This is a genomic window from Bacteroides nordii (assembly GCF_019930665.1).
In the GTDB taxonomy this organism is placed as follows: Bacteria; Bacteroidota; Bacteroidia; order Bacteroidales; family Bacteroidaceae; genus Bacteroides; species Bacteroides nordii.
This window is the reverse complement of the sequence record NZ_CP082886.1, coordinates 4325359-4383029: the sequence shown is the minus strand read 5'-3', so window position 1 is coordinate 4383029 and position 57671 is coordinate 4325359. Positions and strand designations below refer to the sequence as shown.

Genomic DNA, 57671 nt, shown 5'->3' with positions numbered 1-57671 from the left:
TTCTTTACGAATATTACGCATGAGATACGTACTCCGTTGACGCTGATTAACGGCCCGTTGGATCTGGTAATACAGGAGTCTGTACTTTTCCCGAAGAATGTACAACGTTACCTGGGATTGATAAAGCAGAATGTGGAACAACTGTTGAATCTGGTCAATCAGTTACTGGACTTTAAGGCTGCCGAAAATATGAATAAGCCGTTGATTTTCTCAGAAATTAAAGCTTTGCATCTGATTGAATCTTTGAAAGAGCGGTTCTCTGTGTTGCTTTCGGAACGGAATAAAACGTTTGAGGTGATAGCGGACCGCGTGGCCCCGGATATATGTGTCATTGCAGATAAGGATGCGGTTGATAAGATAATGAATAACTTAATCTTTAATGCGATCAAGTATAGTGATACGCGTATTACTGTGCGGGTGAGCCGTGATGATGAGTTTTTGATACTTGAGATCATAAACGATGGCTTGCTGGTATCAAAAGATATGCATGAGGCAATCTTTGAACCTTTTGTCAGGGCAGAAAACAGTAAGGAGAATATAGGCGTAGGTATCGGACTTTCGCTTTGCCGGAGCCTGGTGGAACAACATCGGGGTACTTTAACCTATCAGGAGATGGAAGGTTTGAACTGTTTTGTGCTGAAACTTCCCGTTCGTCAGAAAATAACGGAGAACGTACAGGCTGTTGAAATGAGCAACGGGCAGATTCAGCTGAACCGAAACAGTATAAGAGTGACTTTACTGATCGTGGATGATCATCCGGATGTGGTGGATTTCTTATCAGAACAGCTATATGAGGAGTATACCATCCTGACAGCTTCGGACGGAGTACAGGCTCTGAATGTGATAGAGCATAATAAGGTGGATATTGTATTGAGTGATATTATCATGCCTAATATGGATGGATTGTCTTTGTGCCGTAATTTGAAATCGGAAGTAAACACCAGCCATATACTGGTAGTGTTGTTAACGTCAAAAAATGATGTCAGTACAAAGATTCAAGGGTTGGAAGCCGGGGCAGATGCATACATTGAAAAGCCATTTAATCTGAACTATTTATCGGCTTTACTAAAGAGCCTAATAATAAATAAAAACCGGGATATCAGCTTGCAGAGCTCTAAACCATTGGTACCTATCGGTCAGGTAGAGATTAATAAGGCTGATGAGAATTTTGTGAATCAGGTAGTAGATATCGTGAATGCGAATATATCCGATCCTGCTTTTAATGTAGAAGTACTGACTACTAAAATGTGCATGAGCCATTCAAACTTCAGCAAGAAACTGAAAGGAATTGTGAATATGAGTCCTGTAGAGTTTATCCGCTTTGTTCGTTTAAATCGTGCGGCAACTATTCTTTCACAGGAAGATTGCCAGGTGAATGAGGTGAGTATACTGGTAGGCATAAACTCTACAAGCAATTTTATTCAGCAGTTTCAGAAGCAGTTTGGTAAAACACCCAATGAATTCCGAAAAGAATGTAAGCGGAAAGGGGATTGAACCGGAAAAGTAAAATTGTCCATACTTTAAGTAATTCTCTCTATTTCTTTATAGGCTAAATCCCGGTTACTTTGCGGTCATCAAATTAATGATTAATATTTGTATGATCCTAATGAAAACACAATCAAATCTTTATCTGTTCCTGATAGCTTTAATATCGGCTATGGGAGGTTTCCTTTTCGGTTATGACTGGGTAGTGATAGGGGGAGCCAAACCTTTCTACGAACAATATTTTCAAATTGCGGATAGTCCGGTCTTACAGGGCTGGGCAATGAGTAGTGCACTGATAGGTTGCCTGGTGGGTGCACTGAGTGCCGGAAAGATGAGTGACCGTTTTGGAAGGAAGCCTATTCTTACATTGGCAGCAGGACTTTTTATCTGTACGGCTATTGGTACAGGTGCTGCCCACTCCTTTACTTTTTTCAATATTTTCAGATTGATAGGTGGGTTTGCTATTGGTATAGCTTCCAGCTTGTCACCTATGTATATTGCTGAGATTGCTCCGGCTCATTTGCGCGGACGTTTTGTTTCCATTAATCAGTTGACGGTTGTATTAGGCATTCTTGCTTCTCAGATAGTAAATTGGCAGATTGCAGAACCGGTGGCTATAGGAGCGACTTATGAGATGATACGTGAGTCATGGAATGGGCAAATGGGTTGGCGTTGGATGTTCTGGGCTATGACAGTTCCTGCGGCATTGTTTTTTATTTTTAGTTTTATACTTCCTGAGAGCCCTCGTTGGCTCGCATCTTCCGGCCACAAAGAGGCTGCTTTTAAAGTCTTCAGCCGTATGGGTGGGCGTGATTACGCTCGTCAGGAACTGGAAGCGATTGCTATGGCTTCTTCGGATAGCGAACAACAAGGAGGTTTTAAGCAATTGTTGCGTCCGGCAATGCGCAAAGTGCTGATTATTGGTGTCGTGATGGCTGTTTTGCAGCAGTGGTGCGGTATTAATGTGATATTCAACTATGCACAGGAGATATTCATGGCCGCCGGATATGGCGTTTCGGACGTGTTGATGAATATTGTGGTGACCGGAATCACTAATGTGATATTTACAATTCTGGCTATGTTTGTGGTGGATCGTTGGGGGCGTAAGGCACTTACCCTGATAGGCTCATTCGGTTTGACTGTGATTTATGCTTTTATGGGTGCAGCCTATTATTTTCATATTACCGGTATTGTACTGCTCGTTATTGTAGTGATGGCTATTGCATGTTATGCGATGACACTGGCAACAACGATGTGGGTGATTATTTCTGAAATTTTCCCCAACCGGGTTCGGGGGGTAGCTATGTCAGTCTGCACTTTTGCTCTGTGGGGGGCTTGTTTTATTCTTACATATACTTTCCCGGTACTGAATAGCGGATTGGGAGCTGCCGGAACCTTCTGGCTTTATGGCATCATCTGTCTTGCCGGGGGTATTTTTGTTGTGTTCTGCCTGCCTGAGACCAAAGGTAAGAGTCTGGAAGAATTAGAAAAAGAATTAATAAAATAGTTGTTATATAAAATGGAAAAAATAACCCAATATTTAATTCAAAGTACGGTACATACCAGTGAGGTACGTGCCTGGGAAGAAGACATTTTGCTTCCTACCTATGAAATAGGGAAGGAAGAGAAGAATCCCATTTTCTTGGAGAAGCGAGTGTATCAAGGTAGTAGTGGTTCTGTATACCCTTATCCTGTAGTAGAAAAAATATCCGATAATAAAGTTGATAAGAAGTATCATGCTCTTTTTATAGAGAATGAGTATATCAAGGTTATGATATTGCCGGAACTGGGTGGACGCATACACATGGCTTATGATAAAGTGAAACAACGCCATTTTGTGTATTACAATCAGGTGGTGAAACCTGCTTTGGTAGGGCTTACCGGTCCATGGATTTCGGGTGGAATTGAATTTAACTGGCCTCAGCACCATCGCCCCTCCACTTTCCTTCCTACTGATTTTTCTATAGAAGAGAATGCGGACGGTAGTAAGACAATCTGGTGTAATGAAGTGGAACGCATGTTCCGTACCAAAGGGATGCAGGGCTTTACCCTCTATCCGGGTAAAGCGTATATTGAAATCAATGTGAAGATTTACAATCGTACAGCTTTCCCCCAGACATTCTTGTGGTGGGCTAACCCGGCTGTGGTGGTGAATGACCACTATCATTCGGTATTTCCACCCGATGTAAATGCGGTGTTTGATCATGGTAAGCGCGATGTGTCGTCCTTTCCTATAGCTACCGGAGTTTATTATAAGCAAGACTATTCAGCGGGAGTGGACATTTCAAAATACAAGAATATTCCCGTTCCTACTTCTTATATGGCCATTCAGTCGAAATATGATTTTGTGGGTGGTTATGAGGCCGATGTTCAGGGTGGTTTATTGCATGTAGCCGATCATCATGTATCTCCGGGTAAGAAACAATGGACCTGGGGTAATGGAGATTTTGGGAAGGCTTGGGACAGGAACCTGACTGATGAGGACGGACCTTATATTGAACTGATGACAGGTATGTATACGGATAATCAGCCGGACTTCTCATGGTTGCAACCTTATGAAGAAAAATCGTGGGTACAGTATTTCATGCCTTACAGTGAAGTGGGCTATGTGAAGAATGCTACCAAAGATGTTCTGTTGAATGTAGAGCTAAAAGAGGATAACGCTCATCTCATACTTTATACCACAGGAGTGAATAAAGATGTACATCTGTTGGCAAAGGATATTCAAGGTAAGATATTGCTGGATAAGATAATTCAGATTTCTCCGGCAGATCCGTTTACTGTTACTTTCCCGGCAACTGGGTTAAAGGAAGAAGATATCCGGATAGAAATCAGAGATTGCGAGGGGAAAGTAATGCTTACTTATCAGGCTGATAAACCGGAAATAAAACCGATGCCCGACCCTGCCAAAGCAGCGAAAGATCCTAAAGATATTGCTTCTATCGAACAGTTGTTCCTGACCGGACTTCATTTGGAACAATATCGCCATGCTACTTATAATCCAATGGACTACTATCAGGAAGCTTTACGTCGTGAACCGGGTAATGTGCGTTGCAATAACGCTATTGGTTTGCTGTTAATGCGTAAAGGGCAGTTTGCCGCAGCTGAAGGATATTTCCGTACGGCTGTAGCTACTTTGACAGAACGTAATCCGAATCCGTATGATGGAGAACCATCCTATAACTTAGGGTGGAGTTGTAAGATGCAGGGTAAAGCGGATGAAGCTTATGATGCATTCTTCAAATCGGCATGGAATGCCGCCTGGCAGGATGCTGCCTATTATGGACTTGCACAAATAGATACGGCAAAGGGTAAATATGAGAGTGCTTTGGATAAAGTAGACCGTTCTCTTATCCGTAACTGGCATAATCATAAAGCACGTCAGCTGAAAGCTTCGATTCTGCGTAAGCTGAACTGTAAAGAGGAGGCTTTAAGCCTGATAGAGGAGTCTTTGAAGATAGACCGTTTCAATATGGGATGCCGTTTTGAGTATTATCTGTTGACTAAAGACGAGAACTCACTGATGGAAATGAAGGAACTGATGCGACAGTGGGAACATGCTTATATTGAATATGCGCTTGACTTTGCGGGGGCAGGCTTGTATGAAGAAGCCATCTTGTTTTTACAAAGTTATGTTGCTGGAGCCGGCAAGGTATATCCTATGATTCACTATGCTCTTGGCTATTTCTATGCTTGCCAGGGAGATAACAATAAAGCATTGGATTGCTATCGGAAAGCAGAACAAGACGATCATTCTTATTGCTTCCCGAACCGTATCGAGGAAGTAGTGATTTTGCAAAATGCATTGGCTTTGAATAGTCAGGGAGCTAAGGCAGCTTATAGTTTAGGAAACTTCTGGTATGCTGCCCGGCAGTATGAGAACGCCATTAGTTGCTGGGAGACTTCTGTTGCTATTGCTCCGGACTTTCCTACAGTGTGGCGTAATCTGTCATTGGCCTATTATAATAAGCAGAATGATAAAGCAAAAGCACTGGATGCTTTGGAAAAGGCATTTCAGTTGGATGAACACGATTCGCGCATTCTGATGGAACTGGACCAGTTATATAAACGTTTGGGATACTCGCACGAACAGCGTCTTGCATTTTTGGAGGCTCATTTGCCTGAAACAGAAGAAAGGGATGATTTATCTATTGAGCGTATCACTCTTTACAATCAACTGGGACGTTATGCTGAGGCTAAAGCATTGATAGAAAGTCGTAAATTCCATCCTTGGGAAGGAGGAGAAGGAAAAATTACGGGACAATATGTACTTTGCCGGGTAGAACTTGCCAGAATAGCTTTGCGTGAACAACGTTATGCAGATGCATTGGCCCTGCTGAAAGAGACTGAAAACTATCCTTATAATCTGGGAGAAGGTAAGCTAGCAAATGCAGAGGAAAATGATATCTGGTATTATAAAGGTGAAGCCTACCGCGGGCTGGGTGATGAGGAGAACTCCAAAGCTTGTTTTGAGAAAGCAACGATTGGCTCCCCGGAACCACAACAGGCTTTTTATTATAATGATCAGCAGCCGGATAAAATATTCTATCAGGGATTGGCATGGAGAGCATTAGGTGATGAAGATAAAGCGCGTAGTTGTTTTAATAAGTTGATTAAGCATGGTGAAAAACACCTCTTTGATACGTGTCGCATAGATTACTTTGCTGTTTCGTTGCCGGATCTGGCTATCTGGGAAGATGATTTGAACAAGCGTAATCGTATTCATTGTAATTATGTGATGGGATTGGGTTATTTAGGATTGAATGAAACATCCAAAGCAATTAAATTTCTGGACAAAGTCATAGAACTGGACATTAACCACCAGGGAGGGCAGAGTCATAGAGGCCTTATTTAGAAGGGAGAATGGAGAATGGAGAGGGGAGAAGGATCTGCGCTGTGTTAATATACTTCTCCTTTCAGAAAGATACTTCCTCAGAGAGGGATGAGACTGTACAGTAACAGCGCAGATCCTTCTCCCCTCTCTTTCCTTCTCTCTTCTTTTTTTAATATTTTGTTTATGAAAGTAACGCATGAAATAGCAGCTTATACGGCGACGGGTGAACCTGTTTTTTTATTTAAAGTGGTCAATGGGGCCGGAGCTTATGTTGAGTTTACGAATTGGGGGGCCAGATGGATAACAGCAGCAGTACCTGATACTAACGGACATCTGACCAATGTGATAGTAGGTTATGATACGCTGGAAGAGTATTTGTCTGATACTTATTATATGGGGGCTACGATAGGACGTTTTGCCAACCGGATAGCAAATGCTTCATTTGTTATAGATGATATTACTTATCAGCTGGAAACAAATGATGGGTGTAATACCAATCACGGAGGGACCACCGGATTCGATCAGAAACTGTGGCAGTGGGAGGAATTACCCAATGGAGTTCGTTTTATACTCACTTCACCTGATGGTGAAGGCGGTTATCCCGGAAACCTTGATGTGGTGGTGGATTATTGCTGGGATGAGTACAATGAGCTGACGGTTAGCTATTTCGGAAAGGCGGATAAGACTACTTATCTGAATATGACAAATCATGCTTATTTTAATCTTAGTGGTACAAGGGAGAAGGTTACTTCGCATCTTTTGACTATTCCTGCCGGGAGAATACTGGATACAACACCTGCGTTTATTCCTACAGGTAAAATAATACCAGTGACAAATACTCCTTTTGATTTTACACATTGTAAACAGATTGGGCAGGAACTCTATGCTGATAACCGGCAATTACACAATAATAGAGGATATAATCATTGTTATGTATTAAAGGAACATCCTTCCTGCGATATGCTGCAAGCTGCCTGTCTCTGCGAACCCATATCTAAACGGCGTTTGACTGTAACAACTGATTTACCCGGAGTACTGCTCTACACGGCAGGTTATTATAAACTTCCCGATACAGCGGTATGCCTGGAAACTCAGTTTTTTCCCGATACACCTTCACACTCTCATTTTCCCTCTTGTTTGTTGCCCTCGGGACGAGCGTATAATCAGCGAACTATATATAAATTTGATATAGATGACCGGGAAGTGTATTCATAACTATCCCTTTTTCTTAGCTTTGTACTCTGAAGGTGGAATCCCCATTGTTTTGGTAAATAACCTGGAAAAATAAAGAGAATCTTCGTAACCTACTAACGGACTTATCTGACTGATTTTCATATCAGTGAAGTCCAGATAATGGCATGCCTCCTGTATTCTAAGGTAATTCAGGTATCGCAGAGGTGAAGATCCGGTTTTTTCTTCAAACAGGTTCGAAAAGTAAGAGGCAGACAGCTTCACTTCGCGGGCAATATCCGTAAGACGGATTTTCTTATTCAGGTTTTCTTTCATATAATGAATGGCAAGCTGTACTACGTCTTTACGTGAGTTGTTCATAGAACCACAGTCGCGGTACTCTCCGATAAATTTCATGGAACCCAGAAAATGAAACAGGCTGGTGGTGGCGTACAACATATAATTCTTGTTGTATCCGGAACTGATGGAAGAATAAATTTCTTCAAAAAGTGTCAGTCGTTCTTTGATACGGGAGTGTGCTTCGGGAGTAATATTACGTGGACGGTCAAAACCTGCACTAAAGAATGCTGCTTTATCCCCATCAAAATGTATCCAATAAATTGTCCATGGATTGGTGGCATTACTACCATAAGCGTGAGCCTGGTGTTTGGGAAGAATAAAGAATTGATTAGAGGTGATTTTGTATCGTTGATGATCCAACTCAAACCAGCCTTCTCCTTCTACGCAGTAGATGAGAACAAACTCGTTCACTTCTTCGGCATTTCGCTCGCGATAATGAAAACTGGCATGCGGGTAATAACCAATATCAGTGATATGGAGTTCCCGGCCCAAGGGGTCTCGTTTTAGCTCTTCGATCAGGAAATCCGGCAATACAATAGCACGTTCTCCTTTGAATCCTTCTTTAATTCGTGGCATGTCTTGTCAGGTATTGGATTTTATAAATCTGAATGAAGCGGCTTATGCTCTCAGCACCCAAAGTTACAAAAAAATCTCTGGAATAAACGAATAAAAAGGGGAAAATGGCATTGAATGGCTTATTAATAAAGCGTTTGCAGTGCCCGGACGAGGTCAATGAACAAAAAGGTAAAACGCAAAGAAAAGTGGATTTAGGAAGTAGTAAGGTTTTCAGATCGTTATCCATCCAAGTATGAGGCTTAACATAGCCCGTGCCGTTTGCGCTGTTCTACTTGGATTTGCTTATTAAGGTTTAATTCGTTGATAATTTTAATGAACTAAATTTATTTCCATTGTGCTCAATCAACCGAACGGTTATTGTACTTTTAATTTCTTAGTAATTAGTGCATTTATCAAAAAAGATACTATAAGATTTATGCTCTGTTATTTATATTACTAAGGTATTAAGAAGTGGTTGTCTATAAGGAACAACCAATGTCCCTGTTATTTTCCCGATTCAACTTCATTAATCTTTATAATTGCTTGTGTAATAGCTATTTATGCCTTGCCTGTTCCCATTCCGATATAATCTGTTTATCAATTAGATAGTGTAAGAGATAGAAATCAATTCATAATTGATGATTTCTATCTCTTGATATTTACCAAGTAATAACTTTATCTACGATTTCTTGTTGTTCCAATGCAGTACGACGTAAATATATTCTTGTAGTTTCTATGCTCTCATGCCCCATAAGGTCTGCCAACAATGAGATATCGTTGAATTTTTCCAAGAAGTTTTTGGCAAAGCGATGCCGAAAAGAATGGGGATAAATGACTTTAGAATTCATTCTATATTTTTGGGCAAAGTTTTTAAGTTGCTGGGAGATTCCTCTGGTAGTGATTCGTTCTCCGAAGCGATTCAAAAACAGATAACCGCTTTCTCTATTGGTAGATACAAGCCACGTATTTGTCTCTTCTCTCAGTTTCTTCGGAATGAAAAGCCGGCGTATCTTTCCACCTTTGGTATAAATATCAAAGTAACCTATGTCTATATGTTCTATTTTTATCTGAACTAATTCGCTGACTCTTGCACCTGTTGCAGCAAGGAAACGAACTACGAAATACCATTCTTGGTTGTTTTCTTTTCGTAGTTTGTTTTTGAGAAAAATGTAGTCAGCATTACTGATTACATTTTCTAAATAAGAGCGTTGTTGAACTTTAATAGATTTCAACCGTAAACGTGGTTTATTCACAAATTCCAAATACTTGTTTAGAGCCTGAATACGTAGATTTACGGTTTTAGGTTTAAATGTTTCAATCAAATAAGTTTTGTAAACTAATAGATTTTTTTTGTTCAAGTCCTTATGGTGAGAATAGAAATCGTTTACTGCATATCGATATGCCGATATGGTATTCTCTGCCATGTTTCCTTGTTTAAGATAGGTTTCAAACTTTTCTATCATAGCTATTTATATTAGTGAAACAATATGTTGTCACTAATAATATAGTTCATTTAAGTAGTATTAGTTCCTATTATGAGAAGTTTCTTGCCACGGGGGAGGTAAAGTGTATTGATGAGGAGATTCCGTTTGAGATTCCGAAGGGGTGGGAATGGTGTAGATTGCGTGATGTTATAATGGGTACTAATGCTGGCAAAAGTCCTAACTGTGAAAAACGCCCAAAAAGAGGAGAAGAATGGGGTGTTCTAACCACCACTGCAATACAAGAGAATGATTTTTTGCCCAACGAAAACAAGGTGTTACCTCCAAACTACAGTGTTAATTCAGAACATAGTGTAAAATATGGAGATATACTTATTACAAGAGCAGGACCTGTAAATCGAACAGGAATTGTATGTTTGGTTGACAAAGAATGCGATAATCTTATTTTATCAGATAAAACTGTACGAATAGATTATTTTCGCAATTATTGTAATCCTACATTCATTGTTCTTGTGCTCAATAGTCCTGCTATTCATGAGCTTCTTATGAGCGTGACAGTTGGGATGGCTGCTTCGCAGGTGAATGTATCGCAAGGTAATATTCAAAACACACTCATCCCTTTTCCTGGTATAAAGGAGCAAAATCGTATAGCGGTAAAAATAACAAATCTTTTGCCAATTATCGAAAGATACAATTCTGAACAAGAACAGTTAGAAGAACTAAACGCTCAATTACCCAGCTCTCTAAAAAAATCCCTTCTCCAAGAAGCCATACAAGGTAAGCTTGTGCCACAGATAGAGTCGGAAGGAACTGCTGGTGAGTTGCTTTCTACGATACGCAAAGAGAAAGAAAATCTTGTAAAGCAGGGTAAACTGAAAAAGTCCTCTTTGTCTGATTCCTTCATCTTCAAAGGTGACGATAACAAGTACTTCGAGAAGAATGAAAATACAAAAATGGATATTACTGGCGAGATTCCATTTGAAATTCCTGATAGTTGGAGTTGGGTAAGACTTAATGATATATGCTCTTACATCCAAAGAGGTAAGTCTCCTAAGTACTCTCTGATAAAGAAATACCCTGTTGTAGCACAAAAGTGTAATCAATGGAGTGGTTTTTCAATAGATAAAGCTCAATTCATAGATCCAGATACTTTATCATCGTATGGTGAAGAACGAATTTTGCAGAACGGAGATTTAATGTGGAACTCTACCGGATTGGGAACATTAGGGCGAATAGCTATTTATTGGCAAACATTGAATCCTTATGAATTGGCTGTTGCTGATAGCCACGTTACTGTTATACGAGTAATGAAAAAGTTTGTTCTGCCTCAATACCTTTATTACTATTTTACAAGTAATACGGTACAATCTGTAATTGAAGAGAAATCGGATGGTAGTACAAAACAAAAAGAGCTTGCAACTGCTACAGTAAAAAATTATCTAGTCCCTATTCCGCCTCTGATGGAGCAAAGCCGAATTATCTCAAAGATTAAGCAATTAGCAAGTATTATGAGCAGATAGGAAATACTACCAGTGAATTAGATACAGATTACACATTCCCAGAATCATGGGCAATCCTTAAACTTAGGGATATTTGCCAGTTAACCGATGGAGAAAAACGAGAAGATAAGTATATTTGCTTAGATGTTAAATTTCTAAGAGGAAAATCTTCTGGAGAGTATCTTAACAAAGGAAAATTGGTTCATAAAGGAGACAATATTATTCTTGTAGACGGAGAGAATTCCGGTGAAGTATTTGCTGTTCCTTGTGATGGATATATGGGAAGTACATTCAAGCAACTTTGGATAAACTCAGCTATGTATTTACCGTATGTTTTGAATTTTATACTGTTTTACAAGGATTTACTACGCAAATCAAAGCGTGGCGCAGCTATCCCTCATCTTAATAAAGAGATATTTAACTCACTGCTTATAGGCATTCCTCCTTATAAGGAACAAATAAGAATAGCAAATAAAATTAGTGAGATTAACAGTAGGATTAAGACGTAATTACGCCTTAATCCTACTAAAAACGTCTGTAATTTGGCGGTCTATTCGCCCTTGTTCAGCCAACGGTGGAACTGGCACTAACGCATTCATTAATCGTTCTTTTCCAATATTGTAAAAGGCCTGTCCCGACTTATTGGTTATAGACTTCATATACTCAATAGCAGTTGGAGAACTCATAAAAGTAAGAAGATATTTTGAAAAGTAAACAGATGCTCCGAATGGGCGAATGATGAAAACAAAACCACCGACAGTCGTGTTGCACATATCCATTTCAATCCGAGCCATTTTACCTATATTTTCCAAACTTGTAACTGCTGGTGTGACAATATCATTCTGTTTCAGTAATATACTTTTTTTGACCTTTTCTTCAGGTATAAACAAATCGTCAGGCTTAATACACAGTTGAAATCGCTGAATATTACCACCACGAAGCACACGTATTCCTTTGTTGTCGGAACTTATTTCTTCCTTTTTGAAAGTTACTCCAGTATTAATCGTACAAAGGTCTTTTAATCTAACCCAAGTCCAATTAATAGGTATTTCAAAAGGAATATCATCTGTTATATCAGCAACTTCAGAACCTATCTGCTCATAATACTTGTTATCGTCACCTTTGAAGATGAAGGAATCAGACAAAGAGGACTTTTTCAGTTTACCCTGCTTTACAAGATTTTCTTTCTCTTTGCGTATCGTAGAAAGCAACTCACCAGCAGTTCCTTCCGACTCTATCTGTGGCACAAGCTTACCTTGTATGGCTTCTTGGAGAAGGGATTTTTTTAGAGAGCTGGGTAATTGAGCGTTTAGTTCTTCTAACTGTTCTTGTTCAGAATTGTATCTTTCGATAATTGGCAAAAGATTTGTTATTTTTACCGCTATACGATTTTGCTCCTTTATACCAGGAAAAGGGATGAGTGTGTTTTGAATATTACCTTGCGATACATTCACCTGCGAAGCAGCCATCCCAACTGTCACGCTCATAAGAAGCTCATGAATAGCAGGACTATTGAGCACAAGAACAATGAATGTAGGATTACAATAATTGCGAAAATAATCTATTCGTACAGTTTTATCTGATAAAATAAGATTATCGCATTCTTTGTCAACCAAACATACAATTCCTGTTCGATTTACAGGTCCTGCTCTTGTAATAAGTATATCTCCATATTTTACACTATGTTCTGAATTAACACTGTAGTTTGGAGGTAACACCTTGTTTTCGTTGGGCAAAAAATCATTCTCTTGTATTGCAGTGGTGGTTAGAACACCCCATTCTTCTCCTCTTTTTGGGCGTTTTTCACAGTTAGGACTTTTGCCAGCATTAGTACCCATTATAACATCACGCAATCTACACCATTCCCACCCCTTCGGAATCTCAAACGGAATCTCCTCATCAATACACTTTACCTCCCCCGTGGCAAGAAACTTCTCATAATAGGAATTGTCGTCACCACGAAAGATAATAGATTCGTTTTTATCTTTTTTGATTTTTTTCTCTTTCACAAGACGTTCTTTTTCTGCTCGAATCTTTTCAAGCAGAAAGAAAGCTGGCTCGTCATTTGGGTCTTGAGGTACAAGTTTGCCTTGTATTGCCCATTGGAGTATGCTGTTTTTTAATTGTTTCCCATTCATAATTCGTAATCCTCTTCTTTTATTCCAAGTTCTCCTTTACTCATGGCATTAGCAATATCTATCTTCAATTCTTCATCATAATCTTGCCCGTTCATGAAGCAATTCACGATACGTAACAATAATTCCTGATCTATATTGGAAGCAGCAACGTGATAAACAATAGACTCTAATTGTCGCATGAAAACACACGCCTGCCAGTAATAGGCATTTTTATGTAAGAAATAAGCTCCAAGAGTAAGAGCAATGCGCTTGTTCCCATCGTTGAAATAATGACCGGAGCAGAACTTGAAAACAAGGTACGACAATTTATCCGCAAAAGATGGATAATACAAATCATTTTGCATGAAATCAAAGGTGGCAAGGATGCCACCTTCATCACGCACACCCTCAAAACCACCATCACTGGCATCTATCATGCGATGATAAATATTCAACGTTTCATCATAATTGATGTATTTTATTTCATCACTCATCCTCTGCTTGTTTTAACCGTTTAAGCACATCTTTATTTTCTTCCAAAATGTGGTCAAAATCAATAGATTGGTCGCCTATAAAACGTTCGAACTCTTCGGGTGTTACAGCTTTCAGATAATTAGCAATATTCCCATGATAAGCATCACGGAAACTATAATCTCTTGAAGCCATCTTTGTTCGTGCATCATTTAAATATGGCTTTTGCATAGGATGCTCAGCAAGTTCATTGACAATATCTTCGACTTCTTCCATGGTTAATTTAACGTTATGTTTTGCCTTATACTGTTCCTGAATGACAGCTCCCACACCATTTTCAAAAGAGGATATTACAAGTAATACTTCTGCATAAAGCGTATGGCGCACATTGTCCTTGGCATTTAAATTGAGTACTTCACGATATTCTTTTGCGTTCTCTTTGAACACTGCTTTGTAAATAAGGTCTGTAACTTGTGCATACTTATAGGTTTGATGCCCGTTTACGCATTGATTGATTGCAGAAGTAAGATTTTTGCGATAGTTTTCTTCAGTGATTGCAGCAGGTATGTAATGTACATCCCTACGATTGATGAATTTTGTTCCCCCACCTGTCTTTTCATTGATGGTAGCTATTACCAAATCTAAAATCATACTACGTACAGCTTTTGCTTTTTCACTTTCCGTTAACAACATGCCGATGTTTAAAAATGCCCGGAAACTGAACAAACCGAGTTGAGTGGTTTTGCTCGCCTCTTTTATAAGGTGAGCAAAGTGCAATTTAAACTCTTTCAGTGACTTACCCTTACATAAAACATATCCATTATGTTTTAGCTCATCACTATTCAACGAAAGATAACGGTCTATGGTAGACGTATCTACTTCATAGAAATCGGCAACCATTTTTTTTGTAAATCGATACTCTCCATCAAATAGCATTCCCGTTATATCAAGGTGTTTTTGTATCCTATCAACTGCAAAACGATTGTTCAGCACATTCTGGCGCTCGATATCGGAGACTGTCAAATCTTTCATAATTTATCCATTAAATTGATACTCAACATGTACTAAATCAGTCTAACTTAATTTCTATACCCAAAATCTTCTGTATTTCGGACAATGTCTTGTCTATCTCATGGTCAAGAGCTGCACGCTTTTTGAAATAGTCAGCAAGCAATTCTGCTGGAGGAAGAATTTCTTCCTCTTCTTTCGGAAACTTACATTGATCGAAATTACAATCCAATGCCATTAACTCCTCCACTGTAAAACAGCGTGATTTTTCGTTTCCGTCTTCAGTGATTATCTCTTTCCTATCGTTCCACCATTTCATGATAGGTTGACAATGCTCTAATCTCATTGGCTTAGTTTTAGAGAAGTGTTTATATCCTTCCGGCATATCCATTCGATAGAACCATGTTTCTTTAGTCTTGTAGTTGTCAGTACTGTCCTCTGCTTTTTCATTATTGAAGAACAACACATTGGTTGCGATGGAAGTATAAGGTGAAAAAATGCTTCCCGGTAAACGGATGATGGTATGCAGATTAAAATCCCGTAGCATTTTGGCCTTAATGGCAAGCTTAGCACCATCTACTCCAAAAAGGAAACCATCAGGTACAATGACAGCCGCACGGCCATCCGCTTTTAGGCGATACATAATCAAAACCATAAAAAGGTCGGAGGTTTCGCTACTTCGGAACTCCATTGGAAAATTACTCTTAGCTGCAATATCTGTACTACCTCCGTAAGGAGGATTCATGGCTATGACATTTACTTTGTCACACTCTTTAAAGTCTGACATTTTTATACCCAAAGAATCACAATGCCGTATGTTAGGAGCTTCAATGTTGTGGAGTAGCAGGTTGGTAATAGAAAGCAGATAAGGTAATGGTTTCCATTCTTGTCCCAAAATGGATTGCTGAAACAAACGCCCATCATTTGTAGTCTGTATCTGCGGAGCTAAATAATTGAGTGCAGAAGTAAGGAAGCCACCTGTACCAGATGTGAAGTCTCCAACAATTTCTCCCAATTGTGGATTAAGTTGTTGAATGATGAAATCGGTCAGTGCCCGTGGAGTATAAAACTCTCCGGCATTTCCGGCAGATTGCAAATCTTTCAAAATCCCTTCATAGATATCACCAAACATGTGGCGGTCTTCAGCATCATCAAATTCTATTTCATTGATGATGTTTATAACTTGGCGAAGCAGTACGCCATTTTTCATGTATTGATTCAGGTCTTCAAAAACTTCTTTTACAATAGCTTTTGAGCGTGGCGTTTCGTGTGTAATATCCAATCCTTTTAATGTTGGGAATAATTCGTTGTTAATGAAAAACAGTAAAGATTCTCCTGTCAAGGCGTTTCCGTCTTTCTCATCAACCGCCCAGTTCCTCCATCTTAATTTATCGGGTATTATGGACTCAAATGTTTGCTTCTCTTTCTTTGCCTTGTACTCCCATGTTTCTTCTTGAGTGTCATATACTTTTAAGAAAAACATCCATACCATTTGTTCTATCCGTTGAGCATCACCATTGATACCCGCATCTTGGCGCATGATATTCTGTAGACGTTTTACTATATTATTTACAGCCATATTTATTTTTATTTTATGCTACGTTATAAATTTCTGTTTCCAGTTCTTTTAGAGCCTTTTCAAAATTAGACAAGCCACCAAATAGTTTGACTATCTTTGGCGGTGTACCAATTTTGTTGAAAGGAGCATTATCCAAGATATCTTCATCTTCAATATCAAGAATACCATTGTTTGCATATTTTTCGAGCAAAGCTTCCAGTACCTTACGGGCTTTACCTTCGTATTTGGCAAAATAATTGCGCTTCTTCACGTTATTAGCACGTTCTCGTCTTGTTAATGGAGTTTGATCATAAGCTATATGACAAATTATATCGAAGATATCAGCTTCGGCTAATGCCGGATTCTTCGCACGGACGGCATCTACCAATACATGGTAATCTTGTAGTTCTTCTACTATAGCCTTTTTACGTTCCGTTTCTGTCCAATTCTTTATAAAATCATGAAGAGTTGCATATCGTTTGCGTATTTGTTTCTTCGTGAAATCAGTAATGCTTTCAGTCCGCATGGTTTTACCGTCTTCTCCTAAAAAGGAGACGATTTCTGTTGATATACAGATTTCCTCACCATTGACTAAATATTTCTCAACCTTTTTGTATTCTACAGGTGGTTCATGTACAACTTTGGGAGGAGTGCTCACTGGTGAATAAGGCTTTGGGTGAGTAACGGGCGGTTCAGGGTCACCATCAAAAGCCGGATCCTTGAATTTAGCTGTGGCATTGCGAAAATCAAGTATTTCTAAGTGCCATTTACCTTTATCTGTACGTAATCTGGTTCCACGGCCAATAATCTGTTTGAACTCTGTCATACTACCAATTTCTTTATCAAGAACTATCAGACCACAGGTTTTACAGTCTACACCTGTTGCCAACAATTCGGAAGTGGTAACTATTGTAGGGTAAGGCTGGTCAACGTCAATAAAGTTATCCAACTGTTTTTTACCCACATTATCATCCCCTGTTATACGCATCACATAACGGGAATCCTTGTGACAAAGATCGGCATTCATTGTCACTAACAAAGAACGCATGACTTCTGCTTCATCTATATCCGAACAGAAAACAATAGTTTTTGTCATGCGCCCGATTTGTTTTAACATTTTGGTAATACGATACGCTACGACTTCCCGGCGTTTTACAAATGCGATATTTCTACCAATATCTTTGCGTTGATAGAATTTTTGTTCTATTAATCGATTATGCAAGTCCATTTCGTCCTTTTCAGGCATATATCCTTGCATATCTATATTGATATAGCTGTTGGTAACTCGATAAGGGGCAAGGAATCCATCTTGAATGCCTTGTAATAATGAGTAGATGTATATAGGTTCGCCAAAATAGTCCAGATTATTCGCTCCATCTTCGGCCTTTGGAGTTGCTGTAAGTCCAATTTGGGTTGCGGAAGAGAAGTATTCCAGTACTTTTCGCCACGCAGAATCGTCTTTTGCACTGCCTCGGTGACACTCGTCCACAATGATAAGATCGAAGAATGAAGATTGTACTTGCTTAAATGGATCTTCTTTATTCTCGTCATTTGATATCAATTGATGGTACAAAGCCATGTAAACTTCAAAAGCCGAATCTATTTTAGCATTTTGCATCTTAGTCATCACTTTTTTAAATGGCTTAAAGTCTTGTACCATAGTTTGGTCTATAAGAATATTTCTGTCTGCCAAATATAGTATTTTTTTCTTCAGACCAGAAGTACGTAACCGATGAATGATTTGGAAGGCAGTGATGGTTTTACCTGTACCGGTTGCCATGACAATCAGTACTCGATTTTGTCCTTTTGCTATAGCTTCAACTGTACGATTGATGGCGATACGCTGATAATATCGTGGCTCATAAGTATATGGACTTGAATAGAAAGGCTGCGAGATAGTAATTAATTCTTTGGGGGTGAAACCTTTGAATTCAACAAGACGTTTGTAAAGGCTTTCAGGTGATGGAAAATCTTCTAGTGTCAGTTCTCGCTCTTTGCCAGTAAGAAAGTCATGTTCTAAGAAACCGTCGCCATTAGAACTATAGGCGAATGGAATATCAAGGATTTGTGCATATTCCATAGCTTGCTGCATACCTCCACCTAACGGCTTAGTGTTGTCTTTTGCCTCAACAATGGCTATGGGGTGATTGGGCGAACTATGTAATAAATAGTCGGCTTTTTTCCCTTTTTGGCGGGCATGAACATTCCCTTGAAATATTACTCTACCATCGGTAAAATAATATTCCATACGTATCAACTTGTTTGTCCATCCGGCATTTGTAATAGACGGAGTAATGAAACGCAACTTTATATCTTCTTCAGTTAATGTTTTCTTATCCATAATCACCGTTTTTAACTTCTGATAATTGTATATTATCAGAAGTTACAAAGATAATGAAGGAGGCTGGTATTCAAAAATTTTTAGTCTAAATATACTTTCTCCCAATTAATTTAGATGTTTTGTGCAGAATTATGCTGTATATATAAATAAAGGAAATGCATTTCTTTATTTTCGAGTTACTTTGAAAGCAAGCCAAGGTAAAATGTAGTAATAAGAGCGGTTGTCAACTCATTATCTCAAAATCGGTCACTTCTCCCAAAACTTTTGTAATAAGGCGATAAGATATTTATTCCAAACTTACCAAAAAATAGTTGTAATAGTGACTGACTCCTCCTAAGATTTTAGTTGACCGACATGGATTTGATTCATCACGGATGTGCCAATGAACCGACGTAATATAAATGTGGTGTATGTATCAAAATGTCAGACTGTCAAAGTGATATTCCTGAGCTTCGAGAATTTGCTTGTTTGTGGAGAACGGTGGCAAAGGTGTCCGGAATTGTCTTTATTTGGGAGTTGGATTTTTCGGATTGTTAGGGTTTGATGCTGATTGGATTTATTTTGTACCCTTGTTTTGTATTTACTATGCAGTTTGCTTCCAAATATTATCTATTTCGCTCATTATTCTATTTTTGGATAGCTCTGTTTCGGGGGGCAACCAGCGGAAAAACAGGTCGTCCGGTAGAGATTCAGATGTTTCTCTACGACACTCTTATCGTTTCTCTACGACATTCGCATCGTTCCTCGTAGAGTCTCGGAGTGTTTGAAGTAATGAAATTGTAATTAATGTGCCGGAATAAATGCATTTATATCCGGATAAAGTGATAATATGCAGTTTTTGCTGCATGTTATTGCGACTCTTTATGCAGTTTTTCTTCTGGTTGTAGCAGAACTCTAAAAGTTCTTGTTATTAAAACAAGTGATATTCGTGCAAAATATTTGTTTATTCCTTGTTTTAATGACTTTTGTACAAAATCTCCGAAGGATAAATTCATGCTGCAAGGGGGAGAGTCTGACTGACTTTTCCTTTGGGTAAGATTCTCCATATCCATGATGTTTTTGTCTATTGATTACTGTCCTTTTTTAAGCTTCCTTTGCATATGATAAACATTATTCTTATGAGTGTATAATCTTGTAATGAAATTAAGTGATGATTTAAAATAATTATGTATGGAAAAACACATGTTTGAGAAACTTTCTTTCCGGAAAGTATTTAAGTTCATTTTGGCCTTGTTGCTGTTTTCCTGTAGTGTATCGGGTTATGCGGAAGTACTCGATAACAGAGTGGTAAAGGGGGTAGTTAAAGATGAATTGGGTGAACCGCTACCTGCTGTAACCGTAGTAGTAAAGGGTACGACCAACGGAGTAACTACTGACCTGGATGGTGAATATACACTGTCTAATGTGCCAGCCGGATCTACATTGGTATTTTCTTTCTTAGGAATGCAGACTCAGGAAATTGTAGTGAGAAATCAGAAACGTATTGATGTGGAAATGAAAGAAGATGCTGTCAGTATTGATGAAGTAGTGGTGGTAGCATTTGGTACGCAGAAAAAAGAGAGTATGGTTAGTTCTATCCAGACGGTAAAACCTGCGGCTTTAAAGGTACCTTCCAGTAACCTTACTACTGCATTGGCGGGGCGTATGTCCGGTTTGATAGCTTATCAGCGCAGTGGTGAACCGGGGCAGGACAATGCTGACTTTTTTATCCGTGGTGTGACAACTTTCGGCTATAAGAAAGATCCGTTGATTTTGATTGATGGTATTGAAACTACTTCTACTGAACTGGCACGTTTGCAACCGGATGATATAGCTGCCTTCTCTATCCTGAAAGATGCTACGGCTACGGCGTTATATGGTGCACGTGGTGCCAATGGCGTCATTCAGGTACAGACAAAAGAAGGTAAGGAGGGGCCGGCTAAGGTCAGTCTGCGTGTAGAGAATTCCTTCTCTTCCAATACATCGAATATAGAGCTGGCAGATCCGATCACTTATATGCAAATGGCGAATGAGGCGGTAACAACACGCAATCCGTTGGCTCCTTTGGCATATTCACGTGAGAAAATAGCCAATACAATAGCCGGTAAGAATCCGTATCTGTATCCGGCTAATGACTGGCGCAAACTGATGACCAATCCGTTGGTAGCAAACCAGCGTGCTAACCTGAGTGTGAGCGGTGGTGGTAAAGTGGCTCGTTATTATATTGCTGCCACTTTTTCGAAAGATAATGGTAATCTGAAGAATGATAAGTATGCCGGTTATAAAAATAACATTGATCTGAGCACTTACCAGCTGAGATCGAATGTAAATATTAATCTGACGAAAACGACCGAAGCAATTGTCCGGTTGGCAGGTACATTTGATGATTATACCGGACCGCTTGATGGAGGAGATACGATGTATAAGAAGATTATGGTTTCCAATCCGGTATTGTTCCCGGCCTATTATCCTACTTCCGATCTTCCTTCTGCAAAACATGTGCTGTATGGTAACGCACTGTATAATAATAATGTGGAATATACGAATCCTTATGCGGAATTGACCAAAGGATATAAGGATTATTCTAAGTCGACAATGGATGCACAATTTGAATTGAAGCAGGATTTGTCATTTATCACCAAGGGACTGAATGTACGTGGCTTATTCAATACGTCCCGTTATGCTTATTTTGAAGTAGGTCGTGCATCGAGTCCTTATTTCTATAATGTAAGTTCTTATGACAAAGGTGGCTCATATTCTATTATGCAATTGAATGAGGATTCAAATCCGACGGAATACCTGGAGTCTACCGGTTCTTGGACAGATGTACAGTCTACTGTATATATGGAGGCTGCGATGTCTTATAACCGTTCTTTTGGGAACCATGATGTAAGCGGTTTGCTGGTATATCAGCGTCGTGAAAAAAGAGTATCGAACATTAAAGACGACTCACAAAAAGATAATCTGCAAAAGTCTTTGCCCTATCGTAATCAGGGATTGTCCGGTCGTTTTACCTATGCTTTTAATAATCGGTATATGGCTGAATTTAACTTCGGTTATAATGGTTCCGAACGTTTTTATCGTTCCGAGCGCTATGGCTTTTTTCCTGCTATCGGTATAGGTTATGATATTTCCAATGAAAAATTCTGGGAACCGTTGAAGAAGGTGCTCCCTAAGTTTAAATTGAAATATACGTATGGTTTGGTAGGAAATGATGCTATTGGTGACGAAGATGACCGTTTCTTCTATCTGTCTGAGGTAGATGCAAATGATAGTGGTAAGAGTTATGGTTTTGGTACGGACTTTAATTATACAAAGAACGGAGTAACAGTAAGGCGTTATGATAACCGGGATATTACCTGGGAAAAGGCTTATAAGTCTAATTATGGTCTTGAATTGTCGTTGTTTGACGGTCTGAATGTGCAGGTGGATTATTTTACCGAACATCGTACCAATATCCTGATGGACCGTGAGTCTATTCCTTCTACTATGGGACTTTCGGCAAAGGTACGTGCTAATGTGGGTGAGGCGAAAGCGAGAGGTCTGGATTTATCTGTAGATTATAACAAAGTGTTCCGGAAGGGGATGTGGTTACAATTACATGGTAATTTTACGTATGCTCATAGTGAGTTCCTGAAATATGAAGAACCGGAATATAACGAAAAGTATAAACTCCACGTAGGGCAGTCGCTGAAACAGGAATATGGTTATATTGCAGAACGCCTGTTTATCGATGAGGCCGATGTGGCTAACTCTCCGAAGCAGACATTTGACGAATATGGGGCCGGTGATATTAAATATCGTGATGTAAATGGTGATGGGCAGATTACTGAACTTGACCAGGTACCTATTGGTTTCCCGACAGTTCCGGAAATTATTTATGGCTTTGGCTTCTCTTTTGGTAGTGCACGTTTTGATGTTTCGGCTTTCTTCCAGGGATCTGCCCGTTCTACTTTCTGGTTGGATGCTAAAAACACTTCTCCGTTTGTACATGTATATGAAGACACTAACTGGGATAATGTATCAATGTGGAAAGACATTCCTTTGTTAAAGGCTTATGCTGATAATCACTGGACAGAAACCAATCGTAATATCTACGCTTTGTGGCCACGTCTGAGCAGTACTCGTATGGAGAATAATATTCAAAAGAGTACCTGGTTTATGCGTAACGGAGCTTTTCTGCGTATGAAGACGTTGGAAGTTGGATATACCTTCCCGGAAACATTGACAAAGAAGGCTTATATAAATTCTGCCCGTATTTATTGTAGTGGTAATAACCTGTTTGTGCTCAGCGGATTCCATATGTGGGATATTGAAATGGGAGGTAACGGATTAGGTTATCCTATTCAGCGGGTTATTAACCTGGGTGTCCAATTAACTTTTTAAATAGAGGAGACGAAAAGCTATGAAATATAATTTGAAAAATAAACTAAGAAACCTGGCTTGTATCTCTTTGTGTGCCAGTGGAATGTGGATGTTGAGTGCTTGTGGCGATTATCTGGATGTTGTGCCCGATAATGTAGGTACTATTGAACACTCTTTCAGTAACCGTAATGAAGCCGAGAAGTATCTGTTTACCTGCTATTCTTATATTCCGGAGTATCATAGTGAACGGGCAAATGTTGGTTTGATGGGTGGTGATGAATTAGCTACTTTCTATCCTATTCAGAGTGGCGATGACTATGCTACCTGGCGTATCGGGTTGGGATATCAGAATGTGAATGATCCTTATCTTAATTATTGGGATGGAGGTAATGGTGCGGCTCATAGTCTGTATGAAGGGCTTCGTGATTGTAATACATTTCTGACTTATGTGTCTGATACGGATTATGTAGGTGATCTTGCTCCTTCGATGAGGAAGAGATGGCTGGCAGAAGTGAAGTTCCTGAAAGCCTATTACCATTATTTACTGTTGCGTATGTATGGTCCGATTGTGATAGCAGATGAAAATCTGCCAATCTCTGCTACTCCGGAAGAAGTACGGCTGAAACGTGCCCCGGTTGATAAAGTAGTCTCTTATATCTCTGATTTGCTTGATGAGGCAAAAACAGATTTACCTGTGAAGATAGATGATCAGGCAACAGAACTGGGACGTATTACTCGCCCGGCAGCTTTGATGCTGAAAGCTAAATTGCTGGTAATGGCTGCCAGCCCGTTGTTTAATGGTAACCCGGATTATGCTGATTTTGTGGATAAAGACGGTGAGCATTTATTTAATAGCGAGTATAGCGTACAGAAATGGGTCGATGCCCAGGAAGCTTGCGAACAGGCCATTGAAATATGTGAGCAGGGTGAAGGCGGAATAAGCCCGGACATTGTATTGCATGAAACACATACGAATCTGGTATTCAGTGCTAAACTGAAACGTGAGTTGAGTTTGCGTGAGTGTGTGACAGAAAAGTGGAATGACGAGTTGATCTGGGGGCTGTCCGGTCGTCTGACAGGTGGTTTACAGCAGTCCTGTATGTCACGTGTGGGTAAGTATCCGTCGAATATGCACGGTGCATCTGAAAAGATAAATCCGACAATGTACGCTACGGAATTGTACTATACAAAAAATGGTGTACCTATTGATGAAGATAAAGAATGGGAATACGCTAACCGTCTGAAGGTAAAGAAGAATACCAATAATACAGCGAATGAGTTTTATTTGATTCCGGATTATGAAACGGTAAGTGCCAATTTTGACCGGGAACCCCGTTACTATGCAAATATTGGTTTTGACGGATGCTTGTGGTATCAAAACAACTGTGTTTCTGGAAATTCATCTGATATCTGGCAACTAAAGGGACGTGCCGGACAAGCACAAGGTATTTTAGGAGCTTACGGTTATTCTAAAACAGGGTATTGGGCTAAGAAATTAGTGAGCCTGGGATTCGTGAATACCGAAAGCGGATGGAATACAGAACAATATCCGTGGCCGGAGTTCCGTTTGGCCGATCTTTATTTACTTTATGCTGAAGCTGTTAATGAAGCTTCGGATTCTGAGGCTGCCCGTACACTGGCAATTAGCTATGTGGATAAAATCAGAGCACGTGCAGGGCTTTTAGGAGTGAAAGAGTCCTGGGAGCAACATTCACGTAAGTCGAATAAGTTTAGAACTCAGTTGGGATTACGCGAGATTATTCAGCGTGAACGTGCCATTGAGCTGATGTTTGAAGGACAACGCTTTTGGGATGTGCGACGCTGGAAAATAGCTGATAAGGAATATAATAAAACATTGATGGCATGGAATCCTCGCGGTAAAACGGTGGATACTTATTATCAGCTGACTGCCATGTATACTCAGCAATTTGTGGCACCACGTGATTACTTCTGGCCCATTAAAGAAAAATCATTGGTGATCAATCCCAATCTGGTACAAAATCCGGGATGGCAATAAAGCGTTTATTTGATTAAAAACAGAAAGAGATATGAAATCAATAAGAATATATATATTTATGTTGGGGATGTTGATGGCCCTTGCCGGCTGTCAGACCGACTTTGTGAAGCCTTTGGAAAATGATAGCGAGGCACCTGCACCGGTACGTGATGTAACTTATGTCAAGATGCCGGGTTCTGTACTTCTTACATATACATTGCCTTCAGATCCCGATTTACTCTATGTAGCAGCCAGTTATACAAATAAAGAAGGCAAAAAATATGAATTTAAGGCTTCTTACTTCACGAATACATTGCTGGTTGAAGGTTTTGGAGATATGGATACCTACTCGCTTGATGTATATGCCGTGGATCGTAGTGAGAATTATTCTGCACCGGTAAATATACAGGTTTCTGCAGATACCCCTCCTGTACAGGCGGCTTATGAAACGCTGGAAGTACAACCCGACTTTGGGGGGATGACCTTTTCGTTTGCGAATACATCAAGAGCAGACTTAACAGTTTATGTTTCTACTCCGAATGAGGATAATGAGATGGTCAATGCAGAAACTTTCTATACAGGGTTACCCAAAGCTACATTCTCCGTGCGTGGTTATCTGGATATATCCCGTGATTTTGAAATTTATTTTCAGGATAAATGGGGTAATAAGTCACAGGTAAAGAAAGAGACCCTCACTCCGATATACGAAGCCGAACTTGATAAGAAAAAATTCAAAGAGGTGATTCTGCCCGGTGATTTTCCATGTACTTTCTATGAAAGTAAGATGGAGTATATCTGGGATGGACGGGCAGCTGCCGATGGTGACGGACAGACAGGAGCCCATACAGGTATTGAAGAGCATAACGGTCCTACCTGGTTTACTTTTGACCTTGGAGTCCTGGCGAAGTTGAGTCGTTTTAACTTGAAGTTTGTACAGGATGACAAGCACTTTTATAACGATGTTTCTCCGAAAGTGTATGAGGTCTGGGGATGTGCAGAACTGGATAAATCCGGTAGCTGGGATAGTTGGATAAAATTACTTCATATTGAAAATGAGAAGCCTTCCGGTTTGCCTGGAAGTGAACTGACTGAGGATGATCGTCTGGCTGCACGGGAAGGTGATAATGCTGATTTTCCGTTGGATGCACCACGTGTGCGTTATATCCGTATCAAATGTATTGATAACTGGACCGGTAACTCTAATATGGTATTTACTGAGGTTACTTTCTGGGGAGATGATAAATCAGAAACGAATAATTGATAAATGCTTGAATTATGAAATTGATGTTTAAATATATAGTGGCAATAGCGGCTTGGTTCTTATTTCTTGGCGGTTTTTCTTCTTGTACACAGATGGATGAGTATCTGAAGTATACGGATGGAAAGGAGATACTGTATATTGGTAAGCCGGAGGGTATGCAGATGTGTTCCGGAAAAGGGCGTGTACAATTCTATGGTATTCTTATTGACCCTAAAATTACCCGGCTTCGTATTACCTATAATATGGGGAAAGAAGTAATTGACTTGCCTATTCAGCGTGGAGAAGGAGCGGAGGTATTTACTTACGATATCCCATTGAAGGAGGGGATTTATAATTTTGTTGTTCAGACTTTTGATGACAACGGACATGCTTCTGTACCGGAATCACTCATTGGCTCTTCTTATGGTACTATTTATGAAAGTACATTGTATAATAGAGGTATTTCGTCTGTGGTATGTGAAAATAATGCTACTACGATAAAATGGGCTACTGCTGATACTCATTCACCTTATGTCCGTATCTGGTATACGGATGTTAATGGTCAGGAGCGTATGGTAGAAGTAGAACAAGCTGAGCAGGAAACGATTCTGGAAGACTACAAGTCGATGAGTGGCTTTAAGATGAAAACTTACTATCTGCCGGATGTTACAGCCGTGGATATCTTTGAGATTGAGGCAAATGTAGAAGCGGATGAAACGTTGACGGCCAGCGTATTGAAAAATGCCACTGACCCTGTGATGCGGAGTGACGATAGTACAGAGAAAAGTGGAATTCTGAAAGACTGGAAGTATACCTCTAATCTGTTGACACAGAATAATGGTACTACCGGTACTTTTTATGAGGCTTCTGCTGGTAAGACATTTATAAATATATCTACGATGAATTATGCCGCTGCCATCGAAAATGGTAAAATATGGCAGGAAGTAACTCTGCCTGCCGGGACATACGAGTTCTCATTCAATGTGAATACTTCGAAAGGCAATAATCTGAATCCATATGGGGTAGTGGTTACTGGTAGTGAAATACCAAATGTAGATCAGGTTGAAGCACAGTCCTTGGCTTATCTTAATTGGGGACGTACCACGGGAGTAAAAACATTGAATTTTACATTGGATGAAGAGACAACCGTTCAATTGGGATGGGTTGCAAGTATGGGCGAAAAGAGTGCCGATATTCGTATAAATAGTGTTGCTCTGAATAAGATACATAAAATAAATACGATAGAAAGAGGCATTGAATGATGCTATTGGCTTATCTAAATGAACATTAGTAATAATATGAAGAAAAAGAGCTTTTTGATAGTTTTAGGGGTATGTATCGGGACTACCGGTTTTGTATGGGGAACCAATGATAAACCATTGTATAAGAATCCGGATGCCCCCATTGAAAACCGTGTGGAAGACCTACTACGGCGTATGACTTTGCAGGAGAAGGTATTACAACTACAGAATAAACCCGTTGGCAGGATTGATGAGATAGAACGTGTCTTTGGCGGACAGAGTTATGGATGTACCCATGAAATGGGCCGGACAGCAGAAGAATGTGCCCGAATCTATAACGAGTTACAGAATTATATGCTGACTAAAACCCGGTTGGGTATCCCAATTTTAACAGCTGTAGAAGGTATCCAGGGTATTTTACAAAATAATTCTACCTTGTTTCCGCATGCTATTGCACAAGGAAGCACGTTTAACCCCGGGTTGATAGAGCGCATGACGGAGGCAGCAGGTGCCGAAGCGGCAACGATGGGTATTCATCAGGTTTTATCTCCTGTATTTGATATTGCCCGAGAACTGCGTTGGGGCAGGGTGGAGGAGACTTATGGCGAGGATCCTTATCTGATTGCTGAAATGGGGATTGGCTTTGTGAAGGGATACCAGAAGCACCGGATTACATGTACCCCGAAACATTTTGTAGCACACGGTACACCGACGGGAGGACTGAATTGTGCCTTTGTCAGTGGTGGTGAACGCGAATTCCGAAGTATGCATCTTTATCCTTTTGCACGCGTTATTAAAGAAGCTGATCCGCTTTGTATTATGAGTTGCTATAGTGCCTATGATGGCATTCCTGTGTCAGCATCTCCTTATTATATGACCGATGTATTGCGCGATGAACTCGGATTTAAAGGATATGTATATTCTGATTGGGGATCCGTTGATCGGGTGATGACTTTTCATTATGCTACCTCTACCCGTGAAGAAGCTGCCCGCCTATCGTTGATAGCCGGTGTTGATCTGGACGTGGATTCTGATTATGAAACACTGGAACAACAGGTGAAAGAGAACATTATAGATGAAAGCTATATCGATAAGGCTGTACGGCGTGTTTTGTATGTGAAGTTTGCTTTAGGTTTATTTGACCGTCCTTATTTCGGTGATCCGAAACAGGTGAAAAAGGTCGTTCGTTCTGCCGAACACATCGCTTTGGCAAAAGAGATCGCGGATGAGAGTGCTATCTTGCTTGAAAACAAGAATAACATCTTACCACTTGATTTATCGAAATATAAATCGATTGCTGTAATAGGGCCTAATAGTAATCAGACTATCTTCGGAGATTATGCATGGACTACTCCGGATACGAAAGAGGGGGTAACTTTATACCAGGGTTTAAAAGAAGTAATGAAGAATAAGGTAAAACTGCAACAGGCAGATGGTTGTGACTGGTGGAGCCAGAAGGAGGAGAATATTTCGGATGCAGTAAGAATTGTAGAACAAAGTGATTTGGCTATTGTGGCGGTAGGTACGCGTAGTACTTTTCTGGGACGTGGACCACGTTATTCTACGGCAGGTGAAGGATTCGATTTGTCTTCTTTAGAGTTACCTGGTAAGCAAATGGAACTATTGAAAGCTGTAAAAGCAACAGGCAAACCGATGGTAGTTGTTTTTATATCGGGTAAGCCATTGGTGATGACCTGGGCGAAAGAAAATGCGGATGCTGTATTGGCGCAGTGGTATGCTGGTGAGCAGCAAGGGCGTTCTATGGCCGATATTCTGGTTGGTAATGTGAATCCTTCAGGACGTGTAAATGTATCGTTTCCGCGCAGTACGGGTAATACACCTTGCTTTTATAATTATTTTCCTACGGACCGTGTACAGCGATTTGACCGTCCGGGTACTTACGAAGAACCGGCAGGGCATTATATTTTTGAGCATCCTTATGCGTTATGGGAATTTGGTTATGGTTTGAGTTATACCGAATTTAAGTATACCGATTGTAATTTAAGTGATTCTATTTTCTCAGACAGAGGTAAGTTGACTGCTACTATTGAGATTGAGAATACCGGAAAACGGGATGGGAAAGAGGTTGTTCAGTTGTACGTTCGTGATAAGATTAGTTCGGTTGCTACCCCTATCAAACAACTGAAAGCTTTCAAAAAGGTATCGGTTAAAGCGGGTAAAAAGGAAACGGTAACGTTGGAGCTGCCGATTTCGGAATTAGCTCTTTATGATGCCCGTATGAAGCATATAGTAGAACCTGGTGAATTTGAGATACAGATTGGTAGCTCTTCCGATCGTATTCATTTCAATAAGACTATTGTGGTGAAATAAAAGGGATTACAGAGTGTACATTTATGTATCATAAGAATGTACATTCTTACATAACAAAAGTGTACACTCTTGACATACAAGAATGTACACTTTTATATTTGTTGACTATCAGTGTGTTAGCGCTTGGTTTCCTATAGAAAACTTCTACTTTATTGTTTCTTTCTGCAATAGATCCACAATCCTGCTATTGCTCCGATAATTAGTAATGCCAAGCCACTGTAAGCAATGCCTTCTGTTACATGCAGACTCTTCGGATCGAAACGCATTTCGATGGTGTGTTTGCCTGCAGGAACGTTTACAGCACGCAGAATATAGTTGGCTCGGGCAATATCTATCGGCTGACCGTCAATGGTAGCTTGCCATCCCGGATAGAATATCTCTGAGAATACTACAACTCCCTCTTTCGGAGAGGACGTTTCATAAATCAGGTGATTGGGCTCATAATTGGTCAACTTAATTGTGCTTAGGGAATCTACTTTGAGATTTTCAGTTTTTCCTTTCAAAGCCTCTTTGAATTTAGTATCTGCAACAGCTGTATTCTTCAGATCCACTTCACCAACAGCAGCAATTTCTTCGTTGGCGTTATTGACATACTTCACATTGTTTACAAACCATGCGTTACCGTATGCGTAGGGGTTGAGGATAGGAGCTGTCTGCCCTTGTTGGTTGACAGGGAATATAAAGTATTTCGTATTCAGCATATTCAGAATACGGAACTTATTGGCATCTACACTGTCCATTTCTCCACCGGCTGCTGCTATCTCTTTGAACGTGGCTTGCATTTCCGGGGCAATATGGTGATCTATCATTTCCTGATAACGGCGTAACTTGGCGGCATGATAACCTCCTATGCTCTTGTGCCAGTACGAAGTATTATTTTCATTGAATGTATTGGATGCAAAGTTCAGCACGCGATAATCCAATGATTTATCTTGCAGGATTTGTTCATCGGTAGGAGTTTTTTGGAAAGTTTCTATACGTGCGGATTGTGGAACAAACATATCGTCATACAGGTAACGCTTATTGATGTGCCACATTTCTCCTATACAAAGTACGGCAATGGCACTTACTGTCCATACAGTACTCAACTTACCTCGCTGATAGAGGAAAAGAAGAACGAAACCACCACAGATAAACAGGAAACTTGCCCACGCATCTGAGGTTACCATATTCATGCGCATCTCTTTCAGATTATCAAGAATTGGCAAGAGCTGATCTCCGGGGATAGCTTGTTGCAGGGCTGCCAGTTCACGTGCAGGAATAAAACTGGGTACAAGTATGCCCGGAGCTACTGCCAGAATCAATGCTACACCTGCAGTTAATGCAAAGCTGATGATTACTCCGCGGCGGTTTTGTTTTAATACCTCGGGCTTATCAATGATTGCTTTTAAGGCGAATATGGCTAACAGTGGTATTGTAAACTCTGCAATAACCAGTATGGAAGATACTGCGCGGAATTTATTGTACATCGGTATGTAATCGATGAAGAAATCAGTGAGTGGCATGAAATTCTTGCCCCACGACAGTAGAATGGAGAAAAGGGTAGCCCCAAGCAGTGCCCACTTCATAGGACCTTTTACGATAAAGCATCCCAATATAAAAAGTGCCATGACAAAAGCACCTACATAGACCGGACCGGAGGTCATTGGCTGGTCACCAAAGTATTGGGTGATCTGTGAGTACAACCCGTTGTACATTGGGTTGGCTTTTTCCATGGCAGCCTTGTTCTCCGATAGCGGAACAGAAGCTCCACCTCTTACATTAGGAACGAAAAGGCTGAGCGTTTCGCCGATGCCATAGCTCCATTGGGTAATATAGTCACGGTCGAGTCCGCTACTGGTTTGTTCGGCTTTAGGACCTTCGTGTACCAATTCGCTCTTTCCCCGCATCGTTTCTTTACTGTATTCGTAAGTATGATAGAGATTCGACAGGTTGGTGGATACTCCGATGAGGGCGGCTACTACCAATATAGCACTGGCTTTAAAAAAATGAGGCAACTCTTTTTTACGCCATGCTTCTTCAAAAAAAGCACCTACCATAAATAAGATGACAAATAAGAAGTAATATGACATCTGTACATGGTTGGATTGTATTTGTAAAGCTATGAACAGAGCGGTGACAATGGCTCCTAATAAATATTTCTTTCGATATGCGAGCACAATGCCGGCTATCGTGGGGGGGATGTAGGCTAAAGTGATAAACTTCCAGATGTGTCCGGCAGCTATCAGTATGAAAAAATAGGAAGAGAAGGCCCAGATAACACCTCCTAACCCAGCCAGCCATGCTGGCAATCCGAATGCTCGCAGCAGGATATAAAACCCTAACATCATAATGAATGTAAGCCATACATAGGGTGGAAGATAGAGGCGGTAGATGTTTTCTATCCATTTTAGTGGCTTGACAGAATCGTAACTGGGAGAAATCTGATAGGTGGGCATACCACCAAAAAGACTGTTTGTCCAACGGGTTGTTTCACCGGTACGTTCGTGAAATTCTTTAGCCTCTTGGCCTGCTCCTACTCCGGCAACACTGTCATGTTGAAAAAGTGCCCGGTCTTCAATGACTGCCGGAAAGAAATAAGCGAAGGAGAGAATAATAAATGCCAGAATGGCGATGAGGTCGGGGAGAAACTTTTTCATTTACAATTTGACGATTTATGATTTACAATTGAGTTTTGTATCATTTCTGATTTGACGATTTACGGATTCGGATGTTGATAACCAAAGGGTTTTCAATCGTAAATCGTAAATCGTCAAATTGAAAAATTAATAACGGTAGTGCTCTGCTTTATACGGTCCATCTACTGATACGCCAATATATGCAGCTTGCTCGGGAGTTAACTTAGTTAGTTTTACCCCGATCTTCTCAAGATGTAGACGAGCTACTTCCTCATCAAGATGTTTAGGCAGGCGATATACATTGATATCGTATTTCTTGCTGAATAGCTCAATTTGTGCCAGCGTCTGATTTGTGAAAGAGTTACTCATTACGAAAGATGGATGTCCGGTAGCACATCCTAAATTTACCAGACGGCCGTCAGCCAACAGGATGATACTATGTCCGTCGGGGAAATAATAACGGTCTACCTGCGGTTTGATATTTACGCATTTGATACCCGGATAATGTTTCAGAGCTTCTACCTGAATTTCGTTGTCAAAGTGACCGATATTACAAACAATAGCCTGGTCTTTCATCTGTTCCATGTGGTCAATGCGGATAATATCGATATTGCCGGTGGTAGTTACGAATATATTACCCTCTTTACATGCATCTTCCATAGTTACTACTTCGAAGCCTTCCATTGCAGCTTGTAATGCGCAGATCGGGTCTACCTCTGTTACCAGTACGCGGGCTCCGTAAGAACGCATTGAATGGGAGCAACCTTTGCCTACATCACCATAACCACACACTACTACCACTTTACCGGCGATCATTACATCTGTGGCACGTTTGATACCATCGGCCAGTGATTCGCGGCAACCATAGAGGTTGTCAAACTTTGATTTGGTTACTGAGTCATTTACATTGAATGCCGGGAAAAGTAGTTTTCCTTCTTCCTGCATCTGATACAGGCGGTGTACACCTGTGGTTGTCTCTTCCGATACACCACGCATCTCAGCTGCTACACGATGCCAGCGATCTTTATCTTCTGCCAGCACTTTTTTCAAGATAGCGTTCAGTTCTATTTCATCTTCTGCATGTACTTCTTTATCAAGTACGGCTGCGTTATTTTCGGCGTCGTATCCTACGTGAATCATCATAGTGGCATCGCCACCGTCATCTACGATAACCGTAGGTCCTTTGCCACCGGGGAAGTTCAATGCCTGAAGCGTACACCACCAGTAATCTTCCAGTGTTTCACCTTTCCATGCATATACGGCAACACCTGAAGCAGCAATGGCAGCTGCGGCATGATCCTGGGTTGAGTATATGTTACAAGAACACCAGCGTACTTCGGCACCCAAAGTAACGAGTGTTTCAATCAGTACGGCAGTTTGAATGGTCATGTGCAATGAACCCATGATACGGGCACCTTTCAACGGTTTGGATTCTCCATACTTTTCGCGAAGAGCCATAAGGCCAGGCATTTCTTTTTCTGCCAGATCGATTTCCTTGCGACCGAAGTCTGCAAGTGTGATGTCTGCCACTTTATAGGGCAGGGTAGAGAATAATTCTGTAGACATATGTAATTTGTTTAAAATAAAAGTGATGCAAAGATAGAACTTTCTGAATAGTAGGGCAAAAGCTATGACTTTTTTTATCAATAATAATTTGGAGATATGTATCTATTTTTATGTAAAAAAACATATATTTGCATGTAAATGATCAACATATACAACAATATACCTCTGAGGAAGATGCTTTTTTATGGGACTATATGAACAAAAAACGAAAGAAGAACTACTAATAATTGTAGAGAATTTAGAGAAAAAAGTAGAAAAACTTTCTTCAGAACTATCCTCACTAAAGACGGGGAGATTTCGAGAGAAATATAGCACCCGTATTTTAGATGCATTACCTGATATGCTTACTGTTTTTGATCATGATGCAAACATTGTGGAACTTGCATCTTCTCCGGCAACTAATCATGTAGAAGGTACTGATTCAGGTAGCATTGTAGGATCAAATGTAAAAGATATTGTTCCGGAAGAAGCGTATGATAGTGTTCGGAAAAATATGGATAAAGTGATTGCTACCGGGCAGGGGTCTATAGCGAAACATTCACTTATGCTTGATGGTGTTTTGCATCATTATGAAAATCGTATTTTTCCTCTGGACGAAAAATATCTGCTTTGTATGTGTAGAGATGTTTCTGAAAAGGTTAAAGCGGAAGTATTGAATGCCTCTCAGCGAAACGAGATAATTCGCTTGAATTCTTTGATGCATGCAATTTTAAACAATGTTCCTGTATATTTATTCGTAAAAGACACAGGCGATAATTTTCGTTATCTTTATTGGAATAGAGCTTTTGCGGAACAAACAGGCATTGCTGTAGAAGTGGCCGTAGGGAAGACTGATATTGAGATTTTTCCAAATAGTGAGGAAGCCAGACGGTTCCGTGCTGGTGATTTTGCTGTGATGCAAACTGGAAGAATGGAATATTTGGAAGAATATACTACACTTTCCGGAGATATACGTATGGTGACGATGATAAAAACCTTGGTCCCTTCAGGTAATGAGCATCCATATATCATTGGCGTAGGCTGGGATGTAACTGATATTAAGAAGGTAGAAAAAGAGTTGATTAAAGCACGTATTAAGGCAGAAGAAGCTGATAAGTTAAAATCTTCTTTCCTTGCTAATATGAGTCATGAAATTCGTACACCGTTGAATGCGATTGTAGGTTTTTCTAAACTTATTATAGAATCGATAAACAAAGAAGAACAACTTCAGTATGCAGAACTTGTAGAAAAGAATTCAGGTTTACTTCTGAACTTGTTTAATGATATACTCGATTTGTCTGCTCTTGAGGCTGGTTCATTAAGATTTTCGATACGCTCGGTGAGATTGATAGATGTGTGCGCACAATTATATTATTTGAACCATAGTTCTGTTCAGCCTGGTGTGAAACTTATTTTGGACGAAGTTGATCCTGAATTGTCCATTCAAGGTGATTGGGACCGTATTTCTCAGATATGGTTGAATCTGCTCAGTAATGCTATTAAATTCACTTCAAATGGAGAAATTCATTTCGGTTTTGAGAAGAAAGACCAGATCGTACAGGGATATGTTTCTGATACGGGTATTGGTATACCAGCAGAGCGTGTAACTACTATTTTCAGCCGTTTTGGTAAAGTAAATGATTTTGTACAAGGTACCGGGATTGGACTGACTATATGCAGAATGCTGACCGAAAAGATGGGTGGTCGTATATGGGTACGTTCCAAAGTAGGAATAGGAACAACATTTTATTTTACTTTGCCGATAGAGTTTAAAGAAATGTGAGTGAGAAATGTCATACTATAGTGGCGATTTGTATTTACTTTTATTCAATTTTTGAAGTTTTATTATTTTTGATAATCTTTTGTTTATTAGTGTTTTATTTGGAAGATTCTGTTTCGGATAGTCTTGGAGTGAAATAATATTTTCACATTCTTATCTATATTAATTTATACATGTGAAGAATTAATTATATCTTTGATTTTCTATACTATTAGAGAATTGAAGATATTTATTTGTATACCTAATGTTAGACTAACTTTATTATTATGAAAAACTTGTTATTATTTCTGTCGTTTATTTTCTTTTTTGATACAATTAATGCTAACTCTTACCAAAGAGATGTTTGGAAATTTTTGGATAAATCTTACAAATCACTTCTGACTGATCCAAAGCAGGCTGTTGACTACACATTACAAGCGTTTGATATACTAAAGCAAACTACAGATTCCAATTTGATTGTTTCTACATTAATTGTATCTGGTCATGCCTACATGCTTTATGGTAATTTCGATATGAGTGTAAATACATATTATAAGGCTTTATCTTATTGTCCGGCAAAAGATCTTAAAACCAAGGCTAAGATAAATGTTAATTTAGGAGCTTTATATGGTTCATTAAAAGACTTCTCAAAAGCAATAAATCTGATAGATAATGCCACTTCAACCTATAAAGTCCTTAAAGATTCTTCGGGAATGGCAAACGCCTACAATGCACGCGGTCTGATTCATGTCTATATGAAAGAATATGAGATTGCTGATAAATTTTTTAGGGATGCTTTACGTATAAATAAAACATTAGGTGATAAGAAGAATATAGCAGCGAATATAAATAATCTTTGTCTTTATGAAGGTGACACAGAAGAAAAAATAAAATTAATACAAGAAGCCATTGTCATTAATGAAAATTTGAATGCTTTATGGTCATTGGCAGAGAATTATAATAATTTGGGAATGCAGCTGTTTTATGCTAAAAGGAATAATGAGGCTTTGAGTGCTTTAAAAAAAGCGGCTGTTTATGCATTTGATGTTAATGCACATGAATTAATTTGTGATAATTATGAGTATCTTTCTAAAGTATATGCAGCACAAAAATGTTATAAAGAGGCCTATGATAATTTATTGAATTTCGAAAAGAAACGGGAACAGTTACTTCAAAAAAGAGAGTTGGTAAATATTGAAAGAAATCTCATAAAACAGAAATTACAGGATCAGAAAAAAGAATCCGAAATTCAGAAGCATATGCATCAAATTGAATTATTGAAAAGAAATATAAGTCTTGCGGTTGTGCTTTTTTTGTGTATTACTCTTCTTGCTTTCTTTTTAATTAAACAATATAAACGAAAAAAGGATTTACAGATAGCAAAGGGACAGACTGAGTTGTTATTAAAAGATAAGATAATAACAGAACTAAAGTTACAACAACAAGCTGTGGAATTAAGTGCAAAATCGGAAAAATTAGAGAGTACACAAAGTGAATTGACGAATTTTGTTCTTTTCTTAAATAGTCGGAATGAACTTCTGGAGAAAATTAGAGAGATGATTAAAAGTACTTATAAAATGAATAATAATGAGATCTTAACTCACTTAAAAAAAATAAATACCTTTATTCTCCAATTTAAAAAGCTGGAAGATGATAATAATTCTTTGACCAAAGAGGTTGATGAACAAAACCATGAATTCTTGAGTCGTTTGGAACAAAAACATCCGGGATTAACTCATGGTGAAAAGAAGTTAGCGACTTTCTTGCGGATTAATTTATCTACAAAAGAGATATCCTTGTTAACTGGAATATCTATCAAAGCAATTAGTATGGCAAGGTATCGCTTAAGAAAAACACTCTGTTTGCATTCTCAGGATGATATTTCTGCTTATTTACGTGATATTTGATTTTTTTTTATTTTGTAGGTTTCTTTATAGATATAAATTGGCTATTATCAACATTTTAAGAAATGTTTTGTAGGGTGTAAAGTCTTTTGTTTTACTATTTTGTAGGGGCTATGTAGATTAGTATTTTTAGGTGGTAGTTAGATTTTGAAGTTTATTTGTCACGTGTTTGAAAAGCGCATTTATTAACTTTAAAATTTAATTGCTATGAAGCAAAGTAATTACTTAGGAGGTACATTATTATATGCAATAATGTCATTACTCTTTCTTATTCCACTCTCTGCTTATGCACAAAATTATCAATTAAAAGGGTACGTGTTGGATAGTAATGACGAGCCATTGATAGGTGCAAATGTCGTTGTTACTGGAACAACTAATGGTATGATTACCGATTTAAATGGAGAATTTGTATTGGTAGTTTCTCCAAATGATCGAATTGATGTCTCTTATATGGGATATATCAAGCAGACTATTTCTTTAAATGGAAGGAAAACGCTTAAAGTTATTTTGAAAGAAGATAGTCAGATGTTAGATGAAACGATAGTCATTGGTTATGGTACAATGAAGAAGAGTGATATGACAGGAGCTATCTCTTCTGTGGATGTTGAAGCACTGGCCAGTCGTGCAACTACGAATCCGGCAGAGGCTTTGCAAGGTAAAGTAGCTGGTGTCAATATTCTGAAGTCGGGAGGTAATGCAGGGGCAGGTGTTTCTGTTAAAATCCGCGGTATTAAAACGATGGGAAGCAATGAACCACTTTATATTGTAGATGGTTTTCCGGGGGATATAACCACTGTTAATCCGCAGGATATTGAGTCGATGGAGATATTGAAAGACGGTGCGGCAGCTGCTATATATGGTTCTGTTGCAGCAAATGGAGTAGTGATAGTCACTACCAAAAACGGTAAGAAGGGTGAAACTAAGATTGACTTTAATGCATTTTGTCAATTTACAAGTGCTTCTAATAAGTTTGAAATGCTGAATTCTGATGAGTATTTATATGTACATAATATGATGTACGAAAACGCTGTTGCTAAGAAACCGGGATATTTATCATTTAAAGATTCAGATGGGAAGTTGAAGAATCCGACCGGGTTTGATACGAATTGGCAAGACGAGATGCTTCGTAATGGTTTATCTCAGAATTATAATGTCAATATCAGGGGAGGTTCTGATATTGCAAAATATTCAATATCTTATAATCATTCGGATGATAAGGGGATTTTCAGAGGTAATAAATACACTCAGGATAATGCTCGTGTCAAGTTAAATCTGCAAAAAAGGATTTTTAATTTTGATGCTTCTTTAGCTTTTAAAGTAACACAAAGCCAACAGCCACAATATTCCTTAAAGGAGATGTATGCAATGGCCCCAATGGTACCTGTTTATGATGAAAATCAGCCTTCTGGTTATGGTTTAAATGATATGACTGTCGATGGAGTTCGTTTGGAAATGCCAAATAATCGTAATGTGATGGCAGATGATCATTTTAAACATAAAAAAACGAATGGGTATGATATTATTGGCAATATAGGTTTGACCGTGGATATTGCTCCATGGCTAAAGTTCAAGACAGCATATGCTTATAGAGGATATTATGCAAATACTAAATACCATTCGGAGAAGTATACTGCCGACATTCAGGGACAAAGCTTATATCCATATAATTATGATAGCAATTCTTACTGGTATGAGCAGACATTCGATAATGTACTGACTTTTGATAAAACGTTTGGTAAACATTCTCTGAGTGTGATGGCTGGTAGCTCTTTATCTGCAGCTCGTAAAGACTGGAGTCAAATCAATGTTGAGGGAAAGAAAATGAATTATGATGTGGTAAATGGGAAGTTGGTAATAACAGAAGTTCCAGCGGGATTCTTTGATCCTACATCACCTACGATAGATGCTGGTACAGGCGGAACATTTACTGGAAGCGGATCTTTCTGGAATTATAATCGTGCTTCATTTTTTGGTCGTATTAATTATTCATATTCAGGTAAATATTTATTTCAGGCAACGATTCGATCCGACGGTTCCTCTAAATTTGGAAAGAATAACCGGTGGGGGGTATTCCCTTCTATGGCTTTAGGATGGCGTATTAGCGAGGAAGAATTTTTTTCAGGAGATGTTGTGAGCAACTTGAAGTTGAGAGCGAGTTGGGGACGGTTGGGTAACGAAAATGCATTAGGATATTATTATGCTCCGACGATGACCAGTGACAATACCCAGTGGATGAGCTACGTACAAGGTACTAATCCTTGGCCAGGTATGGTTAACTTGTATCTTGTAAATGATGCTTTACGTTGGGAGACTACTGATACGAAGAATATTGGGGTTGATTTTGGCTTTTTTAATAATAAGCTCTCGGGCTCTTTGAATTATTATTATAATACAACGGAAGATTTATTGATTGAGAAGGTTATGTCTCCATCCGCTGGTATCTATAACCCGACAGTGAATGTAGGGAAGATGAGAAATAAGGGATTTGAGTTAGAATTGAATTATGCAGATAATAGTAATGGTTTTGAATATAATATCGGATTCAATCTCTTTACTACTAAAAACGAGATGCTAAAAGCCGATCCTAATCAGGTTCTGTATGGATCAGCTTTAAAGGGTGCCGGCCATTTTGTTACTCAAACTTTGGAGGGATATCCCGTGGCGAGTTTCTTTTTATACAAAATGGATGGAATATTTCAATCACCGGAAGATGTGACCAATCACTATACAGAGGTTGTACAGCCGGACGGCTCTATAAAAAATATAGTTCTTCAGCCCGATGCGAAACCTGGTGATATCCGATTTAAAGACTTGAATAATGATGGCGTTATTGATGAAAATGATAAAGAGTATTGTGGTTCAGGTATACCCAAATTAGAGGCTAACTTATCGTTTGGCGGTTCTTACAAGGGAGTTGATCTTTCTTTCTTATTAGGAAGTGCCTGGGGGCATAAATTGTATAATGCTAATCGCCTGTATTATGAATCAATGGACGCAGGAATCAATCTGTTTAAGTCGACGTTGGGAGCATGGACCGAAGATAACAGGAGTAATGTAATGCCACGTGCCGTACTAAAAGATCCTAATATGAATTCTCGCGAATCTGATCGTTTTCTGGAAAAAGGTAACTTTATTCGTTTACGTCAGTTACAAGTGGGATATACATTACCTAAAAATCTGACTAAGAAGGTTTATATAGACAAGTGTCGTTTTTATGTTAGCGGTGAAAATCTGCTGACATGGACCAATTACTCGGGTATTGATCCGGAGTTCTCTTCCAGTATTCTGGATACAGGAGTAGATGTCTTTATTTATCCGTTTACTCGCTCTTATGTTGTTGGTTTGCAGGTGACATTTTAATCAATTCTAATACTATCAACCATGAAAAAATATATTTATATAACCTCTCTTTTTTGTGCAACATTTTTAGGTGGATGCGATAACTTTCTAACGGTAGAGTCTCCGGATTTTTCTACTGATAAATTTTGGAGAGATTCTATCGATGTAGAATCCGGGTTATCTGCTGCGTATGCTCAGTTGGATAACAGATGTGGTACTTATAATTTCTCTGAAATTAAATTTGTGATAGAAACTTTTCGTGAAGATATCATGGAGAAAGGTTCGGATGTAAATAACTATCCGGAATGGGGGCAAATTTATGATTTTACATATAATAATGAGAATTCCCGAATCAAAGAGTATTGGATGAATTGCTATAATGGCATTAATTACACAAACAATGTCTTATTTGGTATTAATAAAGTTCAGACAGGTGATCATCCGATGGATCAGAAAAAGTATAATAGTGTGGAAGGTGAAGCATTATTTTTACGTGCCTACTATCACATGAAGTTACTGCTGAACTGGGAGAAGATTATTATTCGTGATGAATATTTGACAAGTGAAGAACAAACGCATAAGGCTCTTTCTACCAGGGAAGCAGGCTGGGAGTTCGTTTGTTCGGAATTATCAGCGGCTGGTAAAATATTACCCTTAACCCGTCCTTCTCTACAAGCCGGCCGCGTGACAAGTGGTGCTGCTTATGCCTATCTCGGTTGGGCCTACTTGACGCGGGCTTACGAACAACCGGAGAAGAAAACGGAGTATCTCACTAAAGCAGAAGAAGCGTTAGAGCAAGTGAAAGGTTATGCTTTGGAGAAAGATTTTCTAAGTATGTTTAATGGAACAAATAAGAATTGTAAAGAATCTATCTTTGAAATTCAGTTTACAGGAAATACCTCTGATGGTGCCTATCACCAACATGTGATGCACTATTGGGTAGCAGCTCCTGTATTGAGGGGATGGGATGAGATTCGTCCGAGCGAAATGATTCTGAATGAATATAGAAAAGAAGGACGTATTGCTACTACAGGTAATTTGGATTCCCGGGCATATGCAAGTATGTTCTTTGACGATCCTTATTTTAATGATGGTAATGAGAGAATATATGGATTTGAGTATACAGATTTATTTGATGCGAATGATGAGATTAATCGTTGTTTCCGCAAATATATGCCCGATGATATGCAAAAACTAAAACAATCTAATACTTCGACGAATGTACCTATTATGCGTTATGCCAATGTTCTGTTGATGCAGGCTGAGATTTACAATGAACAGGGGCATCCAGAAAAGGCCGTGCCACTGATTAACGAAGTAAGAAGAGTACATGGAGATATGCCGGGAATGTCAGGGGAGTCTTACGAGGCTGTAAAAGCTCAAATAGAGCATGAGCGTTTGATGGAATTTGCTGTAGAAAACTTCCGTTTCTATGATCTTCGTCGCTGGGGTAAGCTGGATGAAGCTTTACATTTGGCAGGGCGCAAAAACTTTAGTACCGAGAAGCATGCCTTCCTCCCGGTTCCTTTGATGGAGATTCAAAGCAATAACAAAATCGATTAGAAATAACTTTTATTAATTGTTTAACAGGGATTTGAGGGGTCTGTGAAGACCTTTCAAGCCCACTTAATATCTGAAAAATGAAAAAAAATACACTGTTTTTACTGGGTGTACTTCTTGGAATGGGAAGTATAAACGGGGTATCGGCACAGCAAAATGTGTGTGGATTCGAACATCAGCAAGAGATGTATAGGAAATTACATCCTACTGCGGAAACTGAAAATGTAGATGCTCTGGTAGCGACGAGGACTAACGTCTCTTATCATCAAGGGCAGTATGTGATTCCGGTTGTTTTCCATGTATTTGCAGACGCCACAAATGATTCTCGTCTGAAAGTGACTTATAGCTTAATAGAAAAAGCCTTAAAGCAAACCAATGAAGATTTTCAAGGATTGACTGCCGATTACAACCAGACAGGGGCAAGCAGTCGTTTTGAGGAGATAAAAAAGCCATTGAATATTGCTTTTCGTTTGGCAAAAATAGATCCGGACGGAAATCCGACGAAAGGTGTTGTATTCTATGATGAAGCCGAGAAAGGTTTTGGCAATGGAGGAGGATATGATGAAGCGATCCAGAAATATGCATGGGACAATAGTCGATATATGAATATATATATAATGAAAGATCTTTATGCAGATGGGGATTATTATAATTCAGGCGTTTCCTGGTTACCGGACAATTCAATGACAATGGAAAACTTGGCTCGTGTAGTCTACAACGGTAGTTATATAGGTAATAATACAAGCGAAAATTTTCGCCGGGTTTTGACTCATGAATTCGGGCATTTTATGGGGTTACATCACACCTTTGAGGGTGGATGTACTTATCCGAATGATGGGATTGAAGATACCCCTCCTGTAGCTACTTCCAAATGGCCGGCTGATCAGGTAAACTGTGAAGGAAATTATACAGATTGGGAAAACTTTATGAATTACACAGATGCTTACCGACATTTTACTGCAGGACAGGTGGCTCGAATGGAATATTATTTAAATGAGTCTTTATCTCGGAGTGAATTGTGGCAAGAAGAAAACCTGGTTGCAACCGGAGTAAATGATGGCTATGTAGCTGCCCCTGTGGTCCTGATTGTAAAAGGAAAGAATTTTTCCGAAACTATAGATAATCAAGGTGAGGTAAGCGGTTCTCTACAGTTAGAAGCAAGTGCTGGGATGACATTTGCCAAACTCGGTGTACTGGTAGAAGGTACTGATTATACAATTTCAAATTTGCCGGCAGGTTTGCAGGCAACAGTAACTCTTTCAAGTGATGTTACTGCTATGATTACGATGAGTGGAAAAGCCTTAAGTCACCAGGCTTCCGATAGCCATAAGGATGTCTCTATAACTTTGAATACTTCTGTTTTAAAGGTGGAGAATGGAACGCCAACTGCACAGAATATTAATTTTGGAGTATTGTTTAATGATCCGTATACTTCTTACTGTTTATTTAATCCTCGTTTTGCTCCTTATGCACACATTTCTAAAGTTAAGTTTGCTCAAATAGAAAGAAATACGGACTTTGATGGACAACAGTATAAAGATTTCCGGGCTGATTATGTAGCCGGACTGGAGAAAGGTAAAACATATAAATTGGAAGTTACTGTGCAAAACTGGAAATCCGGCGAAAATGATCCCTATACAGTTCGTGCCTGGTTTGACTGGAATGGTGATTATGTATTTCAGCAAGATGAAATGATTGCTCCCCAGAAAATAAGTAAGATTGGTAAAGCAGGTACAGAGCATGTACTTATTTTTGATATTGTTGTACCAGATGATATGGTAATGGATAAAGAATTTGGTTTCCGTGTGATGTTACACTATACATTAGGCAAAGACGGAGAAGATCCCTGTGGTGAAATCGATAGTGGAGATGTTGAAGATTATGGTATCATATATGGTGAAGAGAACGCCCATGTATTACCTCCTGATGGTCCGGACGAGCCGGTTGATGAGGTATGTGTTCCGGAGTTTTCTTATCGTCCTTATGCTTATATTAAAAAAGTGGAATTTGCAAATATCTCTAATGAAACAACCGGTGAGGTGAATAATACGGAGATTATTGAGGATTTCAGAGACAATCAGGAACTGAATGGGCATATAGAGAAAGGAAAAGAATATGTAATGAAAGTGACCTATTCGAATCTGAATTCTAACTCGAAGGATGCTTATGTGATACGTGCCTATATTGATTGGAATCATGATAATATACTTGAAAAAGAGGAATCTCAGAAGATAGCAATTCCTGCCATTGGTTCAGCTGATAATCCGGGAACTGTTGAATTCAGATGGACTGCACCGGATAATGCAGTACTGAATGAAAAATTACATATGCGTGTTTTTATGCATTATGGTGATGCTGATAGTATGGTAGGGGAACAGCCTTGTGGAACTGTGGAAAATGGACAGTTAGAAGAGTATTATGTGATTGTTTCTTCTGATCCCAGTATGATAATTGATCATACAGTTGGATCAATGAATGTTTACCCTAATCCTACAGATGGCATTTTGTATATTGGTGGTGAAAATATGAATATGGTAAAATATAGCTTGTATAGTATTGATGGTCGTTTGGTACAACAGGACAATATTACTACCTCTCAAATAGATATCAGTAAGCAACCGAAAGGTGCTTATCTTTTAAAAATAGAGACGAAAGAGTCTGTATTACAGCAAATTGTAATTCTGAAGTAAATAATTGGACCGGTAGGTGATCACTGGTTTCCTACCGGTCATATGTCTATTTATTAATTATCAAAACAAATTAAAATTATGAAGAAAAAATTACTTTGCTGCTTTACGCTACTTAGTATGGTAGCTGGGCAAGCGATGTCACAATCTCAATTGTGTAGACCTGAATTGACATGGGGTGCTTATGCTTGTATCTCAAAAGTTGAGATTAATGGTATGGTGAGTGAATCATCTACAACTCCTGAAGGATGGGATGGAAAGATCGGTTCTAATACGTATGATGAAAATGTTCTTTTTGCTGATTACACAATGGACAAAGAGCGTGTTGTTACGTTGGAGGCAGGTAAAGAGTATGAATTAAAAATTACCGTTTGTAACTTCTCTTCCGGTGCCGGAGATGAGTATTATGTAACTGCTTTTTTTGACTGGAATGGTGATAGCAAACTGACTGCTGCTGAGACGGTTTTTCAAAAGTCGATTGCTGTAGGAAAACCGGGGCAGAGTTCTTTTAAAGTAGTTTCCGGAAAAATAACTGTTCCTGCCGATGCCAGCAAGACTTTTACAATGCGTACTTATCTGCATTATAAAACTCCGGATGTTCCTTATACAGATCCTTGCAGTACACAAGACGGTGGTGTGTTACAGGATTATACTGTTCAGCTTGATGGCGGAACCTCTATTGAAAATACATCACTTGATGCATTTGCTGTATACCCGAATCCAACAGACGGAGAAGTCTTTATAAAATTGGAGAATGCCAACGAATATATGCTTTATAGCGTTGATGGTAAATTGGTACAAAAAGGAATGATAACAGGAAACTCTATCAATATTTCAGGTAATACTTCCGGCATGTACATTCTGCAAGTGAAGACAAACGATGGATTAGTAAAACGAACCAATATTATCATTAAATAATATTTTTCACACTTTATAGGGTATTTAGAAGCTGGTTCGACTGATCGTGACTGAATACAATTGTATATGGTCTAAGAACCTTAATACAAGATTCTGGTAGAGAGGGCCGAACCAGCTTTTATTTTTTAATATTAACTGATAAAATTTAATACTGATATGTTTAGAGAGAAATTTAAAGTACAAATGTGGCGATTATTGTTTGTGGTGGTGTATACCATTTGCTTCTCCATATCAGTTTCTGCGACCCAACAAACAGCTATTTATAATGTAGAATCTTATAGTGATATTTTAGATATCCGGTGTACTCCATACAGCAATGATTATTTTACAGGAGGTTTTTCTGATTTGGGTTCATGGATGTGTTTTACATTACCTTCGGAGAATAACTGGATAAATGGTTTTTGTGGTCCTTTTGAGCTCGATCACCGGCAATGGATATCGGATGCCATTCTCCAAGTCGGATTTACTGCAGACATCACAACTGAAACTTTTACTCCTGATAGCGTGACATACGTTCCGGGAGAACTATACATGAATTCTTCTTCTAAACAGGGGAATATACAACAACGCTTATTTTTTGTAGATAAGTATACGGCGTTATGGAGTTGTGAAACCAGTGAGAAGAGGGAACTCTACATTACAAATGGTTCGTTACAAGGAATACAGTCATCCGGATTGGAGAATAATATTCTGTCTTTGAAACTATCAACCGGAGAGATGTGTGTCGTCACATTTTCATCGGATATTCAGCTTTCCTATGAGAATTCCAAGCTCTTGGCCAAACTTCCTGAAGGGCATAAAGGATATGCCACTATTTCTTATTTCTACGAATCGAAACGGCCGGATAATTATGCCCAGTTGATACAGGGTATATTATTACATCCTGATAATTATATAACAGAACATACGAATCGTTGGATGAAATATCTGAAATCTGTTTTACGTCCGGAAATGCCTGTAGAATATCATCGTATCGCAGTAAAAGCTATGGTGACATTGTTGACAAACTGGCGTGCATCCAGAGGTGATTTGTTTCATGATGGAGTTATTCCTTCTCATGCAATGTCTTATTTCATCGGTTTTTGGGGATGGGATTCGTGGAAGCATGCGGTAGCATTAAGCCTGTTTGAACCTAACCTTGCTAAAGATCAGGTTCGTGCAATGTTCGATTATCAGACTTCAGAAGGGATGATCATCGATTGCATCTATACCGATAAAAAAGAAAATAATGAACGAAACAGTAAACCGCCATTGGCAGCATGGGCAGTGAGCGAAATCTATAAAGCTACTTTAGATGCTGATTTTGTGAAAGAGATATATCCTAAATTGCTGAAATATCACCGTTGGTGGTACGAATATAGAGATCACGATAAAAATGGTTTTTGTGAATTTGGCTCAGTGGATGGTACGCTTGAGGCTTCTGCCTGGGAAAGTGGTATGGATAATGCGATTCGTTTTGATCATTCTTCTATGCTGAAGAATGATAACAGAGCCTGGAGCTTAAATCAGGAATCTGTTGATTTGAATGCTTATCTGGCCCATGAATATCTATTGCTGAAGGAATTGAGTATAATAGCCAACTGTGAGTTTAACGAACCGGATCGGACAGCAACGACAGCCGATTATTTCTTTGATAGAGAAAAAGAATTTTTTTATGATAAAAGGCTGAGTAGTCACAGTTCTGTGCAGGTAGAAGGTTGTGAGGCTTATATTCCACTTTGGGCAGGAATCGCTACACCCGCTCAGACAGAGTGTGTCTTGAAGTATCTAACTGATCCTTTGAAGTTTGCAACGTATATTCCTTTTCCTACTGTTACGGCTGATCATCCGAATTTTTCGCCGAATGGTTATTGGAGAGGTCCGATATGGCTGGATCAGGTATATTTTGCAATTCATGGATTAAGAAATTATGGTTATACTGAATTGGCCGATGGTTATACAAAACAAGTGTTCGATCGCCTTAATGGTTTGCGTACAGATGCTCCAATTCATGAAAACTATGAAACAAGTACCGGGAAAAGGCTGAAATCTCCACATTTCAGCTGGTCTGCTGCTCATTTACTGCTGCTTTATCGTGAATCGGGGGTATTGGATGGTAAACAGACTGATTTGTGTCTGTTTCAATCAGATTACCGTAACTATGCTTATATAAAAGGGGTTGAATTTGCCGGGATTAATAATAATGTTTCTTACTCGGAGACAGGATGGATGGATTATTCCAAAGAAAATGTAGCCGCGTTGGAATGTGGCAAAACACATGTGATGAATGTAAAAATAGAAAATTGGGATTCGGGTTCTTCAGATATCTATAAACTGAGACTTTGGATGGATTGGAATGGTAATTATGAGTTAGAAGAGAATGAATTGGTTGATACCAAGCTTATTAGTCCGATTGGGCAGCAACATAAAGAGCATGATTGTCAGTTTCAGATTACTATTCCGGAAAATGCAGTAAAGAACGAGAAACTCAAATTTAGGTTATTCTTACATTTTGTTACGGACGAATCGGACGGAGTAACCCCTTGTGGCTGGGTGGATAGTGGCATTGCACACGACTATGGCTTCGTTATAAAGTCGGGTGGATCTTCTGTTCAGCAGAATACTGATACTCTGAAAGCAAAAGTTTTTCCGAATCCGGTAACAGATTATCTATATATACAGGTAGATTCTCCAATCAGACAATATTCAATTTTAGGTTTAGAAGGTACCGAATTATTCAAATACTCCGGAGACATAGATAAAATAGATATGAAATCTTTTGCTTCAGGCAATTATATTCTTCAGGTTAAATATGAAGAGAATGGAAAAGAGCGGACAGAGGTTTTTAAAATAGTTGTTCAATAGGAATTATATAATTTGTATGTTTATATTTACTATTATTGGGTTGATGGGCAGTGGAGTATTACTTGGTTATCTATCAAGAAAACGAAACCTGAATATTGTACATCGGATTATTACGTGGTTAATATGGATTCTTCTATTTCTTCTTGGAACGGAGGTTGGTGGTAATAAAATGATATTGGAAGGACTACATACGATCGGGCTTGAAGCACTGGTAATTACATTAGCGGCTGTTGCAGGTAGTGTTTTGGGGGCCTGGGGATTGTGGCTTTTTATATCATACCGAGACGTGAAAGGAGGAAAGGAATGAAAAGTAGCATTGTTATTGTACTGTTTTTCGCATTGGGTATCTTACTTAATTTGTACGGTTTGTATCCTTCGTACTTAGAACAACTGGATTTGAGTTTTTATGCATTATGTGCCTTGATGTTTTGTGTTGGTATTACTGTTGGCAATAATCCTCAGATACTATTGAATTTTAAGACAGTAAATCCAAGATTCTTTTTGCTTCCTGTATTGACTATTTTAGGCACTCTTGTTGGCTGTTGTATGAGTAGTGTTTTCTTCAATAAGCATTCTCCGGTAGATTGTATGGCTGTGGGAGCGGGTTTTGGATATTATTCGTTATCAAGTATTATTATTACTGAATATAAAGGAGCCGAATTGGGGACTATAGCCCTGCTATCCAATATAATGAGAGAGATTATAGCTTTACTGGCAGCACCTTTTCTGGTTCGTTTCTTTGGAAGATTGGCACCTATCGCAGTAGGAGGGGCTACGACAATGGATACTACTCTTCCTATTATAACTCGCTATTCCGGAGAAAAATATATAGTTGTATCTATTGTCCATGGGTGTTTACTGGATTTTTCCGTACCATTCATTGTAACGTTATTGTGTACCATTTAACTATAATACATTGAGAATATGAAAAAGCATATTTTATACTTGATCATTCATGGTTTGTTTTGTTCTACATCTTTGTTGGCAGGGGAGCAAGTTCCCTGGCAGGATCCACAAATCAGCGGTATTAACAGAGAGCCGGCGTGTGCCTATTTTATCTCTTTTCCTTCCGAAGCAAAAGCGTTGTCCAATGATGTACAGGCTAATGAACGGAGAGTCTCTTTAGATGGAATATGGAAATTTCTTTATTCCCGGAATATAGATGCATGTCCTAAGAATTTCTTTAAACCGGATTTTAATACAAAGAACTGGAGTGATATTGAGGTACCTGGAAGTTGGGAACTCCAGGGTTTCGATTGTCCTATCTACACAGATGTCAAATATCCTTTTCCCGCTAATCCTCCTTTTGTTCCTTCAGATTATAATCCGGTAGGTATTTATGCCAAAGATTTCATTGTACCAAAATCTTTTAATGGGATGGATGTATTTTTGGATTTTGAAGGAGTTGAATCTGCTTATTATTGCTGGGTAAACGGACAGTTTGTTGGTTATGCCGAAGACAGTCGTCTTCCTTCACACTTTAATGTGACCTCTTTGTTGAAAACCGGTAAGAACAAAGTAGTGGTTCAGGTTTTCAGATATAGTGACGGCTCTTATTTAGAAGGACAAGATTACTGGAAATATAGTGGCATTGAAAGAAGTGTATACCTGATCGCCAGACCAAAGTGCCGTGTGAAGGATTTTAAGGCGTCTGCTCAGTTGGTGAATGATTATAGAGATGGAGATCTACAATTGGATTTGACAATGGCCTTACCTGAAAATGTAGTGGGAAACCGGGTGCAATTGAAGCTGATGGAGGGTAAGAATTCTCTATTTTCTGATGAGAAGATTATCACTTCTTTGTCTGATACTCTTTTGCGTTTCGATCATCTTATTAAAAATGTGAATGCATGGAATGCAGAGACGCCTAATCTTTATACTATGGTAGTAAGTGTGAAGGATAAGGAAGGACATGTTTTAGAGGCATTTCGGCATCGTATTGGTTTCCGTACGGTTGAGATACGTAACGGACAGCTTTTGATAAATAATGTTCCTATTTTAATTAGGGGAGTAAACAGGCAGGAGCACGATCCACATCGGGGACGTACACTTTCTTTGGAGACTATGCTTACAGATATTAAAATGATGAAGCAATTTAATATCAATGCTGTTCGCTGTAGTCATTATCCCAATAGACCGGAGTGGTATGAGTTGTGTGATGAATACGGACTTTATATGGTTGATGAGGCCAATATTGAATCACATGGAATGGAATATCATGAAGATGGAACTTTAGCTAATTATCCTGATTGGGAACGTCCTTTTATGGAACGTATGAAACGTATGGTGATGCGTGACCGTAATTTCACAGCTATTATTACATGGTCATTAGGCAATGAATCAGGTTATGGAAAGAACTTTGAAACACTGTATAATTGGACAAAAAGCTTTGATACGACTCGTCCGGTTCAATATGAAGCAGCTCGCCGTGAAGGTTTGTCGGATATCTACTGTCCTATGTATGCCCGGATTTGGTGGTTGCGCGAATTTGTTAATGAACGGAAGTTGCGTCCGATGATAATGTGTGAATATGCACACTCTATGGGAAATAGTACAGGTAACCTGCAAGACTATTGGGACTTGATTTATAAGTATGATAATTTGCAGGGTGGATTTATTTGGGATTGGGTTGATCAGACATTTGCTAAAAAGGATGAGAAGGGTCACGATATTTGGGCATATGGCGGTGATATGGGATATGTTGGTGTACCTAATGATTCTAACTTTTGTGCAAATGGTCTGGTAGCAGCAGACCGTTCACTTCATCCACACATCTGGGAGGTAAAGAAGGTTTATCAATATGTACATTGTGAACCGGTTGCTTTCACAAAAAACAAGATACTTGTTACCAATCGCCACGATTTTATAGATCTGGCAGGTTATTATTTGAGATGGGTAGTTGAAGCAGACGGTGAAGAAATTCAATCGGGTGTTTTAGATTTTCCTGCTATTCCGGCAAATTCCTCCCGGGAAATAACAATTCCTTATCGCGAACTTCTTCCTGCATCAAAAGAATATTTTCTGAAGATTGAAACGTTGACCAAGCGTGAAGAATCTTATGCTCCGAAGGATTTTATTGTAGCGATGGATCAATGGCAGCTGCCGATTGAGAAGAGCGGGCAGCATGTAAATAAAACCAATGAACCCGTTAAGGTATTGCGTACTGAAAAAGAATTGATACTCGAAAGTAAATCGTTCAGAACAGAGTTTTCAACTGTTTCAGGAGAAATGACTTCTCTGAAATATGGCAGTAAAGAAATGCTTCTGGCAGGTTTAAGACCAAATTTTTGGAGACCCTCTACAGATAATGATGTGCCCAGTGGTTTGCTCTCACGTAGTGTGGAATGGAAGAAAACAATGGAAGTTGCCCGGCTTCTTAAGTTGGACATGGAAACTAACCCTGATAGTACATGTGTTAAAGTACTTACCAAATATCGCTTGGAAGAGCAGGACTCTTTTGTGCAAATAGCCTATCAGATTCTCGGAAACGGAATAATTAAAGTGGAAATGTCGTTTATACCGGGACAAAAACCGTTACCGGAAATGCCTCGTTTTGGGATGCGTATGATTATTCCAAAAGAGTATGACCAAATGACCTGGTTTGGAAGAGGCCCCCATGAAAATTATGCTGATCGTAAGACTTCTGCTGCCATAGGATTTTACCAGGCAAGCGTATGGGAACAATTTCATCCTTATGTACGTGCACAGGAGACCGGTAATAAGTGTGATACCCGCTGGCTTACCCTTTGTGATAAAGAGCAAAAGGGATTATTGATTACAGGTACAGAACCTTTGTCTGTAAGTGCGTGGAATTTTATGCAGGATGATATTGACTACGTCCCTTTCAGTGTAGAACGCAGACATGGTGGAAGTGTAGAGAAGAAAGATTTGGTGTGGATTAACATAGACCAAATGCAAATGGGAGTAGGTGGAGATAATAGCTGGGGGGCTCAGGTACATCCGGAATACACTATTACTCCGTCAATGAGGAAATATAGTTTTGTTATACAACCTATCCGGACTTTAGAGGGAATAGTTGAGCAGGCTCGTCAGATATGGTTTTAATTAAATTCATAAAGATTATGAGAAAATATATTATAAGATTTTGTGTACTGATTGGCGTGAGTATACTTTTTAGTAATTGTTCTGAGCAAAAAAAAGAGTCTCATCCTTTGTTAGTACATAAGTATGACAATATTTTGGATATATCTTATACTCCTAATGACTCTTTTTATTGTAGCGGGTGGTTTTCTGATCAAGGAGCGTGGATGGGGTTTACTGTACCACAAAAGGAACGATGGATTAATGGCTTTTGCGGTCCCTTCGATCTGGAAACACGCCGATGGATTTCTCAATCATTGGTAACGGTAGGATTTGCTGAAGCTCCCGATGAAGTTTTCTCTCCGGATTCTGTTGTCTATTTCCCGGGAGAGCTGTATATGCGTTCTTCCTCCGGGCATGGGACTATAAGTCAGCGTCTTTTCTTTATTGATAAATCCAACGTGCTGCTGGAATGTGTTTCGGATAGTAATAAACCGTTGTGTTTTTATGGTCAGGCATTAGATGATAATTCTTCTTATAGTGTAGTAAATAATTCATGCATGCTTTCTTCATCCTCCGGAGATCAATATCTGATTACCTTTCCGGAAAATGTAAAGATCCATTTCTCCGGTAATAGATATGAGGCAAATGTTTCGTCTGCATCTCCAATTTATGTGGTAATCTCTTCCCTGGAGAATATCAAAGGGCAGATGTTTGATTTTGGTGCTATTGCCAAGATGCAATCGAATCCTTCCGGTTTCATCAATAAGCATTATCAGTGTTGGAACGGTTATTTAGAGAAAGTGTTGCGATCTGATATGCCGGAGGAGTACGATCGGATTGCAGTTAAAGCAGTGGTTACTCTTATCGCCAACTGGCGTAGTAGCCGTGCCGGATTATTACATGATGGAGTGGTTCCATCACATGCTGTAGGCTATTTTATGGGATTCTGGGCCTGGGATTCATGGAAACATGCTGCTGCATTGGCTGACTTTGCTCCGGAACTGGCTAAGAATCAAGTACGTGCCATGTTCGATTATCAAATGGATAACGGAATGATAATAGATTGTATCTATACGGACATTCGCGAAAACAACGCAAGGGATAGTAAACCACCTTTGGCTGCATGGGCTGTGAATAAGATATTTGAAGCAACGGCTGATACTGCTTTTGTGGAAGAGATGTATCCTCAATTGCTTCATTATTATCATTGGTGGTATCTGGATCGTGATCATGATTCAAATGGTATCTGTGAATTTGGTTCGGTAGATGGAACGATTGAGGCAGCAGCTTGGGAGAGTGGTATGGACAATGCCATTAGATTTGATTGTGCAAAAATGGTCAAGAATAGCGATACAGCCTGGAGTTTTGATCAGGAATCGGTTGATCTGAATGCTTTTCTGGCTTATGAGTATTCTTTACTGAAAAAACTGGCAGTAGTGGCGAAACAGCCGTTCAATGAAAAGGAATATGCAGATATTATAAGTACTTATTTTTATGATAAAGAGTCCGGATTCTTTTTTGATAAAAAGTTGGATGGAACATTCGTGAAAGAACCAGGCAGTGAGGCTTATATACCTTTTTGGGCAGGTATCGCGACCAAGGAGCAGATGAAGGAGGCTATGAAGCTATTTACGGATTCTACAAAGTTCTCTACTTATATTCCTTTTCCTACTGTTGCGGCTGATAATCCGAAGTTTATGCCCCGAGGATACTGGAGAGGGCCTATATGGTTGGATCAAACTTATTTTGCTATTTCCGGATTACGAAGATATGGCTATGTGGAGGAGGCGGATGCATATACCCGTCAGGTATTCGACAGGCTCCATGGTTTGAAGGGAGATGGTGCAATACATGAAAACTACGAAACATATACAGGTAAGCAGTTGAAAGCTCCCCACTTTAGTTGGTCGGCTGCACATCTTCTGATGTTGTATGAGGAGTACAACAGGCGAGCTTCTGTTGCCGGATTATGAGTTACTACAATTTATTATTGTATATAAACCATTTAAAATTTTTTGCAATGAAAAACAGAACAAGTTATTGGACTACATTACTGTGTCTATTAGTAGCTTTGGGAGGTACTGCGCAAAACGTTCCGGGTTATGTACCGGGAGCACCTTTGCCATGTCGTGCCCATGAACAGATTCAGCGTTATTTTGAGGAAAACCCGACTGCTTTAAAGAGACACAATCAACTACCACAAACAAGGGTGTCAACAGAGCGCCCCGACTCTTATGTAATCCCGGTAGTGTTTCACATCTTTGGAGAGACTTTTAATGGGGCAAAGCTCAATGATGAGATAATAAAGGATGCTTTGAGAAAAACGAATGAAGATTTTCAGGGTATAACAGCAAATTCCGGTGATGATAATCCTGACTTTAACAAACTTCAGGCCAATATGAATATTACTTTCAAGTTGGCCGAAAAGGGACCCGACGGAGAAGCGACTACCGGTATTCTGTATCACCGTCTTGAAAGTGGGTTCGGGAACTATTATGCACCCCGAATGGCACTGTATGCCTGGGACAATCATAAATATATGAATGTGTATGTGATGAATGATCTTTATGGTGATGGAGTGACCAATAATTCGGGTGTATCCTGGTATCCGGATGTAGAAATGATGGAAGAAAATCTGGCCCGTGTAGTATACAATGGTGCTTATATCGGAACGAATACGGATGAAAATTTCCGTCGGGTATTAACCCATGAATTCGGGCATTTCCTGAACTTGGCTCATACTTTTGATGACAATGGTGGACGCTGGCCCGACGGCTGTAAAGCAAATAAGGCAGGACAACCTAATCCGGGTGACTGGGTAGATGACACGCCTAAAGCAGATGTGGCTCTGATGGGAGCAGCCGATCGGAATTGTGAGAATGAGTTGACGAACTGGACGAATTATATGAATTATTCCTATGTCCGTACGTCCATGTTCACAAAGGGGCAGGTAGACCGGATGCTCGATGCACTGGATCATCCGGCTCGTGTAGAGTTGTGGCAAAAAGAAACTGCCGATCAGGTCTTTTTTATAGAGGAAGCTACCAAACGCATCGCTCTGACCAGTCGTGGAGACATTCTGGAGGCACCTGCCAATGATGGAACTTTTGATGGTACATTTGAATTCACATTAATCAATGGAGTACTGGCTGATAAAGACTTTGTGTATGGTACTGATTTTGTCATTGATGGACTGCCGGAAGGACTGACTCCTAGGCTGCAGAAGAAAAGTAACACGGAACTTATTTTGTCTTTCCAGGGTAAGGCAGTAGTAAACGACCGGAACATAGAATTGGCTGTAATTTTCAAGAATGGAATGTTAGAGAGTGGTGAGTTATATGATTGTAAATTGCCGTTGACGTTAGAATGTCGTCCCGATTATGGTATTAAGTATGTAGATTGTGAGGATATCAATATTTCATCTGCCCATGGTTGGGAGGTTATTAAGTTGGATACAAAATATGAGAATTCTGTGTTTGGGTTGATGTGGAATACTAACCAGGGTAGTTATTACGGTAATCTGTATATCGAATCGTATGAGAAGAAGATGATGGGAGCCAGAACCAATCTGACTGTAGTCAACTATGGAGAAAAGATTGGTGATTCTTCTGATTGGACAACAGGTATTGGAGCTTATCCGAATTTGGGAACTTTAGTGTCTAAGGGGTATGCCGACTGGAAAGGAAAAATTGCATTTGTGGGTATTCAGTTTGAAGGAACTCTGGCTGGTGAGATATTATATGGCTGGCTGAGAATATCTGTAGCCGATGACGGTAATTCGTTTACCTTATTGGATTATGCCTTTAATGAAGCTCCGGGAAGTGCTATTATAGCCGGACAAAAGAGTGAGGATATGGGTAAATCGGAATTGATATTTGGTACTACTTCTGTGATGGAAAATGCAGAGTTGAATGACGGGACAATTACACAAACTATAAATATGGTTGTTATGGGAGATAATACATTCAACCGGACAGGTATCTTGACTGAGGGAACGGATTATACATTGACTGTACCCCAAGGTTTGGTTTCTCAATTGGAGGTTGTGTCAGAGAAGCAAGCTGTTTTATCTTTCAAAGGAAAGGCCGAAAGCCATGAAGCAAAGGATATGGATGTAACCGAATTAACATTGAAGCCAACCGTATTCAACCATTCGGATATTGAAAATTTATCAGCGCAATTGAGCTTTGATTTTCTGAATCCATATCAGGTTATAATTGGAGATCTCGGGATAGGTGCTGGAGAAGAATATGGAAACTGGACTTATTTTTATGCTCCCGAAGATTTGGATAACGGCTATGGTGCCTGGGAATTTGGTGTAAAACATTTGAAACTGGAAACCTACCTTAAACCAATGGTTTGTCTGGAAAATACAAGGAATATTGCACCTTTGACCGAAGGAACGGAGATTGGGGTTAAATCCAACTGGGTTACTCCCGGAGATTATCCCAATCAGCTGGA

The 57671-nt window shown here is 39.3% G+C and carries 32 protein-coding genes (2 of these 32 only partly in view); 23 read left to right on the top strand and 9 right to left on the bottom strand.

The genetic code is table 11. The features are described from left to right. The 4 genes from K8P02_RS17255 to K8P02_RS17240 all read left to right on the top strand — a co-directional run. Nucleotides 1-1494, top strand: partial view of a hybrid sensor histidine kinase/response regulator transcription factor gene (locus K8P02_RS17255; RefSeq protein WP_044166824.1) — the 3' end only. 2445 nt of this gene lie to the left of the window's left edge; the window shows 1494 of its 3939 coding nt (coding positions 2446-3939); its start codon lies off the left edge, out of view; its stop codon occupies nucleotides 1492-1494. Nucleotides 1495-1597: 103 nt separating this feature from the next. Further along, entirely contained in the window at nucleotides 1598-2992 is a 1395-nt protein-coding gene (locus tag K8P02_RS17250) for a sugar porter family MFS transporter (RefSeq protein ID WP_002558278.1), read from the top strand. Between the two features lie 12 nt (nucleotides 2993-3004). Next, on the top strand, nucleotides 3005-6340 hold the full coding sequence (locus K8P02_RS17245) for a tetratricopeptide repeat protein (protein ID WP_223381565.1): 3336 nt from the start codon (nucleotides 3005-3007) through the stop codon (nucleotides 6338-6340). A gap of 162 nt (nucleotides 6341-6502) precedes the next feature. After that, nucleotides 6503-7534 carry an aldose epimerase family protein gene (locus K8P02_RS17240; protein ID WP_025867505.1) on the top strand — a complete coding sequence of 344 codons (1032 nt, stop codon included), beginning with the start codon at nucleotides 6503-6505 and terminating at the stop codon, nucleotides 7532-7534. On the opposite strand, the gene K8P02_RS17235 is transcribed toward K8P02_RS17240, so the two are convergent. Further along, a complete protein-coding gene (locus tag K8P02_RS17235; protein WP_002558275.1) occupies nucleotides 7535-8425 on the bottom strand; it encodes an AraC family transcriptional regulator in 891 nt (296 codons plus the stop codon). Nucleotides 8426-9063: 638 nt separating this feature from the next. Next, nucleotides 9064-9867: a tyrosine-type recombinase/integrase gene (locus K8P02_RS17230; RefSeq protein WP_002558273.1), complete on the bottom strand. Its 804-nt coding sequence runs from the start codon at nucleotides 9865-9867 to the stop codon at nucleotides 9064-9066. 14 nt (nucleotides 9868-9881) lie between these two features. On the opposite strand from K8P02_RS17230, the gene K8P02_RS17225 reads away from it, so the two are divergent. Both K8P02_RS17225 and K8P02_RS17220 read left to right on the top strand, forming a co-directional pair. Next, nucleotides 9882-11366, top strand: a complete 1485-nt coding sequence (locus K8P02_RS17225; protein WP_007487582.1) for a restriction endonuclease subunit S — start codon at nucleotides 9882-9884, stop codon at nucleotides 11364-11366. Then, entirely contained in the window at nucleotides 11342-11854 is a 513-nt protein-coding gene (locus tag K8P02_RS17220) for a restriction endonuclease subunit S (protein WP_317197246.1), read from the top strand. Before K8P02_RS17225 ends, K8P02_RS17220 begins: the two co-directional genes overlap by 25 nt. Here the strand turns inward: K8P02_RS17220 and K8P02_RS17215 are convergent, their stop codons facing one another. Genes K8P02_RS17215 through hsdR form a run of 5 tightly spaced genes read right to left on the bottom strand, consistent with a single transcriptional unit; the run spans nucleotide 11855 to nucleotide 18840 of the window. After that, on the bottom strand, nucleotides 11855-13483 hold the full coding sequence (locus K8P02_RS17215) for a restriction endonuclease subunit S (RefSeq protein WP_223381563.1): 1629 nt from the start codon (nucleotides 13481-13483) through the stop codon (nucleotides 11855-11857). Next, nucleotides 13480-13956 (bottom strand): Fic family protein, encoded by a 477-nt coding sequence (locus K8P02_RS17210; protein WP_002558269.1) that lies wholly within the window; start codon nucleotides 13954-13956, stop codon nucleotides 13480-13482. The genes K8P02_RS17215 and K8P02_RS17210 overlap by 4 nt, the downstream gene beginning before the upstream one ends. Then, nucleotides 13949-14965, bottom strand: coding sequence for a hypothetical protein (locus tag K8P02_RS17205; protein WP_002558268.1), 1017 nt, complete (start codon nucleotides 14963-14965; stop codon nucleotides 13949-13951). The genes K8P02_RS17210 and K8P02_RS17205 overlap by 8 nt, the downstream gene beginning before the upstream one ends. A gap of 37 nt (nucleotides 14966-15002) precedes the next feature. Beyond that, nucleotides 15003-16520 carry a class I SAM-dependent DNA methyltransferase gene (locus K8P02_RS17200; protein ID WP_002558267.1) on the bottom strand — a complete coding sequence of 506 codons (1518 nt, stop codon included), beginning with the start codon at nucleotides 16518-16520 and terminating at the stop codon, nucleotides 15003-15005. A gap of 13 nt (nucleotides 16521-16533) precedes the next feature. Beyond that, nucleotides 16534-18840: an EcoAI/FtnUII family type I restriction enzme subunit R gene (hsdR, locus tag K8P02_RS17195; protein WP_025867068.1), complete on the bottom strand. Its 2307-nt coding sequence runs from the start codon at nucleotides 18838-18840 to the stop codon at nucleotides 16534-16536. A gap of 1170 nt (nucleotides 18841-20010) precedes the next feature. Here hsdR and K8P02_RS17190 point away from each other — a divergent pair. From K8P02_RS17190 to K8P02_RS17170, 5 genes are read left to right on the top strand one after another with little or no spacing between them, the layout of a single operon-like run. Further along, nucleotides 20011-23205 carry a SusC/RagA family TonB-linked outer membrane protein gene (locus tag K8P02_RS17190; protein WP_025867066.1) on the top strand — a complete coding sequence of 1065 codons (3195 nt, stop codon included), beginning with the start codon at nucleotides 20011-20013 and terminating at the stop codon, nucleotides 23203-23205. 19 nt (nucleotides 23206-23224) lie between these two features. Further along, complete coding sequence (locus K8P02_RS17185) at nucleotides 23225-25201, top strand: RagB/SusD family nutrient uptake outer membrane protein (protein ID WP_002558264.1); 1977 nt, start codon at nucleotides 23225-23227, stop codon at nucleotides 25199-25201. A gap of 31 nt (nucleotides 25202-25232) precedes the next feature. After that, entirely contained in the window at nucleotides 25233-26441 is a 1209-nt protein-coding gene (locus tag K8P02_RS17180) for a DUF5000 domain-containing lipoprotein (protein WP_025867065.1), read from the top strand. Nucleotides 26442-26455: 14 nt separating this feature from the next. Further along, nucleotides 26456-27682 carry a DUF4998 domain-containing protein gene (locus K8P02_RS17175; RefSeq protein WP_007487576.1) on the top strand — a complete coding sequence of 409 codons (1227 nt, stop codon included), beginning with the start codon at nucleotides 26456-26458 and terminating at the stop codon, nucleotides 27680-27682. Nucleotides 27683-27718: 36 nt separating this feature from the next. Continuing rightward, nucleotides 27719-29992 carry a glycoside hydrolase family 3 N-terminal domain-containing protein gene (locus K8P02_RS17170; RefSeq protein ID WP_025867064.1) on the top strand — a complete coding sequence of 758 codons (2274 nt, stop codon included), beginning with the start codon at nucleotides 27719-27721 and terminating at the stop codon, nucleotides 29990-29992. Between the two features lie 149 nt (nucleotides 29993-30141). On the opposite strand, the gene K8P02_RS17165 is transcribed toward K8P02_RS17170, so the two are convergent. Together K8P02_RS17165 and ahcY are read right to left on the bottom strand one after the other, a co-directional pair. Further along, the gene (locus tag K8P02_RS17165) at nucleotides 30142-32631 is read right to left on the bottom strand and encodes a YfhO family protein (RefSeq protein WP_007487572.1); all 2490 of its coding nucleotides are present in this window, start codon (nucleotides 32629-32631) and stop codon (nucleotides 30142-30144) included. 126 nt (nucleotides 32632-32757) lie between these two features. Continuing rightward, nucleotides 32758-34176, bottom strand: coding sequence for an adenosylhomocysteinase (gene ahcY / locus K8P02_RS17160; protein ID WP_007487570.1), 1419 nt, complete (start codon nucleotides 34174-34176; stop codon nucleotides 32758-32760). Between the two features lie 184 nt (nucleotides 34177-34360). Between ahcY and K8P02_RS17155 the strand changes: the two genes are divergently transcribed. The 12 genes from K8P02_RS17155 to K8P02_RS17100 all read left to right on the top strand — a co-directional run. Further along, the gene (locus tag K8P02_RS17155; RefSeq protein ID WP_025867063.1) at nucleotides 34361-35938 is read left to right on the top strand and encodes a sensor histidine kinase; all 1578 of its coding nucleotides are present in this window, start codon (nucleotides 34361-34363) and stop codon (nucleotides 35936-35938) included. 263 nt (nucleotides 35939-36201) lie between these two features. Then, nucleotides 36202-37821 carry a tetratricopeptide repeat protein gene (locus K8P02_RS17150; protein ID WP_002558255.1) on the top strand — a complete coding sequence of 540 codons (1620 nt, stop codon included), beginning with the start codon at nucleotides 36202-36204 and terminating at the stop codon, nucleotides 37819-37821. Nucleotides 37822-38025: 204 nt separating this feature from the next. Then, the gene (locus tag K8P02_RS17145) at nucleotides 38026-41178 is read left to right on the top strand and encodes a SusC/RagA family TonB-linked outer membrane protein (RefSeq protein WP_007487568.1); all 3153 of its coding nucleotides are present in this window, start codon (nucleotides 38026-38028) and stop codon (nucleotides 41176-41178) included. A gap of 21 nt (nucleotides 41179-41199) precedes the next feature. Beyond that, the gene (locus K8P02_RS17140; protein WP_025867062.1) at nucleotides 41200-42720 is read left to right on the top strand and encodes a RagB/SusD family nutrient uptake outer membrane protein; all 1521 of its coding nucleotides are present in this window, start codon (nucleotides 41200-41202) and stop codon (nucleotides 42718-42720) included. Nucleotides 42721-42797: 77 nt separating this feature from the next. Further along, nucleotides 42798-45407 carry a zinc-dependent metalloprotease gene (locus K8P02_RS17135; RefSeq protein ID WP_025867061.1) on the top strand — a complete coding sequence of 870 codons (2610 nt, stop codon included), beginning with the start codon at nucleotides 42798-42800 and terminating at the stop codon, nucleotides 45405-45407. A gap of 78 nt (nucleotides 45408-45485) precedes the next feature. After that, nucleotides 45486-46322 (top strand): T9SS type A sorting domain-containing protein, encoded by an 837-nt coding sequence (locus tag K8P02_RS17130; protein ID WP_002558251.1) that lies wholly within the window; start codon nucleotides 45486-45488, stop codon nucleotides 46320-46322. 156 nt (nucleotides 46323-46478) lie between these two features. Then, on the top strand, nucleotides 46479-49166 hold the full coding sequence (locus K8P02_RS17125; RefSeq protein ID WP_195448918.1) for an MGH1-like glycoside hydrolase domain-containing protein: 2688 nt from the start codon (nucleotides 46479-46481) through the stop codon (nucleotides 49164-49166). 22 nt (nucleotides 49167-49188) lie between these two features. Then, nucleotides 49189-49473 carry a LysO family transporter gene (locus tag K8P02_RS17120; RefSeq protein ID WP_025867060.1) on the top strand — a complete coding sequence of 95 codons (285 nt, stop codon included), beginning with the start codon at nucleotides 49189-49191 and terminating at the stop codon, nucleotides 49471-49473. After that, nucleotides 49470-50072 carry a lysine exporter LysO family protein gene (locus K8P02_RS17115; RefSeq protein WP_002558248.1) on the top strand — a complete coding sequence of 201 codons (603 nt, stop codon included), beginning with the start codon at nucleotides 49470-49472 and terminating at the stop codon, nucleotides 50070-50072. Before K8P02_RS17120 ends, K8P02_RS17115 begins: the two co-directional genes overlap by 4 nt. A gap of 18 nt (nucleotides 50073-50090) precedes the next feature. Then, the gene (locus tag K8P02_RS17110; RefSeq protein ID WP_025867059.1) at nucleotides 50091-53231 is read left to right on the top strand and encodes a glycoside hydrolase family 2 TIM barrel-domain containing protein; all 3141 of its coding nucleotides are present in this window, start codon (nucleotides 50091-50093) and stop codon (nucleotides 53229-53231) included. A 17-nt stretch (nucleotides 53232-53248) separates the two neighbouring features. After that, the gene (locus tag K8P02_RS17105; RefSeq protein WP_002558246.1) at nucleotides 53249-55183 is read left to right on the top strand and encodes an MGH1-like glycoside hydrolase domain-containing protein; all 1935 of its coding nucleotides are present in this window, start codon (nucleotides 53249-53251) and stop codon (nucleotides 55181-55183) included. Nucleotides 55184-55230: 47 nt separating this feature from the next. Continuing rightward, nucleotides 55231-57671, top strand: the 5' portion of a protein-coding gene (locus K8P02_RS17100) for a M43 family zinc metalloprotease (protein ID WP_122202065.1). 442 nt of this gene lie beyond the right edge of the window; 2441 of the gene's 2883 nt are visible here — the first part of the coding sequence; its start codon is at nucleotides 55231-55233; its stop codon lies beyond the right edge, outside the window.

What these genes read in the sequence shown, in the direction of transcription:
- ahcY (WP_007487570.1), bottom strand. Translation starts at nt 34,176, where the DNA reads ATGTCTACAGAATTATTCTCTACCCTGCCCTATAAAGTGGCAGACATC.
- K8P02_RS17170 (WP_025867064.1), top strand. Translation starts at nt 27,719, where the DNA reads ATGAAGAAAAAGAGCTTTTTGATAGTTTTAGGGGTATGTATCGGGACT.
- K8P02_RS17105 (WP_002558246.1), top strand. Translation starts at nt 53,249, where the DNA reads ATGAGAAAATATATTATAAGATTTTGTGTACTGATTGGCGTGAGTATA.
- K8P02_RS17185 (WP_002558264.1), top strand. Translation starts at nt 23,225, where the DNA reads ATGAAATATAATTTGAAAAATAAACTAAGAAACCTGGCTTGTATCTCT.
- K8P02_RS17250 (WP_002558278.1), top strand. Translation starts at nt 1,598, where the DNA reads ATGATCCTAATGAAAACACAATCAAATCTTTATCTGTTCCTGATAGCT.
- K8P02_RS17110 (WP_025867059.1), top strand. Translation starts at nt 50,091, where the DNA reads ATGAAAAAGCATATTTTATACTTGATCATTCATGGTTTGTTTTGTTCT.
- K8P02_RS17155 (WP_025867063.1), top strand. Translation starts at nt 34,361, where the DNA reads ATGGGACTATATGAACAAAAAACGAAAGAAGAACTACTAATAATTGTA.
- K8P02_RS17165 (WP_007487572.1), bottom strand. Translation starts at nt 32,631, where the DNA reads ATGAAAAAGTTTCTCCCCGACCTCATCGCCATTCTGGCATTTATTATT.
- K8P02_RS17200 (WP_002558267.1), bottom strand. Translation starts at nt 16,520, where the DNA reads ATGGCTGTAAATAATATAGTAAAACGTCTACAGAATATCATGCGCCAA.
- K8P02_RS17210 (WP_002558269.1), bottom strand. Translation starts at nt 13,956, where the DNA reads ATGAGTGATGAAATAAAATACATCAATTATGATGAAACGTTGAATATT.
- K8P02_RS17180 (WP_025867065.1), top strand. Translation starts at nt 25,233, where the DNA reads ATGAAATCAATAAGAATATATATATTTATGTTGGGGATGTTGATGGCC.
- hsdR (WP_025867068.1), bottom strand. Translation starts at nt 18,840, where the DNA reads ATGGATAAGAAAACATTAACTGAAGAAGATATAAAGTTGCGTTTCATT.
- K8P02_RS17190 (WP_025867066.1), top strand. Translation starts at nt 20,011, where the DNA reads ATGGAAAAACACATGTTTGAGAAACTTTCTTTCCGGAAAGTATTTAAG.
- K8P02_RS17205 (WP_002558268.1), bottom strand. Translation starts at nt 14,965, where the DNA reads ATGAAAGATTTGACAGTCTCCGATATCGAGCGCCAGAATGTGCTGAAC.
- K8P02_RS17125 (WP_195448918.1), top strand. Translation starts at nt 46,479, where the DNA reads ATGTTTAGAGAGAAATTTAAAGTACAAATGTGGCGATTATTGTTTGTG.
- K8P02_RS17130 (WP_002558251.1), top strand. Translation starts at nt 45,486, where the DNA reads ATGAAGAAAAAATTACTTTGCTGCTTTACGCTACTTAGTATGGTAGCT.
- K8P02_RS17140 (WP_025867062.1), top strand. Translation starts at nt 41,200, where the DNA reads ATGAAAAAATATATTTATATAACCTCTCTTTTTTGTGCAACATTTTTA.
- K8P02_RS17230 (WP_002558273.1), bottom strand. Translation starts at nt 9,867, where the DNA reads ATGATAGAAAAGTTTGAAACCTATCTTAAACAAGGAAACATGGCAGAG.
- K8P02_RS17145 (WP_007487568.1), top strand. Translation starts at nt 38,026, where the DNA reads ATGAAGCAAAGTAATTACTTAGGAGGTACATTATTATATGCAATAATG.
- K8P02_RS17115 (WP_002558248.1), top strand. Translation starts at nt 49,470, where the DNA reads ATGAAAAGTAGCATTGTTATTGTACTGTTTTTCGCATTGGGTATCTTA.
- K8P02_RS17175 (WP_007487576.1), top strand. Translation starts at nt 26,456, where the DNA reads ATGAAATTGATGTTTAAATATATAGTGGCAATAGCGGCTTGGTTCTTA.
- K8P02_RS17235 (WP_002558275.1), bottom strand. Translation starts at nt 8,425, where the DNA reads ATGCCACGAATTAAAGAAGGATTCAAAGGAGAACGTGCTATTGTATTG.
- K8P02_RS17150 (WP_002558255.1), top strand. Translation starts at nt 36,202, where the DNA reads ATGAAAAACTTGTTATTATTTCTGTCGTTTATTTTCTTTTTTGATACA.
- K8P02_RS17215 (WP_223381563.1), bottom strand. Translation starts at nt 13,483, where the DNA reads ATGAATGGGAAACAATTAAAAAACAGCATACTCCAATGGGCAATACAA.
- K8P02_RS17135 (WP_025867061.1), top strand. Translation starts at nt 42,798, where the DNA reads ATGAAAAAAAATACACTGTTTTTACTGGGTGTACTTCTTGGAATGGGA.
- K8P02_RS17240 (WP_025867505.1), top strand. Translation starts at nt 6,503, where the DNA reads ATGAAAGTAACGCATGAAATAGCAGCTTATACGGCGACGGGTGAACCT.
- K8P02_RS17245 (WP_223381565.1), top strand. Translation starts at nt 3,005, where the DNA reads ATGGAAAAAATAACCCAATATTTAATTCAAAGTACGGTACATACCAGT.